This is a genomic window from Streptomyces sp. NPDC096132 (genome assembly GCF_044763345.1).
In the GTDB taxonomy this organism is placed as follows: domain Bacteria; phylum Actinomycetota; class Actinomycetes; order Streptomycetales; family Streptomycetaceae; genus Streptomyces.
The window spans coordinates 350440-406575 of record NZ_JBIWGA010000004.1 but is presented as its reverse complement, the minus strand read 5'-3'; the positions used below and the strand labels follow the sequence as shown (position 1 = coordinate 406575).

Annotated in this window: 54 protein-coding genes, 2 pseudogenes and 1 riboswitch (1 of these 57 only partly in view); of the genes and pseudogenes, 36 read left to right on the top strand and 20 right to left on the bottom strand. The window is 71.1% G+C overall.

What is annotated here, in order from left to right; translation table 11 throughout:
- Positions 1 to 53 carry the 3' end of a ferrochelatase gene (locus tag ACIRF9_RS12455; RefSeq protein ID WP_403819649.1) on the top strand. It extends 1075 nt beyond the left edge of the window, so 53 of the gene's 1128 nt are visible here — the last part of the coding sequence; the start codon falls outside the window, past its left edge; it ends in the stop codon at positions 51 to 53.
- Between the two features lie 8 nt (positions 54 to 61).
- Positions 62 to 877: an inositol monophosphatase family protein gene (locus ACIRF9_RS12450; protein WP_403819647.1), complete on the top strand. Its 816-nt coding sequence runs from the start codon at positions 62 to 64 to the stop codon at positions 875 to 877.
- Between the two features lie 85 nt (positions 878 to 962).
- On the opposite strand, the gene ACIRF9_RS12445 is transcribed toward ACIRF9_RS12450, so the two are convergent.
- Positions 963 to 1136 (bottom strand): hypothetical protein, encoded by a 174-nt coding sequence (locus ACIRF9_RS12445; protein WP_403819645.1) that lies wholly within the window; start codon positions 1134 to 1136, stop codon positions 963 to 965.
- A gap of 417 nt (positions 1137 to 1553) precedes the next feature.
- Here ACIRF9_RS12445 and ACIRF9_RS12440 point away from each other — a divergent pair, with 417 nt between their 5' ends.
- The 4 genes from ACIRF9_RS12440 (at position 1554) to ACIRF9_RS12425 (ending at position 5186) form a co-directional block, all read left to right on the top strand.
- Positions 1554 to 2207, top strand: a complete 654-nt coding sequence (locus ACIRF9_RS12440) for a response regulator transcription factor (protein WP_055494404.1) — start codon at positions 1554 to 1556, stop codon at positions 2205 to 2207.
- 5 nt (positions 2208 to 2212) lie between these two features.
- Positions 2213 to 3463 carry a sensor histidine kinase gene (locus tag ACIRF9_RS12435; RefSeq protein WP_403819643.1) on the top strand — a complete coding sequence of 417 codons (1251 nt, stop codon included), beginning with the start codon at positions 2213 to 2215 and terminating at the stop codon, positions 3461 to 3463.
- 396 nt (positions 3464 to 3859) lie between these two features.
- The gene (locus ACIRF9_RS12430) at positions 3860 to 4156 is read left to right on the top strand and encodes a DUF4193 domain-containing protein (RefSeq protein ID WP_003993510.1); all 297 of its coding nucleotides are present in this window, start codon (positions 3860 to 3862) and stop codon (positions 4154 to 4156) included.
- A gap of 13 nt (positions 4157 to 4169) precedes the next feature.
- Positions 4170 to 5186 carry a hypothetical protein gene (locus ACIRF9_RS12425; protein ID WP_403819641.1) on the top strand — a complete coding sequence of 339 codons (1017 nt, stop codon included), beginning with the start codon at positions 4170 to 4172 and terminating at the stop codon, positions 5184 to 5186.
- A 36-nt stretch (positions 5187 to 5222) separates the two neighbouring features.
- Here ACIRF9_RS12425 and ACIRF9_RS12420 read toward each other — a convergent pair whose 3' ends face one another.
- Entirely contained in the window at positions 5223 to 5687 is a 465-nt protein-coding gene (locus tag ACIRF9_RS12420; protein WP_403819639.1) for a DUF3093 domain-containing protein, read from the bottom strand.
- A gap of 58 nt (positions 5688 to 5745) precedes the next feature.
- On the opposite strand from ACIRF9_RS12420, the gene ACIRF9_RS12415 reads away from it, so the two are divergent.
- From ACIRF9_RS12415 to ACIRF9_RS12385, 7 genes are all read left to right on the top strand, one after another.
- Positions 5746 to 6330, top strand: coding sequence for a PaaI family thioesterase (locus tag ACIRF9_RS12415; RefSeq protein ID WP_403819637.1), 585 nt, complete (start codon positions 5746 to 5748; stop codon positions 6328 to 6330).
- Positions 6327 to 6878, top strand: coding sequence for a dUTP diphosphatase (gene dut / locus ACIRF9_RS12410; RefSeq protein WP_403819635.1), 552 nt, complete (start codon positions 6327 to 6329; stop codon positions 6876 to 6878). The genes ACIRF9_RS12415 and dut overlap by 4 nt, the downstream gene beginning before the upstream one ends.
- 1 nt (position 6879) lies before the next feature.
- Positions 6880 to 7644 (top strand): DUF3710 domain-containing protein, encoded by a 765-nt coding sequence (locus ACIRF9_RS12405; RefSeq protein ID WP_403819633.1) that lies wholly within the window; start codon positions 6880 to 6882, stop codon positions 7642 to 7644.
- A 248-nt stretch (positions 7645 to 7892) separates the two neighbouring features.
- Complete coding sequence (locus tag ACIRF9_RS12400; protein ID WP_403819631.1) at positions 7893 to 10481, top strand: ATP-binding protein; 2589 nt, start codon at positions 7893 to 7895, stop codon at positions 10479 to 10481.
- Positions 10475 to 11191 carry a response regulator gene (locus ACIRF9_RS12395; RefSeq protein ID WP_403819629.1) on the top strand — a complete coding sequence of 239 codons (717 nt, stop codon included), beginning with the start codon at positions 10475 to 10477 and terminating at the stop codon, positions 11189 to 11191. The genes ACIRF9_RS12400 and ACIRF9_RS12395 overlap by 7 nt, the downstream gene beginning before the upstream one ends.
- Positions 11192 to 11233: 42 nt before the next feature.
- Positions 11234 to 11632 carry an OB-fold nucleic acid binding domain-containing protein gene (locus ACIRF9_RS12390; RefSeq protein WP_390661844.1) on the top strand — a complete coding sequence of 133 codons (399 nt, stop codon included), beginning with the start codon at positions 11234 to 11236 and terminating at the stop codon, positions 11630 to 11632.
- Between the two features lie 3 nt (positions 11633 to 11635).
- Positions 11636 to 12394 carry a DUF3159 domain-containing protein gene (locus ACIRF9_RS12385; RefSeq protein WP_403819627.1) on the top strand — a complete coding sequence of 253 codons (759 nt, stop codon included), beginning with the start codon at positions 11636 to 11638 and terminating at the stop codon, positions 12392 to 12394.
- Between the two features lie 72 nt (positions 12395 to 12466).
- On the opposite strand, the gene ACIRF9_RS12380 is transcribed toward ACIRF9_RS12385, so the two are convergent.
- Together ACIRF9_RS12380 and ACIRF9_RS12375 are read right to left on the bottom strand one after the other, a co-directional pair.
- Positions 12467 to 13135 (bottom strand): potassium channel family protein, encoded by a 669-nt coding sequence (locus tag ACIRF9_RS12380; RefSeq protein WP_403819625.1) that lies wholly within the window; start codon positions 13133 to 13135, stop codon positions 12467 to 12469.
- Positions 13135 to 13803 carry a potassium channel family protein gene (locus tag ACIRF9_RS12375; protein WP_403819623.1) on the bottom strand — a complete coding sequence of 223 codons (669 nt, stop codon included), beginning with the start codon at positions 13801 to 13803 and terminating at the stop codon, positions 13135 to 13137. The genes ACIRF9_RS12380 and ACIRF9_RS12375 overlap by 1 nt, the downstream gene beginning before the upstream one ends.
- Positions 13804 to 14216: 413 nt before the next feature.
- On the opposite strand from ACIRF9_RS12375, the gene ACIRF9_RS12370 reads away from it, so the two are divergent.
- Together ACIRF9_RS12370 and ACIRF9_RS12365 are read left to right on the top strand one after the other, a co-directional pair.
- The gene (locus ACIRF9_RS12370) at positions 14217 to 16322 is read left to right on the top strand and encodes an APC family permease (protein ID WP_403819621.1); all 2106 of its coding nucleotides are present in this window, start codon (positions 14217 to 14219) and stop codon (positions 16320 to 16322) included.
- A 156-nt stretch (positions 16323 to 16478) separates the two neighbouring features.
- Complete coding sequence (locus tag ACIRF9_RS12365) at positions 16479 to 17810, top strand: class I SAM-dependent RNA methyltransferase (RefSeq protein WP_403819619.1); 1332 nt, start codon at positions 16479 to 16481, stop codon at positions 17808 to 17810.
- Positions 17811 to 18759: 949 nt separating this feature from the next.
- Here ACIRF9_RS12365 and ACIRF9_RS12360 read toward each other — a convergent pair.
- The 3 genes and pseudogenes from ACIRF9_RS12360 to ACIRF9_RS12350 all read right to left on the bottom strand — a co-directional run.
- Positions 18760 to 19344, bottom strand: a pseudogene (locus ACIRF9_RS12360) (IS21 family transposase); the annotation flags it as partial.
- Between the two features lie 161 nt (positions 19345 to 19505).
- Positions 19506 to 20276, bottom strand: a complete 771-nt coding sequence (locus ACIRF9_RS12355) for an IclR family transcriptional regulator (RefSeq protein ID WP_403819617.1) — start codon at positions 20274 to 20276, stop codon at positions 19506 to 19508.
- Between the two features lie 113 nt (positions 20277 to 20389).
- The gene (locus ACIRF9_RS12350; protein ID WP_403819615.1) at positions 20390 to 21301 is read right to left on the bottom strand and encodes a fumarylacetoacetate hydrolase family protein; all 912 of its coding nucleotides are present in this window, start codon (positions 21299 to 21301) and stop codon (positions 20390 to 20392) included.
- A 180-nt stretch (positions 21302 to 21481) separates the two neighbouring features.
- On the opposite strand from ACIRF9_RS12350, the gene ACIRF9_RS12345 reads away from it, so the two are divergent.
- Genes ACIRF9_RS12345 through ACIRF9_RS12330 form a run of 4 tightly spaced genes read left to right on the top strand, consistent with a single transcriptional unit; the run spans position 21482 to position 24473 of the window.
- Entirely contained in the window at positions 21482 to 21958 is a 477-nt protein-coding gene (locus tag ACIRF9_RS12345) for an SRPBCC family protein (RefSeq protein ID WP_403819613.1), read from the top strand.
- Positions 21955 to 22353, top strand: coding sequence for a nuclear transport factor 2 family protein (locus ACIRF9_RS12340; protein WP_403819611.1), 399 nt, complete (start codon positions 21955 to 21957; stop codon positions 22351 to 22353). The genes ACIRF9_RS12345 and ACIRF9_RS12340 overlap by 4 nt, the downstream gene beginning before the upstream one ends.
- On the top strand, positions 22350 to 23513 hold the full coding sequence (locus tag ACIRF9_RS12335; RefSeq protein WP_403819609.1) for an NADH:flavin oxidoreductase: 1164 nt from the start codon (positions 22350 to 22352) through the stop codon (positions 23511 to 23513). The genes ACIRF9_RS12340 and ACIRF9_RS12335 overlap by 4 nt, the downstream gene beginning before the upstream one ends.
- A 54-nt stretch (positions 23514 to 23567) precedes the next feature.
- Positions 23568 to 24473, top strand: a complete 906-nt coding sequence (locus ACIRF9_RS12330; RefSeq protein ID WP_403819607.1) for a VOC family protein — start codon at positions 23568 to 23570, stop codon at positions 24471 to 24473.
- Between the two features lie 4 nt (positions 24474 to 24477).
- On the opposite strand, the gene ACIRF9_RS12325 is transcribed toward ACIRF9_RS12330, so the two are convergent.
- Positions 24478 to 25665, bottom strand: a complete 1188-nt coding sequence (locus ACIRF9_RS12325) for a PucR family transcriptional regulator (protein WP_403819605.1) — start codon at positions 25663 to 25665, stop codon at positions 24478 to 24480.
- Positions 25666 to 25832: 167 nt separating this feature from the next.
- Between ACIRF9_RS12325 and ACIRF9_RS12320 the strand changes: the two genes are divergently transcribed.
- Positions 25833 to 28367: an alpha/beta hydrolase fold domain-containing protein gene (locus ACIRF9_RS12320; RefSeq protein WP_403819603.1), complete on the top strand. Its 2535-nt coding sequence runs from the start codon at positions 25833 to 25835 to the stop codon at positions 28365 to 28367.
- A 251-nt stretch (positions 28368 to 28618) separates the two neighbouring features.
- Here ACIRF9_RS12320 and ACIRF9_RS12315 read toward each other — a convergent pair whose 3' ends face one another.
- Positions 28619 to 29551 (bottom strand): NAD(P)-dependent oxidoreductase, encoded by a 933-nt coding sequence (locus ACIRF9_RS12315; RefSeq protein ID WP_403819601.1) that lies wholly within the window; start codon positions 29549 to 29551, stop codon positions 28619 to 28621.
- A gap of 89 nt (positions 29552 to 29640) precedes the next feature.
- Between ACIRF9_RS12315 and ACIRF9_RS12310 the strand changes: the two genes are divergently transcribed.
- Positions 29641 to 30231 (top strand): TetR/AcrR family transcriptional regulator, encoded by a 591-nt coding sequence (locus tag ACIRF9_RS12310; protein ID WP_403819599.1) that lies wholly within the window; start codon positions 29641 to 29643, stop codon positions 30229 to 30231.
- Between the two features lie 55 nt (positions 30232 to 30286).
- Here the strand turns inward: ACIRF9_RS12310 and ACIRF9_RS12305 are convergent, their stop codons facing one another.
- Positions 30287 to 30961: a response regulator gene (locus ACIRF9_RS12305; protein WP_403819597.1), complete on the bottom strand. Its 675-nt coding sequence runs from the start codon at positions 30959 to 30961 to the stop codon at positions 30287 to 30289.
- Positions 30958 to 32544: an ATP-binding protein gene (locus ACIRF9_RS12300; protein WP_403819595.1), complete on the bottom strand. Its 1587-nt coding sequence runs from the start codon at positions 32542 to 32544 to the stop codon at positions 30958 to 30960. The genes ACIRF9_RS12305 and ACIRF9_RS12300 overlap by 4 nt, the downstream gene beginning before the upstream one ends.
- A 257-nt stretch (positions 32545 to 32801) precedes the next feature.
- Between ACIRF9_RS12300 and ACIRF9_RS12295 the strand changes: the two genes are divergently transcribed.
- From ACIRF9_RS12295 to ACIRF9_RS12270, 6 genes are all read left to right on the top strand, one after another.
- Positions 32802 to 33833, top strand: coding sequence for a Bug family tripartite tricarboxylate transporter substrate binding protein (locus ACIRF9_RS12295; protein ID WP_403819593.1), 1032 nt, complete (start codon positions 32802 to 32804; stop codon positions 33831 to 33833).
- 151 nt (positions 33834 to 33984) lie between these two features.
- Positions 33985 to 35151, top strand: coding sequence for an ABC transporter substrate-binding protein (locus ACIRF9_RS12290; protein WP_403819591.1), 1167 nt, complete (start codon positions 33985 to 33987; stop codon positions 35149 to 35151).
- Positions 35152 to 35183: 32 nt separating this feature from the next.
- Positions 35184 to 36953 carry an ABC transporter permease gene (locus tag ACIRF9_RS12285; RefSeq protein ID WP_403819589.1) on the top strand — a complete coding sequence of 590 codons (1770 nt, stop codon included), beginning with the start codon at positions 35184 to 35186 and terminating at the stop codon, positions 36951 to 36953.
- Complete coding sequence (locus tag ACIRF9_RS12280) at positions 36946 to 38073, top strand: ABC transporter ATP-binding protein (RefSeq protein WP_403819587.1); 1128 nt, start codon at positions 36946 to 36948, stop codon at positions 38071 to 38073. Before ACIRF9_RS12285 ends, ACIRF9_RS12280 begins: the two co-directional genes overlap by 8 nt.
- Before the next feature lie 135 nt (positions 38074 to 38208).
- A riboswitch (cobalamin riboswitch) is annotated at positions 38209 to 38285 on the top strand.
- Between the two features lie 61 nt (positions 38286 to 38346).
- Positions 38347 to 38568 carry a CbtB-domain containing protein gene (locus ACIRF9_RS12275; RefSeq protein ID WP_403819585.1) on the top strand — a complete coding sequence of 74 codons (222 nt, stop codon included), beginning with the start codon at positions 38347 to 38349 and terminating at the stop codon, positions 38566 to 38568.
- A 19-nt stretch (positions 38569 to 38587) separates the two neighbouring features.
- Entirely contained in the window at positions 38588 to 39349 is a 762-nt protein-coding gene (locus ACIRF9_RS12270; RefSeq protein WP_403819583.1) for a CbtA family protein, read from the top strand.
- A 58-nt stretch (positions 39350 to 39407) separates the two neighbouring features.
- Here ACIRF9_RS12270 and ACIRF9_RS12265 read toward each other — a convergent pair whose 3' ends face one another.
- The 4 genes from ACIRF9_RS12265 to modA all read right to left on the bottom strand — a co-directional run bounded on the left by ACIRF9_RS12265 (position 39408) and on the right by modA (position 42865).
- A complete protein-coding gene (locus ACIRF9_RS12265; RefSeq protein ID WP_403819581.1) occupies positions 39408 to 39983 on the bottom strand; it encodes a histidine phosphatase family protein in 576 nt (191 codons plus the stop codon).
- 103 nt (positions 39984 to 40086) lie between these two features.
- Complete coding sequence (locus tag ACIRF9_RS12260; protein ID WP_403819579.1) at positions 40087 to 41145, bottom strand: ABC transporter ATP-binding protein; 1059 nt, start codon at positions 41143 to 41145, stop codon at positions 40087 to 40089.
- A gap of 23 nt (positions 41146 to 41168) precedes the next feature.
- Positions 41169 to 42032 carry a molybdate ABC transporter permease subunit gene (gene modB / locus ACIRF9_RS12255; protein ID WP_403819577.1) on the bottom strand — a complete coding sequence of 288 codons (864 nt, stop codon included), beginning with the start codon at positions 42030 to 42032 and terminating at the stop codon, positions 41169 to 41171.
- Positions 42029 to 42865 (bottom strand): molybdate ABC transporter substrate-binding protein, encoded by an 837-nt coding sequence (gene modA / locus ACIRF9_RS12250; protein ID WP_403819576.1) that lies wholly within the window; start codon positions 42863 to 42865, stop codon positions 42029 to 42031. The genes modB and modA overlap by 4 nt, the downstream gene beginning before the upstream one ends.
- A gap of 184 nt (positions 42866 to 43049) precedes the next feature.
- On the opposite strand from modA, the pseudogene ACIRF9_RS12245 reads away from it, so the two are divergent.
- Together ACIRF9_RS12245 and ACIRF9_RS12240 are read left to right on the top strand one after the other, a co-directional pair.
- A pseudogene (locus ACIRF9_RS12245) lies at positions 43050 to 43453 on the top strand (hypothetical protein).
- Between the two features lie 50 nt (positions 43454 to 43503).
- Positions 43504 to 44196 carry a M24 family metallopeptidase gene (locus tag ACIRF9_RS12240; protein ID WP_403819574.1) on the top strand — a complete coding sequence of 231 codons (693 nt, stop codon included), beginning with the start codon at positions 43504 to 43506 and terminating at the stop codon, positions 44194 to 44196.
- A 5-nt stretch (positions 44197 to 44201) separates the two neighbouring features.
- Here ACIRF9_RS12240 and ACIRF9_RS12235 read toward each other — a convergent pair whose 3' ends face one another.
- From ACIRF9_RS12235 to ACIRF9_RS12225, 3 genes are all read right to left on the bottom strand, one after another.
- A complete protein-coding gene (locus ACIRF9_RS12235; protein ID WP_403819572.1) occupies positions 44202 to 44597 on the bottom strand; it encodes a molybdopterin-binding protein in 396 nt (131 codons plus the stop codon).
- 94 nt (positions 44598 to 44691) lie between these two features.
- Complete coding sequence (gene katG / locus ACIRF9_RS12230; protein ID WP_403819571.1) at positions 44692 to 46878, bottom strand: catalase/peroxidase HPI; 2187 nt, start codon at positions 46876 to 46878, stop codon at positions 44692 to 44694.
- A 27-nt stretch (positions 46879 to 46905) separates the two neighbouring features.
- Positions 46906 to 47352 (bottom strand): Fur family transcriptional regulator, encoded by a 447-nt coding sequence (locus ACIRF9_RS12225; RefSeq protein WP_403819569.1) that lies wholly within the window; start codon positions 47350 to 47352, stop codon positions 46906 to 46908.
- Between the two features lie 180 nt (positions 47353 to 47532).
- On the opposite strand from ACIRF9_RS12225, the gene ACIRF9_RS12220 reads away from it, so the two are divergent.
- Both ACIRF9_RS12220 and ACIRF9_RS12215 read left to right on the top strand, forming a co-directional pair.
- Positions 47533 to 48183, top strand: coding sequence for a TetR/AcrR family transcriptional regulator (locus ACIRF9_RS12220; RefSeq protein WP_403819568.1), 651 nt, complete (start codon positions 47533 to 47535; stop codon positions 48181 to 48183).
- 163 nt (positions 48184 to 48346) lie between these two features.
- A complete protein-coding gene (locus tag ACIRF9_RS12215) occupies positions 48347 to 49966 on the top strand; it encodes an MFS transporter (RefSeq protein WP_403819566.1) in 1620 nt (539 codons plus the stop codon).
- 156 nt (positions 49967 to 50122) lie between these two features.
- On the opposite strand, the gene ACIRF9_RS12210 is transcribed toward ACIRF9_RS12215, so the two are convergent.
- Positions 50123 to 50731 (bottom strand): MarR family winged helix-turn-helix transcriptional regulator, encoded by a 609-nt coding sequence (locus ACIRF9_RS12210; RefSeq protein ID WP_403819564.1) that lies wholly within the window; start codon positions 50729 to 50731, stop codon positions 50123 to 50125.
- Between the two features lie 135 nt (positions 50732 to 50866).
- Here ACIRF9_RS12210 and ACIRF9_RS12205 point away from each other — a divergent pair, with 135 nt between their 5' ends.
- Positions 50867 to 51385: a YceI family protein gene (locus ACIRF9_RS12205; protein WP_403819562.1), complete on the top strand. Its 519-nt coding sequence runs from the start codon at positions 50867 to 50869 to the stop codon at positions 51383 to 51385.
- A 12-nt stretch (positions 51386 to 51397) separates the two neighbouring features.
- On the opposite strand, the gene ACIRF9_RS12200 is transcribed toward ACIRF9_RS12205, so the two are convergent.
- Positions 51398 to 53089 carry a hypothetical protein gene (locus ACIRF9_RS12200; RefSeq protein WP_403819561.1) on the bottom strand — a complete coding sequence of 564 codons (1692 nt, stop codon included), beginning with the start codon at positions 53087 to 53089 and terminating at the stop codon, positions 51398 to 51400.
- 246 nt (positions 53090 to 53335) lie between these two features.
- On the opposite strand from ACIRF9_RS12200, the gene ACIRF9_RS12195 reads away from it, so the two are divergent.
- The 4 genes from ACIRF9_RS12195 (at position 53336) to ACIRF9_RS12180 (ending at position 56008) form a co-directional block, all read left to right on the top strand.
- Entirely contained in the window at positions 53336 to 53725 is a 390-nt protein-coding gene (locus ACIRF9_RS12195; protein ID WP_399424623.1) for a cell division protein SepF, read from the top strand.
- A gap of 108 nt (positions 53726 to 53833) precedes the next feature.
- Positions 53834 to 54979 (top strand): ATP-binding protein, encoded by a 1146-nt coding sequence (locus ACIRF9_RS12190; RefSeq protein WP_403819558.1) that lies wholly within the window; start codon positions 53834 to 53836, stop codon positions 54977 to 54979.
- Entirely contained in the window at positions 54976 to 55320 is a 345-nt protein-coding gene (locus tag ACIRF9_RS12185; protein ID WP_403819556.1) for a nucleotide pyrophosphohydrolase, read from the top strand. The genes ACIRF9_RS12190 and ACIRF9_RS12185 overlap by 4 nt, the downstream gene beginning before the upstream one ends.
- 214 nt (positions 55321 to 55534) lie before the next feature.
- Positions 55535 to 56008: a DUF6099 family protein gene (locus ACIRF9_RS12180; protein ID WP_403819554.1), complete on the top strand. Its 474-nt coding sequence runs from the start codon at positions 55535 to 55537 to the stop codon at positions 56006 to 56008.
- Positions 56009 to 56136: the final 128 nt, after the last annotated feature.

Genomic DNA, 56136 nt, shown 5'->3' with positions numbered 1-56136 from the left:
CGGCCCGCGCCCCCCGGCCGGCCGCCGCGGGCGCCGACAGCCCCTACGCGTGAGGAGCCCCGTGACCGACCCCCTGCACACGGACCTGCTGAAGCTGGCCAAGGAGGCCGCCCGCCGGGCCGGTGAGCTGCTGCGCGACGGCCGCCCGGCCGACCTCGCGGTCGCCGCCACCAAGTCGAGCCCGATCGACGTGGTCACCGAGATGGACATCGCCGCCGAGAAGCTGATCACCGGCCTGATCTCCGAGCACCGCCCCGACGACGGCTTCCTCGGCGAGGAAGGCGCCGCCAGCACCGGCAGCACCGGCATCCGCTGGGTGATCGACCCGCTCGACGGCACGGTCAACTATCTGTACGGGCTGCCCACCTGGGCCGTCTCCATCGCCGCCGAGCAGGACGGCGAGACCGTCGTCGGGGTCGTCGAGATCCCGATGCGCGGGGAGTCGTACCACGCCGTGCGCGGCGGCGGGGCCCGGGCGACCGGCGCCTGGGAGGGCGAGCGCACCCTGGCCTGCCGTCCCGCGGCCCCCCTCGACCAGGCCCTGGTCTCCACCGGCTTCAACTACGTCACCGAGGTCCGCACCCACCAGGCCGACGTCGCGCAGCGGCTCATCCCGCTCCTGCGGGACATCCGGCGCAGCGGCTCGGCCGCCGTCGACCTCGCCGACGTGGCCGCCGGCCGCCTCGACGGCTACTACGAGCGCGGGCTGCACCCCTGGGACCTCGCGGCGGGCGACCTGATCGCCCGGGAGGCGGGCGCGCTGACCGGTGGACGCCCCGGAGAGCGCCCCGCACGCGATCTGGCGATCGCCGCCACCCCGGCGGTCTTCGAGCCCCTCCAGCGCCTGCTGGAGGACTTCGGCGCCTGGCACGACTGACCGCTCCCGGGCCGCCTCCGCGGCCGCGCACACGAAGGGGCCCCGGCGCTGGATTCGCCGGGGCCCCTCCGTCAACGCGAACCGCTCAGACGCTTGACGCGCCGACCTCCACACCGTGTTCGGCGGCGAGGCGGCGCAGGTCGTCGAGCTCTGCCTGCTCCACCTCGACGAGGAAGTCGTCGCCCTCGTTCCGGGCCCGCGTCAGATCGGACTCGGTCGCCCTTATGCGCTGCAGAAGTCCTGCGGTGAATGCGTCCATGCTGCGCCCCCTCGTCCTTGGGTCGTGGGTCGATGGCACGGGGGTGTGCCGTTTCGGGAAGGGGCGATCACGTCTCCAGTAGGTGCCCAGCGCTGCCCTGCTGGGCGGCGACGGTGCCGGACACCCACGCCCACTCTGCGGCAAGCGGATCGCGGAGTACCACATGGTGTTGTGGCACATGCAGAGCGTGATCGCGGGGTGTAAAGCCGTCCTCCCCCCGCTTCCTTCCACGGAAACCTCAACCGAACGAGAAAATTTCGCATTCCCGGGGTTCATACCTGTCCTTCATCGCCCGCTCACCGTCTTACCGCCGACTTATGGCCGAAAAGGGCAGGATGGAAGCACACACTCACCAAGCCCCCTGCCCACGCGCGCTCACCGAGCGCTACGCGGGTGGACACAGGAAGGACAAGCGACGTGCGCGTACTCGTCGTCGAGGACGAGCAGCTGCTCGCCGATGCGGTGGCCACCGGACTGCGCCGGGAGGCCATGGCCGTCGACGTCGTGTACGACGGTGCGGCCGCCCTTGAGCGCATCGGCGTCAACGACTACGACGTGGTCGTCCTCGACCGCGACCTCCCGCTCGTGCACGGCGACGACGTCTGCCGCAAGATCGTCGAGCTCGGCATGCCCACGCGCGTGCTGATGCTCACGGCCTCCGGAGACGTCAGCGACCGTGTCGAGGGCCTGGAGATCGGCGCCGACGACTACCTCCCCAAGCCCTTCGCCTTCAGCGAGCTGATCGCACGAGTGCGTGCCCTCGGCCGGCGCACCAGCGTGCCGCTGCCGCCCGTCCTGGAGCGCGCCGGCATCAAGCTCGACCCGAACCGCCGCGAGGTCTTCCGCGAGGGCAAGGAGGTCCAGCTCGCGCCCAAGGAGTTCGCCGTCCTGGAAGTGCTGATGCGCAGCGAGGGCGCCGTGGTCTCCGCGGAGCAGCTCCTGGAGAAGGCGTGGGACGAGAACACCGACCCGTTCACCAACGTCGTCCGCGTGACGGTCATGACGCTCCGCCGCAAGCTCGGTGAACCCCCGGTGATCGTCACCGTCCCCGGCTCCGGCTACCGGATCTGATCGCCGTGGCCGCCGCACCCGCGCCTCCCCAGGCGCCGCCGAAGCCCACCTGGGACCCCAGGAGGGCGCAGACCCCCTTCCCATGGCTGCGCCCCACCATCCGCATACGCCTGACCCTGCTGTACGGCGGCATGTTCCTGATCGCCGGCATCCTGCTGCTGTCGATCATCTACCTGCTGGCCGCGCAGGCCATCAGCACGGGCAACCTGCCGCCGTTCAAGATCGCGGGCGGCGAGGCGATCAAGGTCACCAGCGATGACTGCCCCGCCGTCAACAACGCGACGAACCTGACGCTGACCGAATTCAACTCCGCGATCAGCGCCTGTATCGACCACCAGCGCCAGGTCGCCCTGGACAACCTCCTCAGCCGCTCCCTGCTGGCCCTCCTCGGCCTCGCCGTGATCGCCTTCGCCTTCGGCTACGCCATGGCCGGACGGGTCCTGTCCCCGCTGGGACGGATCACCCGCACCGCGCGCGCCGTGGCGGGCTCGGACCTCTCCCGCCGTATCGAGCTGGACGGACCCGACGACGAGTTCAAGGAGCTGGCCGACACCTTCGACGACATGCTGGAGCGCCTCCAGCGGGCCTTCACCGCCCAGCAGCGCTTCGTCGGCAACGCCTCGCACGAGCTGAGAACCCCGCTGGCGATCAACCGCACGCTGCTCGAGGTGCACCTGTCCGATCCGAACGCGCCCGATGAGCTGCAGCAGCTCGGCAAGACCCTGCTGGCCACCAACGAGCGCAGCGAGCAGCTGGTGGAGGGCCTGCTGCTGCTCGCCCGCAGCGACAACCAGATCGTCGAGCGCAAGCCCGTCGACCTCGCCGAGGTCGCCGAGCAGGCCATCGACCAGGTGCACGCCGAGGCCGAGGCCAAGGGCGTCACGATCCGCGGCGAGCAGAAGCCCGCGGTCGTCCAGGGCAACGGCGTCCTGCTGGAGCGGATCGCGCTGAACCTGGTCCAGAACGCGGTGCGCTACAACGTCCCGGAGGACGGCTGGGTCGAGGTGACCACCGAGATCCAGCACGGCCAGGCGGTCCTGGTCGTGTCGAACACGGGGCCGGTCGTGCCGGCGTACGAGATCGACAACCTCTTCGAGCCGTTCCGGCGCCTGCGCACGGAGCGCACGGGCAGCGACAAGGGGGTCGGGCTCGGCCTGTCCATCGTGCGGTCCGTGGCCCGGGCGCACGGCGGGCACATCGTGGCCCAGCCGCGCGAGGGAGGAGGGCTCGTGATGCGAGTCACCCTTCCCGTCTGAGATCATGTCGCCGACACACGCGGGGATGTTCGCTTTGCGCGGAATTCTCAGGGCTCCGGCCCGGCACCTCCGTGTGTGATCGATCACAAGGGCGATTTTCCGGCCATCTACTCTCCGTGATCATGGCGGCCATCGGAAAGCCCGGAAAATCCGGGTTTTCGAGGGTCGTGATCACGGGAAGTACACGGTGAGACGCCTTTGAAGTGCGATATCAGGACCGTGTACGGTCCCGATCGCCATCCAAGCCGATCACTCATGAGGAGTCCGGTTGGGTGTCGATTGAGTAACAGACCTTGATGTGAGGCAAAATCTCCGCCTCGAGGCGGGCACAAGTCCGGCCTCTCACGCGTTACGTGCGCTGGAGACACCGCATTCACCCAGAGGGGGAGAGGCGAAATGGCAACCGATTACGACACCCCACGCAAGACCGACGACGACGTCGACTCAGACAGCCTGGAAGAGCTGAAGGCCCGGCGGAACGACAAGTCCGCCTCCGCCGTCGACGTCGACGAGTTCGAGGCCGCGGAGGGCCTGGAGCTCCCCGGAGCAGACCTCTCCAACGAGGAGCTGGCCGTCCGGGTGCTGCCCAAGCAGCAGGACGAGTTCACCTGCATGAGCTGCTTCCTGGTGCACCACCGGAGCCAGCTGGCGCGGGAGAAGAACGGTCAGCCGATCTGCCGCGACTGCGACTGAGGCGGGGTCGGCCGTGACTGGCTCGACCCCCTCTCGGAAGCGCCGCTTCCGCCTGTCGGGAGCGGACCAAGGGCCGTCCGGCGGCCCTCACGGCGTGCGTGACGACGAGCGAGGCTCATCCGGCAGGGGAGAGATCCCCGAGGGATCGGCCTCGCTCGCGACGACAGGCGACCGGAGTGACCTCCCGGCGCCTGGGCGAGTCCCCGAGCCCGTCGCGAAGATGGGGGTCCCCCCGCTCGAGCGAAGCCGAGAGTGGGGGAGGGCGGAGGCGATCCGGGACAAGGCCAGGGACCTGGCCCGCGACGGCGTCCGCAGGGGCGGTGACCTGGCTCGTGAAGGCGTCCGCAAGGGCGGGGACCGCGCCAGGGCCGGCCTGGCGTATCTCGCCGACCGGATCATCGAGATGGCCCCGAGGATCCCCGTACGGGACCTCAGGACGCTCCGTCGGCAGTTCCCGGGCCTCGGGCCGGAGGAGCTCGCCGACAAGCTCGTGGCGGGCGCCGCGAACGCCACGTCCACCGTGGGCGCGGGCGTCGGCGCGGCCGCGATGCTGCCCGTGCCGCCCGCGATGCCGACCGAACTGGCCGCGGAGATCACCGGGGTCGCGGCGATCGAGCTGAAGCTGATCGCCGAACTGTACGAGGTGTACGGCGTGCGGCCGCCCGGCAATCTCAAGGACCGCAGCACCGCGTATCTGCGCGCCTGGTCGGGCGAGCGCGGCGTGGACCCGCTCAAGCCGTCCTCGATCAACTCCGCGCTCGGCGGGCAGATGAAGCGCGAGCTGCGCCAGCAGATCATGAAGCGGATCGTCCGCGACCTGCCGATGCTGGTGCCGTTCCTGGTGGGCGCCGTGGTGGGCGCGGCCATGAACCGGCGCGACACCAAGAGGCTGGCCGCGAGGATCCGTGCCGATCTGCGCAAGGCCCAGGTGCCCTGGGGGGCGCTGGAGGACCTGCCGCCGCTGGAGAAGCCGGAACACCCGCTGGACATGCGAGAGCTCCCCGGGAATCCCAGGGAGCTCGGGTACTGACCGGCCTCGGCGCGGCCGCGGAGAACCTTCGCCTGCCTACGCCGAGGCCTCCCGCGCCGCCTTCAGCGCCTGTGCCAGCCGATCCGGCTCCCGCGTCGACAGATACAGATACGGCGTGGGGTCCTCCGGGTCGGTGACCGGCACCTTCAGCGCGGTGGGGATGTAGGCGCGCAGCAGCAGGAACGCCCGGGTGTCGGCCTTGTACGTGCGCCAGGCACGCGCCTCCTCCGGGTCCAGGACCTCCGCCTCGCCCAGGGCCGCGACCGGGACCTTCGCCTCGCCCGCGATCAGCGAGTCGCCCACGACACGGATGCGTACGGAGCCGTACGAACTGGCGACGACCGCTGCGAGCGCGGTGCCGCCGACCAGGCCGCCGAGCAGCGGCAACGTGCCGAAGGGCAGCAGGATCAGGGCGAAGGAGACGCCCACGAGGAACGAGACCAGCCGCCAGGTGCGGGGGGCGGTAAGGCGTTCTTCGTAAGGGGTGGCGGAGAGCTGCATACGGCCAAGCTTGGCATGGTGTCCGGTATTGGCCGACGCGCGGGTAAGGTCTGCGGCTGTGAGTGGTACTTCCGCAGCTCTTCAGCCTCCGGCCGACGCCGTGAAACCCGTTCGGCACCCCGATGCCCCCGTGCCCGGCGAGCTTCTCGGCGCCCACTACGAACACTGTTTCGGATGTGGTGGCGGACAGGCGCACGGGCTGCACTTGGAGGCGCGGGCCGGCGAGGGGGTGACCGTCACCGCCGAGTTCACCGTGCAGCCCGCCCACCAGGGCGCTCCGGGACTCGCGCACGGCGGCGTCCTGGCCACCGCCCTCGACGAGACGCTCGGCTCGCTGAACTGGCTGCTGCGGACCATCGCCGTGACCGGACGGCTGGAGACCGACTTCGTCCGGCCGGTGCCCGTCGGCACCACCCTGCACCTGGAGGCCGAGGTGACGGCGGTGGCCCGGCGGAAGATCTATTCGACCGCCACCGGACGCATCGGCGGCCCCGACGGGCCCGTCGCCGTCCGCGCCGACGCGCTCTTCATCGAGGTCGAGGTGGCGCACTTCGTCAACCACGGCCGCGAGGAGGAGATCCAGGCGGCCATGAGCGACCCGGACCAGATCCGGCGCGCCCGCGCCTTCGAGGTGAACCCGTGAGCCGCGCGCCCCGTCCAGAGCTCCCCGTCCTGATCCGGCGCGTCCACCCCGACGTACCGCTTCCGGCGTACGAGCATCCCGGGGACGCCGGGGCAGATCTGCGGACCACCGAGGGCTGTGAACTGGGGCCGGGGGAGCGGGCCGTACTGCCCACAGGGGTGTCCATCGCGCTTCCCGAGGGGTACGCGGCCTTCGTGCACCCCCGGTCGGGGCTGGCCGCCCGGTGCGGCGTGGCCCTCGTGAATGCCCCGGGGACGGTTGATGCCGGGTACCGTGGGGAGATCAAGGTGATCGTGGTGAATCTCGACCCGCGCGAGTCCGTGCGGTTCGAGCGCTTCGACCGGATTGCCCAACTGGTCGTCCAGCAGGTCGAGAGGGTCCGCTTCCAGGAGGTCGCGGAGCTTCCCGAATCGGCACGGGCCGCGGGGGGCTTCGGGTCCACCGGCGGGCATGCCGCGGTGGGCGATGCAAGCGGTCAGGCCGCCGTGGGCGGCAGTGTGGGTGGGTATCGATACGCTTCGGTCGTATCCGACCGGGAAGGACAGTGACGTGTTCGGACGTCGCAAGAAGAAGGGTGCCGCCGAGGACGCGGCCGGCGAGGCCGAGCAGGTCGTCGACAGTGTCGACACTGAGGCGGACGTAGAGGAAACGGGCGAGCGCGAGCGGGTGCGGCTTGAGCCGGAGCCGCGGCCCGACGGGCCCTGGGACAGTTCCGAGGTCCGTGACCCGGCCGAGGGCCGGGTGGACCTGGGCGGTCTGTTCGTGCCGGGCGTCGACGGCATGGAGCTGCGCGTCGAGGTCGCGGGTGACGCGATCGTCGCGGCGACCGTCGTCCTGCGTGACAGCGCCGTACAGCTGCAGGCCTTCGCCGCGCCCAAGCGTGAGGGCATCTGGGGCGAGGTGCGCGAGGAGATCGCCTCCGGCATCACCCAGCAGGGCGGCATCATCGACGAGGTCGAGGGTCCGCTCGGCTGGGAGCTGCGGGCCCAGGTGCCGGTGCAGCTGCCGGACGGCACGGGCGGCTTCCACGTCGTGCGGTTCGTCGGCGTGGACGGTCCCCGCTGGTTCCTGCGCGGAGTGATCTCCGGCCAGGGCGCGGTGCAGCCGCAGGCCGCGGGCCTGCTCGAGCAGATCTTCCGGGACACGGTCGTGGTCCGCGGCGAGGGCCCGATGGCGCCTCGCGACCCGATCGTCCTGAAGCTGCCGAACGACGCGCAGATGGTCCCCGAGGGCGTCCAGCAGGAGGAGGGCTCCCGCTTCTCCGGCGGCATGGGCCAGCTGCAGCGCGGACCGGAGATCACCGAGGTCCGCTAGACGCTCCGCTGGAGGAGCCGGAACACAAGCGGGCCGGAACACCGTCGCGCCGGACGACAGCCGGGCCCGTAGGACAGCCGGGAGAGAGCCGCGCCCCTCGGGGTGCGGCTCTTTCGTGTGCGTGATGCATCGGCGCGTCAGGGTTGCGTCAAAGGCGTCCCCTGCCCTCCCGCTCGTCCCCTTTGTCCGGTCCGGTGGTCGTAGGGTCGACGCTGCGTACGCAGGAGTCACGGGAAGACAATGAGGCCATGGCGCGCGGCAAGCTTCGGATCTACCTCGGTGCGGCACCGGGCGTGGGCAAGACGTACGCGATGCTGTCCGAGGCCCACCGCCGGGTGGAGCGCGGCACCGACTGCGTGGTGGCCTTCATCGAGCACCACGGACGGCGGCGCACCGAGGTGATGCTGCACGGCCTGGAGCAGGTCCCGCGTCGGGAGCTGGAGTACCGGGGCGGCGCCTTCACCGAGATGGACGTGGACGCCGTCCTCGCCCGCCGCCCGAAGGTCGCCCTGGTGGACGAACTGGCCCACACCAACGTCCCCGGCTCGCGCAACGCCAAGCGCTGGCAGGACGTGGAGGAACTCCTCGCGGCCGGGACCGACGTGGTCTCGACCGTCAACATCCAGCACCTGGAGTCCCTCGGGGACGTGGTGGAGTCCATCACGGGCGTACGGCAGCTGGAGACCGTGCCCGACGAGTTCGTCCGGCGGGCCGACCAGATCGAGCTGGTGGACATGTCACCGGAGGCGCTGCGGCGGCGGATGGCGCACGGCAACATCTACCAGCCGGACAAGGTCGACGCGGCCCTGTCGAACTACTTCCGGCCCGGCAACCTCACCGCGCTGCGGGAGCTCGCCCTGCTGTGGGTGGCCGACCGGGTCGACGAGTACCTGAAGCAGTACCGCAGCGAGCACCGGGTGTCGGCGATCTGGGGTTCGCGCGAGCGGATCGTCGTCGGGCTGACCGGCGGTCCGGAGGGGCGCACCCTCATCCGGCGGGCGGCGCGGCTGGCGGAGAAGGGCGCAGGCGGCGAGGTGCTCGCCGTGTACATAGCGCGCAGCGACGGGCTGACCTCGGCCTCGCCCAAGGAACTGGCCGTCCAGCGCACCCTCGTGGAGGACCTGGGCGGCACCTTCCACCATGTGGTCGGCGACGACATACCGGCCGCGCTGCTCGCCTTCGCCCGGGGGGTGAACGCCACGCAGATCGTCCTCGGCTCCTCACGCCGCAAGGCCTGGCAGTACGTCTTCGGGCCTGGCGTCGGCGCGACGGTCGCCCGGGAGTCGGGACCCGACCTCGACGTGCACATCGTCACCCACGAGGAGGCCGCCAGGGGGCGGGGCCTGCCGGTGGCCCGGGGCGCCCGGCTCGGGCGGGCCCGGATCATGTGGGGCTGGCTGGTCGGCGTGGCCGGGCCGGCGATCCTGGCGCTGCTGCTGAACACCGTCGACCTCGGGCTCGCCAACGACATGCTGCTGTTCCTGGCGGTGACCGTGGCGGCCGCGCTGGTCGGCGGACTGCTGCCGGCGCTGGCCTCGGCGGCCCTCGGCTCGCTGCTGCTGAACTACTACTACACCCCGCCCCTGCACCGGTGGACGATCGCGGACCCCAAGAACATCGTCGCCATCGTGATCTTCGTCGGGGTGGGGGTGTCGGTGGCGTCGGTCGTGGACCTGGCGGCCCGGCGCACCCACCAGGCGGCCCGGCTCAGAGCCGAGTCGGAGATCCTCTCGTACCTCGCGGGCAACGTGCTGCGCGGCGAGACCAGTCTGGAGGCGCTCCTGGAGCGGGTGCGGGAGACCTTCGGCATGGAGTCGGCGGCGCTGCTGGAGCGGGCGGACGACCGGGCCCCGTGGACCTGCGCGGGCCATGTGGGCCTCGGGCGGCCGGTGCAGCGGCCGGACGAGGCGGACGTGGACGTGCCGGTCGGCGACCGCATGGCGCTGGCGCTCACCGGGCGTGTGCTGCCCGCCGAGGACCGGCGGGTGCTGGCCGCGTTCGCCGCGCAGGCGGTCGTCGTGCTGGACCGGCGGCGGCTGCAGGAGGAGGCCGACCGGGCCCGTGCGCTGGCCGAGGGCAACCGGATCCGCACGGCGCTGCTGGCCGCCGTCAGCCACGACCTGCGCACGCCGCTGGCCGGGATCAAGGCGGCCGTCTCCAGCCTCCGCTCCGACGACGTGGCCTGGTCCGAGGAGGACCAGGCGGAGCTGCTCGAAGGCATCGAGGAGGGCGCCGACCGGCTCGACCACCTGGTGGGCAACCTGCTCGACATGTCCCGCCTCCAGACCGGCACGGTCACGCCGATCATCCGGGAGATCGATCTCGACGAGGTGGTGCCGATGGCGCTCGGCGGGGTCCCCGACCCGGAGGAGAGCGTCGAACTGGACATCCCGGAGACGCTGCCCATGGTCGCCGTCGACGCCGGGCTGCTGGAGCGGTCGGTGGCCAACCTGGTGGAGAACGCGGTCAAGTACAGCCCGGGCGGCGAGCCCGTGCTGGTCTCGGCGAGCGCGCTGTCCGACCGGGTCGAGGTGCGGGTCGTGGACCGCGGTCCCGGCGTCCCCGACGAGGCCAAGGAGCGGATCTTCGCGCCCTTCCAGCGGTACGGTGACGCACCGCGCGGTGCGGGGGTGGGGCTCGGCCTGGCGGTGGCGCGCGGCTTCGCCGAGGCCATGGGCGGCACCCTCAACGCCGAGGACACGCCCGGCGGCGGCCTCACCATGGTCCTCACGCTCCGCGCGGCAGGATCGCGGCCGGAGCCGCCCCGCGAGGACGCCGCGGCACCGGCGGCAGCAGAAGGACGTTCGGCAGAACCGGAAAGGCAGGCTTCATGGTGAGCCCTGCTGGGGGGATCCCCCAGACCGCCACGAGGGTGCTCGTGATCGACGACGAGCCGCAGATCGTGCGTGCCCTCGTGATCAACCTCAAGGCGCGCAAGTACGAGGTCGACGCCGCCCACGACGGTGCCACCGCCCTCGAGCTCGCCGCCGCCCGCCACCCGGACGTGGTGGTCCTCGACCTGGGGCTGCCCGACATGGACGGCGTCGAGGTGATCAGGGGGCTGCGGGGCTGGACCCGGGTGCCGATCCTGGTGCTGTCCGCCCGGCACTCCTCGGACGAGAAGGTCGAGGCGCTCGACGCGGGCGCCGACGACTACGTCACCAAGCCCTTCGGCATGGACGAGCTGCTGGCCCGGCTGCGGGCCGCCGTACGCCGGGCCGAGCCCGCCGGGGGAGGCGAGGACGACGTCCTGGTGGAGACCGACGAGTTCACCGTCGACCTCGCCGCCAAGAAGGTCCACCGGGCCGGGAAGGACGTCCGGCTGACGCCCACGGAGTGGCATCTGCTGGAGGTGCTGGTGCGCAACACGGGGCGCCTGGTCGGCCAGAAGCAGCTGCTGCAGGAGGTGTGGGGGCCGTCGTACGGGACGGAGACGAACTACCTGCGGGTGTACATGGCCCAGCTGCGGCGGAAGCTGGAGGCGGACCCGTCGCACCCGAAGCACTTCATCACGGAACCGGGGATGGGCTACCGGTTCGAGAAGTGAGCGGGGTACGGCAGTGTCGGTGCGCCCCGGTACGCTTCAGATATGAGTGGTGTTCCTCGTTCCGAAAAGCCGGTGGGCCGGTTCCGGCGCATGCTCGACCGGCTCTCCTCGTCCCAGGAGGACCTGGAGTCCGAGGAGCTGCGGGAGGACGCCGAGACGGCCGGCTGTGTCCGGATCGGGGACTGCCAGGACCGGCAGATCGTCACGGTTACTGGTACCTTGCGCACGGTCACCCTGCGTCCGCGCGCCGGAGTCCCCGCCCTGGAGGCCGAGCTGTTCGACGGCAGCGCCGCGCTGGACGTGGTGTGGCTGGGCAGGCGTTCCATAGTGGGGATAGAGCCGGGGCGCCGGCTCATCGCATCGGGCCGGGTCTCCATGAGCCGGGGCCGCCGGGTGCTGTTCAACCCGAAGTACGAACTGAGACCCCTCGGTAGGGAGTAGCCGGTGACGTCGCTCGACAAGCCGACCGAAGACACGACCGCGGAGGACACCGCCGCGGCCGACGCCCGGGCGGTGACCGAGGCCGCGCTCTTCGAGGCGTTCGGCGGGGTGCGGGGCATGGTCGAGACGGTGGTGCCCGGCCTGCTCTTCGTCACCATCTTCACGATCAACAAGGACCTGCACATGTCCGCGATCGCCGCGCTCGCGGTGTCGCTGGTCCTGGTCGTGGTCCGGCTGGCGATGAAGGACACCGTCAAGCACGCGTTCAGCGGGGTCTTCGGCGTCGCCTTCGGCGTCGTCTTCGCGATGATGACCGGCAACGCCAAGGACTTCTACCTCCCCGGCATGCTCTACACGCTGGGCCTGGCGCTGGCGTACATCATCACGACCCTGTGCGGGGTCCCGCTGATCGGTCTGATCCTCGGCCCGGTCTTCAAGGAGAACCTCTCCTGGCGCACCCGCAACCCCGGCCGCAAGAAGGCGTACGCCAAGGCCAGCTGGGCGTGGGGCCTGATCCTGCTCGCCAAGTGCGCGATCCTCTTCCCGCTGTACTGGTGGGCCGACACCACCCAGCTGGGCTGGGTCCTGGTCGCCCTGAAGATCCCGCCCTTCCTCCTGGCCGTCTGGCTGACCTGGGTCTTCCTCGCGAAGGCGCCCGCGCCGATCGACGTGTTCGCGGAGATGGAGGCGGAGGAGAAGGCCGAGGAGGAGCGCAAGGCTGCCGCGGAGGCCGCCGGAGGGCGACACCGTCGGGACGGCTGAGGGTCTGGGGGCTGCCGCCCCCAGACCCCCGCTTCGGCCCTGAACGGGCCCCGTCCTCACACGCCGTACGGGCTAGTTCTCGCGCCGCACCGACAACAGGTCCTCCAGCTGTTCCTCCCGCGCCTGAGCCGCCACGAACAGCAGCTCGTCGCCCGGTTCCAGGGAGTCCTCGCGGGTCGGGGTCAGGACCCTGGTGCCGCGGATGATGGTGACCAGGGAGGTGTCCTCCGGCCACTCCACGTCGCCGACCTGGGTGCCGGCCAGGGCCGACTCCTCGGGGAGGGTCAGTTCGACGAGGTTGGCGTCGCCGTGGCTGAAGCGGAGGAGGCGGACCAGGTCGCCGACCGAGACCGCTTCCTCGACCAGGGCGGACATCAGGCGCGGGGTGGAGACGGCCACGTCGACGCCCCAGGACTCGTTGAAGAGCCACTCGTTCTTGGGGTTGTTGACGCGGGCGACGACGCGCGGGACGCCGTACTCCGTCTTGGCCAGGAGGGAGACGACCAGGTTGACCTTGTCGTCGCCGGTGGCGGCGATGACGACGTTGCAGCGTTGGAGGGCCGCCTCGTCGAGGGAGGTGATCTCGCAGGCGTCGGCGAGCAGCCACTCCGCCTGGGGGACGCGCTCGACCGAGATGGCGGTCGGCGCCTTGTCGACGAGCAGGACCTCGTGGCCGTTCTCCAGCAGCTCGCCCGCGATCGAGCGGCCGACGGCGCCGGCTCCGGCAATGGCGACTCGCATCAGTGACCGTCCTCCTTCGGGCCTTCGGAGAACGACGCCTCGACCTTCTCCACCTCGTCGGTGCGCATCATCACGTGCACCAGATCGCCCTCCTGCAGCACCGTCTGCGAAGTGGGCAGGATCGCCTCGCCGAGGCGGGTCAGGAATGCCACCCGGACGCCCGTCTCCTCCTGCAGCTTGCTGATCTTGTGGCCGACCCAGGACGGGGCGGCGTGCACCTCGGCGAGCTGGACGCCGCCGCTGGGGTCGCGCCACAGCGGTTCGGCGCCCGAGGGCAGCAGCCGGCGCAGCATCTGGTCGGCCGTCCAGCGGACGGTGGCGACGGTGGGGATGCCCAGGCGCTGGTAGACCTCGGCGCGCCGGGGGTCGTAGATCCGGGCGGCGACGTTCTCGATGCCGAACATCTCGCGGGCCACCCGGGCGGCGATGATGTTGGAGTTGTCGCCGCTGGAGACGGCGGCGAAGGCGCCGGCCTCCTCGATGCCCGCCTCGCGCAGGGTGTCCTGGTCGTATCCGACCCCGGTGACACGACGGCCGCCGAAACCGGAGCCCAGTCGTCGGAAGGCGGTGGGGTCCTGGTCGATCACGGCGACCGTGTGCCCCTGTTGCTCCAGGGTCTGGGCGAGAGCGGAACCCACTCTGCCGCAGCCCATGATGACGATGTGCACGACCGTCCTTCCGAGGTAAAGAAGTAAAGAAGTCAAATAGTTTTCTGGCCTGGCTTCGACCAGGGTCTCAGACCGTCGCCCAAGCTACACATGCGCGGTCCTCGCAGGGCACCCCTCGTGCACGGTTTGCGCGATCAGCGGCGGCTGATGCTCCAGAGACTGAGGAAAGTAAGGATTCCGAGGCCGACGAGGGTGCCGGCGGCGCCGATCAGTTCCGCGGTCGTGTGCATGGGACCTCCGAGGGGCGGCGGCGTACGGGGGTTGTCATATAGGCATGACGGTCGGCGGGGCTGCGGAATCCGCAGCCGACGCGTGGCCGATTTCACCCATGAGGCAGACGCGCCACTCCCGCACCAGGCTCACCCCGGGGGAGGGTGGGCGTCCCCCAGTTCGAAGGCATACGATCCTCTGTTGTGTCCAAACTGACCGACGTGCCCAAACGGATCCTGATCGGGCGCGCCTTGCGCAGTGATCGGCTCGGAGAAACGCTCCTGCCGAAGCGCATCGCCCTCCCCGTCTTCGCTTCCGACCCGCTGTCCTCCGTGGCCTACGCGCCCGGGGAGGTGCTGCTGGTCCTCTCCATCGCGGGCGTGTCGGCCTACCACTTCAGCCCGTGGATCGCGCTCGCGGTCGTCGTGCTGATGTTCACGGTGGTCGCCTCCTATCGTCAGAACGTCCACGCCTACCCCAGCGGCGGCGGCGACTACGAGGTCGCCACCACCAACCTCGGCGCCAAGGCCGGCCTGACCGTCGCGAGCGCCCTGCTCGTCGACTACGTCCTCACCGTCGCCGTCTCCATCGCCTCCGGCATCGAGAACCTCGGCTCCGCGATCCCCTTCGTCGTCGAGCACAAGGTGGCCTGTGCGGTCGCCGTCGTCGTCCTGCTGACGCTGATGAACCTGCGCGGCGTCAAGGAGTCCGGCAAGCTCTTCGCGATCCCGACGTACGTGTTCGTCGCGGGCGTCTTCATCATGATCGCGTGGGGCGCGTTCCGCGGGCTCGTCCTCGACGACACCATGCGGGCGCCGACCGCCGAATACACGATCAAGGCCGAGCACCAGGGCCTGGCCGGTTTCGCCCTGGTCTTCCTGATGCTGCGCGCCTTCTCCTCCGGCTGTGCCGCGCTCACCGGTGTCGAGGCCATCTCCAACGGCGTCCCGGCCTTCCGCAAGCCCAAGTCGAAGAACGCGGCGACCACGCTCGCGGCGATGGGCCTGCTGGCCGTCACCATGTTCTGCGGGATCATCGTCCTGGCCCTGGTCACCGACGTCCGCATGGCGGAGAACCCGGCCGTCGACCTGCTGAAGAACGGCGTCGCCGTCGGCGCCGACTACGTCCAGAACCCGGTGATCACCCAGGTCGCCGAGGCCGTCTTCGGCAAGGGCAGCTTCTTCTTCGTCGTCCTCGCCGCGGCCACCGCCCTGGTGCTGTTCCTCGCCGCCAACACCGCCTACAACGGCTTCCCGGTGCTCGGCTCGATCCTCGCCCAGGACCGCTACCTGCCCCGCCAGCTGCACACCCGAGGCGACCGGCTGGCGTTCTCGAACGGCATCGTGCTCCTCGCCGGCGCGGCCACCTTCCTGATCGTGATCTACGGCGCCGACTCCACCCGCCTGATCCAGCTGTACATCGTCGGCGTGTTCGTGTCCTTCACGCTCAGCCAGACCGGCATGGTCCGCCACTGGAACCGCCACCTGGCCACCGAGACCGACCCGGCCAAGCGCCGCCACATGGTCCGCTCCCGGGCGATCAACGCCTTCGGCGCCTTCTTCACCGGCCTGGTCCTGGTCGTCGTCCTCGTCACCAAGTTCACGCACGGCGCCTGGGTCGCCCTGCTCGGCATGGTGATCTTCTACGCGACGATGACGGCGATCCGTAAGCACTACGACCGGGTCGCGGACGAGATCGCGGCGCCCGAGGGCCCGAGCGACGACAGCGTACGGCCGTCCCGGGTGCACTCGGTCGTGCTGATCTCGAAGATCCACCGCCCGACCCTGCGGGCCCTCGCCTACGCCAAGCTGATGCGCTCGGACACCCTGGAGGCGCTCACCGTCAACGTCGACCCGACGGAGACGAAGGCGTTGCGCGAGGAGTGGGAGCGGCGCGGGATCGACGTGCCGCTGAAGGTCCTCGACTCGCCGTACCGCGAGATCACGCGGCCGATCATCGAGTACGTCAAGGGGCTCAGGAAGGAGTCGCCGCGCGACGCGGTGTCGGTGATCATCCCGGAGTACGTGGTCGGTCACTGGTACGAGCACCTGCTGCACAACCAGAGCGCGCTGCGGCTGAAGGGCCGGCTGCTGTTCACCCCGGGCGTCATGGTGACCTCCGTGCCCTACCAGCTGGAGTCCTCCGAGGTGGCCCGGATGCGGGCCCGTAAGCGGCAGGAGTGGAACGCGCCGGGCTCGGTGCGGCGCGGTCCGGCGGAGCAGGGGCGGCCGAAGGAGTCCTCGGGCTCGGCATCGGGATCGGGATCGGGCTCCGGCTCCTCCTCGGGCACTGGATCGTCGGGCTCGTAGCCCTCGCCGGGGGTTCTTCGGGCTCGCGGCCCCCGCCGGGGGTCTTCGGGCCCGTCGGCCCCACCGGTCCGTGGTGAACGGCCGGACGACAGCCACGTAGACTGGTGGGCTGTTGTCCGGCCGTTCCTCGTTCCGACGTTGTGGAGTCACCCCGCCATGCAGGCAGAACCGAAGAAGACCCTGGTGGGGAACGAGTACGAGGTCGAGATCGGCCCCGTCGCCCACGGCGGGCACTGCATCGCCCGCACCGACGAGGGCCAGGTGCTGTTCGTACGGCACGCGCTGCCCGGCGAGCGGGTCGTGGCGCGGGTGACCGAGGGCGAGGAGGGCGCGCGTTTCCTGCGCGCGGACGCGGTGGAGATCCTGTCCGCCTCCAAGGACCGGGTCGAGGCCCCCTGTCCCTTCGCCGGCCCCGGCCGCTGCGGCGGCTGCGACTGGCAGCACGCCAAGCCGGGCGCCCAGCGCCGGCTCAAGGGCGAGGTGATCGCCGAGCAGCTCCAGCGGCTCGCGGGCCTCACGCCCGAGGAGGCCGGCTGGGACGGCACCGTGATGCCGGCCGAGGGCGACAAGCTGCCTGCCGGGCAGGTGCCGCAGTGGCGTACGCGCGTGCAGTACGCGGTGGACGCGGAGACCGGGCGGGCGGGTCTGCGCCGGCACCGCTCGCACGAGGTCGAGCCGGTGGACCACTGCATGATCGCGGCTCCCGGCGTCAGCGAACTGGGCGTCGAGAAGCGCGACTGGAGCGGCATGGCGTCGGTCGAGGCGATCGCGGCGACCGGGTCGCAGGACCGGCAGGTGATTCTGACGCCGCGTCCGGGCGAACGGCTGCCGATCGTCGAGCTGGACCGGCCGGTGTCGGTCATGCGGGTCGGCGAGAAGGACGGGGGAGTGCACCGCGTCCACGGGCGCCCCTTCGTGCGCGAGCGCGCGGACGGCCGTACGTACCGGGTCGGCAGCGGAGGCTTCTGGCAGGTCCACCCCAAGGCCGCGGACACCCTGGTGACCGCCGTCATGCAGGGCCTGCTGCCGCGCAAGGGGGAGACGGCGCTCGACCTGTACTGCGGCGTGGGCCTGTTCGCGGGCGCCCTCGCCGACCGCCTCGGCGACAAGGGCGCGGTCCTCGGCATCGAGTCCGGCAAGCGCGCGGTCGAGGACGCCCGGCACAACCTCGCGGGCTTCGACCGCGTACGGATCGAACAGGGCAAGGTCGAGTCCGTCCTCCCGCGCACCGGGATCACCGAGGTCGACCTGATCGTCCTGGACCCGCCGCGGGCCGGGGCCGGACGCGGGACGGTGGAGCACCTGGTCTCGCTGGGCGCGCGCCGCATCGCCTACGTGGCCTGCGATCCGGCCGCGCTGGCCCGGGACCTGGGGTACTTCCGGGACGGGGGGTACCGGGTGCGGACGTTGCGGGCGTTCGATCTGTTTCCGATGACGCATCACGTGGAGTGCGTGGCGATCCTTGAGCCTGCCGCAAAGGGCTCCTGACCTGCCGTTTTGGGTGGTGTGCGTCGTGGGCGCTACGGGCGATATCTCGACGCATGTTTGACGCACGTGACGCATGTCTGACGCACATTCTGACGAGTGATCAAGTGCGGGGCGAGGACTGTTGAAGCGTCGACCTGGCCGGCGACGGCGGCCACCCCCCCGACCGGACTGCCCTCCTGGCTCACCAACGAACTCCAGAACCTCCTGGACGGCAGGTCCGGCACACCGCCGACCGGCGGGCGGAAGGCGCAGGCAGCCCCTCGGCGCACCGACTCGCGTCCTGCCCGCCAGCGCCCGGCGTCCACCCGCCGGGGCCGGACCACATCCCCCGAAGTCGCCCGCCCGGCTCGGCCGGCGCGGTCGGCCCCGCCCGCGACCCGGACAGCGTCCGTCGCCCGAGCCGGTCCGGCCCTACTCCCGCGCCGAACGGCTACTCGATGTCCACGACGTCACGTACCCAGCGCTTTGCGAGCCACCCGTGTCGCTGGTGGGCACGTACGGGCAAGAGGTCCGCGAGGTCGTGGGGAACCGTGCGCGGATGGGACGCCGGCCCCGAGGTCACCGCCTGGCTCGGCTTGGCCGCCGAACACCGCAGTCACCTCTACGAGAGCCACCACGCCGCCCAGGTCACACCGCACGTGCTCGGACTGCTCGACCGGCTCGGCGCCACCGCGCTCGACGTGATTCTGCTCGACGCCTACGCGCGATGGGCGACCCCTCGGAAGGTGGGCGAACAGTCGAGTGAACACGCCCGGCGTCGTGCCGCCGCCGACCTTGCGCTCGGCGCGTGGGCTGCCAAGCAGGGGCTGGTGCGCATGGGCGCGGGGGTGGCGCAGCAGCCCGCCAGGTCCGTCTTCGAGGGAGTGGCCCGGCAGATCCTCGGCGTGCTCAGTCTCTGTGGCGAGCACGAGGTCGCCCGGCGGCTGGTCGCCTCCGTGTGGCCCGACCGCCGGCACGGGATCACCTTGCAGGCCAGCAGCCCGGCCAGGGCGGCGAACTCGTGCCCGAGCACGGACCGCCGCCCCTCCCGGCGGCGTCCGATGGCCGCCTCGTTGTCCCGGACGAGTGCCCTCGGCACCGCTTTCCAGCCGGACAGCAGGTCCCGGTGCCCGCTGACGAGGTCGGCGGCCTGCCGCGACGGCAGCATCCGCCCGGTGATCACCCGGGAATAGCCGGCCACCATCACCAGCACCGGCGGGTGCCCGGTCTGCCCGAAGCCCAGCGGGATGTCCGCCGGCGGGGGGAACCACAGATCGCACTGCGCCAGCTCGCCGGGCTGATACGCCGTCCGCGAGATGGGGTCCGCCGGCAGATACACCGGCCGCAGTTCCCGCACCCGCCGCTTCAGCACCGACAACGACCGTTCCCACCCGATCCGCTCGGCGATCACCGTCGCGGGCATCCGCGGATACTCCGCCAGCGACTCGCGGATCGCCGGCTCCACCGCGTCCAGGATCGAGCCCCTCGGCGCCCGCCGGTACTTCGGCGGACCGTCGCCGGCCACGGCCCGCCGCACGGTGTTCCGGGCGATCCCCGGATGCCGCCCCTCATGGGCAGACCTCGGCTGACGCGGCACTGGCTCGGCCAGCGCCCGGGGAACCAGCCGAAGCGGGCCGGGGGCTGGTGGCGCGGGCGGCGAAGAGGTCGTTGAGCCGCAAGCCTGACCGAACAGGTCATCGCGGGAGAGCACGCCCATCAGAGCTGGTTCGAGACACCGGTGGAGGTTTCCAGGAGCAGAGGCAGGAACTGGCGGACTTCGTCCGACGTCGCCTGCTGGGCGGATGCGACCAGGGCGAGAGTCCCCGCTGCTCGTCCCTGCCCGGGGTCCCGGACAGGGACCGCCAGAGCGATGATTCCCCGCTCCGAGACCTCATCGTTGAGGGCCCAGCCCCGCCGTCGCACGAGCGCGATGCGGCGCCGGAGTTCTCGCAGGTCGAACCCCGGATCACGAGGATTGCCGGGAACCCCGAGCGGATACAGCTCCAGCAGCTCCTGCTCGGGCAGATCGGCGAGAAGCACATGCCCTGACGACGTGCTGTGCGCCGGCAGCAACCAGCCGTCGCGCGACGGCAGGCGGCATCTGCGCGAGGACATCCCCACGAGAGACCGGACGCCGTTGCCCTCAAGAATGCAGAAGTTGACGGAGTGACCCGTCACTTCGCTGATCTCCGCCAGGAAGGGAAGCACAGCGGCCTCGACGCTGGGCGGCCGCGGAGGGGCGGACGGCGGACCGAAGCCCGCACTCCAGTGGTAGACGTGACTGTGGTCCTGGGTCACCCAGCCGCGCGCGTGGAGGGCGGAGAGCAGGCGATAGGCCGTCGGCTCGGAGAGCCCCAGCAATCCCGCTGCCTCACGCACCCTGATCGACTTGCGCTCGGCCAGGATCTCCACGAGCCGCAACGCGTTCCGCACACTGTTCGCCCCGGCGCCGGGCGGCACCGGCCGGGGCTCGCCGGCACCTGCCATGCGTACTTCTCCTCAGCCAGGCTGGACCTCCATTATCAGCCTGCTCAGCGTCGCCCCTGTCGCCGCACCAGGTGGAGAACCGGAAGTCGACACCCACCCCCCGGAGAGGGCTCCTACTCCGTCTCGACGATCTGGTTCGTGATCTCCCCGATGCCGTCGATCCACGCGCGGGTTACGTCGCCGACCCGCAGGAAGTGGTCCCTGCCGGCCCCTACGCCCGCCGGCGTCCCGGTCAGCAGCACGTCCCCCGGTTCCAAGGTCAGCCACTGGCTCGCGCCGGCGATCAGGTCCTCGATCCGGATGACCATGTTGGATGTCGAGGAGTTCTGCAGGGGCTCGCCGTTCACGTCGAGCCCGAGCGACAGGTCGTGCGGTTCAGGCACCAACCAGGCCGGGACGATGCCGGGGCCGAGCGGACAGAAGCCGTCCTGGCCCTTGTGCGCGAGCCAGTCGAACTGGAACACCGGCGCGACGCCGTCCGGATTCGCGAAGTCGCCACGTGCGGAGATGTCGTTCGCCACCGTGTATCCGGCGACATGCTCCATGGCCAGGTGACTCGGGATGTGCCGTCCGCCCCGACCGATGACGACCGCGAGTTCCACCTCCCAGTCGAGGCGGGGGTCACTCGTCCGCGGCATGACGACCGGTGTGTCCGGTCCGATGACGGTCGTGGTCGGCGGCTTGAGGAAGAGGAACGCCCGGCCGTCCGCTTTGGGCGCCTGCGCGCCCATCTCGGCCGAGTGATCGAGGTAGTTGGCCCCGGCGCCCAGCACCTTCGAGGGATAGGTCAAGGGCGCGGAGAGCCTGGCCCCGGGAATCTCGGGCAACTCGTCGACGCGCAGCTCGTTTCCGAGCTGAGAGAGGACCTCACTCGCGGCCGACCAGTCCCGCAGGAGCTGAAGCGCATCCTGGCCGTGGAGTCCCCCTGGCAACGCCCGTATCACGGTGCTGCTCAGCACACATGCCCGGGGCTGGGGGTCGTCCTCGGTGACGTACTGGGCCAGTGACCATGCAGGAGATTTCATACGGCTCACTGTCCTGGCCCGGGGGTCAGGCGCAGAGGCCACACCCGCGACTTTTCGCACCGTGAAATCTCTGCCGCCGACTGACTTCCGCGCACCGTGAACGGTCGATGCTCATTCCGCCGGAGCGACAACGACTCGGGCAGCAGAACGCCGCGCCCGGTGCCGAAGAGAGGTGGATCCGTGATCGAGATCGAGCGCACCCTTACGGTGAACGACGGAACAGGCCCCGACCTGACCGTCGACCAGATGTGGGACGGGCTGATCGACAAGGCCCGCAACCCGATGCGATACGTCCCCGAGATCACCGCGTGCACGGTCACCGAGGAGTTCGACGGGGGAATCGTCCGCGACATCATCAACTTCGGAAAACCCGTCACCGAGGTCGTCACCTGGTACCCCCAGCGTCTGGTGCACTTCGTTCGCACCCGCGGCGAGGTCATGGGCACGATCGACAACGACCTCCAGGCCGACGAGCAGGGCGGGATGCAGCTCACCTTCCGCTTCCGGCTCGCCGTCAGGGGCATGGAGCCCGGTGGGGCGGAGGAGCACGCCTTCGCCCAGGAGATGGCCACCGGCTACCTCAACGCCGTGAAGACGACGATTCGGATGGCCCGCGAGAAGGCTCACGGTGCTGCCTCGTCCGGAGCCGGGCAATGAGCGGGGCATCGGTTGACAGGCGCGCCGAGGTCGACGCGATCTTCGCAGTCATCGACGCCGTGGACATCGACGCACTGGTCGCGCACTTCGCGCCTGACGGCACCCAGCGTTTCGGAAATCAGGAGCCCGCGCGGGGGCGTGCGGCGATCGCCGAGGCGAACCGCTCGTTCCTCGGATCGCTCGACGGCATCAGCCATCGGGTGATGAGCGTGATCGGGCACGACCGTACGACGGCGATCGAGCTGGAGGTCACCTACCGGGTCGGCGGACGGACGGTGACCATTCCCGTGGCCACCGCCTACGACACGAACGCCGACGGCTTGATCTCCGACTACCGGGTGTATTTCGACCCCGCACCCGTCTTCGGTACGACCATGGAGAACGATCGGCCATGACTTCTGAACACTTTCCGGCCGTCGAGCAGGATCGCCTCGCCGAACCGCTCGACCTGGGCAAACGCATCCTGCGCCACAGAATCGTGCAGGCACCGCTGTCCGTCTCCTACGGGAGCCCCACCGGCGAGGTCACGGCCGCGACGGTCGGGCACTACGCGCGCCGCGCGGCCGGCGGTGCCGCCATGGTGATGACGGAGAACTTCGCCGTCAGCCAGGCGGGACGCCAGCTTCCCCGGCAGGGCCTGATCTCCGGCCCCGAGTACCTCGACGGGCTCAGCGAACTCGCGAGCGCCATCAAGTCGCACGGCGCCCTCGCGGTGATCCAGATCGTGCACGCGGGTCGCTACGCGGGTCCGTGGGAGCAGTACGAGGCGGCCCGACGACTCGCCCCGAGCGCGGTTCCGTTCGGCCTCACGGCCACACGCACCGTGACTCCCGCCGAGGCCACACTCGAAGAGCTGGAGCAGGCCCGCCGCGAATTCGTCGCGGCCGCCCGACTCGCGCGCGACGCCGGCTTCGACGGAGTCCATGTGCACGGTGCCCAGGGCTTCCTCCTGTCCTCCTTCCAGTCGCCCCGCATGAACAAGCGGTCCGACGAATACGGCGGGGACTTCGACGGACGCACCCGTCTCGCGCGGGAAGTCGTCTCGGACATCCTCGACGCGGTCGGCGACGACATGCTGGTCGGCTACCACCTGATGAGCGACGAGATGATGCCGGGCGGCTGGGGGCCGTCGGAAGCGGCCCGACTGGCACACGGCCTCGGGGAGATCGGTGTCGACTTCATCGCACCGATCCCGACGACGTTCGAGTCGATCCGCGAGCAGGTCCGCCTCACGGGCAACGACCCGACCGTCTTCAACGCCGACGTCTTCCGGGAGATCTCCGCAGCCACCGACACTCCGCTGTTCGCGAACGGTGGGCTGGGCAGTCCCGGGGACGCCCGAGCGGTGCTCGACAAGGAACTCGCCGACGTGATCATGCAGGGCCGTCCCCTTCTCGTGGATCCGGACTGGAGCCACAAGGCGCTGAACGGCAAGGAGGACTCGATCGTCGTGTGCTCCTGCGACCCGGCCACCTGCAAGACGACTCAGCTCACCGGGGTCGTCTGTCACTCCTGGTCCGAGGCCGACCAGTCCCGGGGATTCGTCGGCGTCTGAGGAATCGACATCTGAGGAATCGGAATCGGGGGAAAGAAGAAGAAGGAGCGAAAAATGCGAGTGCGAGGAATCCTGCACTACGGCCTGCAGGTCCCGTCGCTGGGCGTCGGGCACGACTTCTACAGCAACTTCGGTCTGCAGGTGCAAGAACGCGATCAGGCCCTCACGGTCCGGTGCGAGGGCCGCGAAATGGATCAGGCCGTCCTCCATGAGGGCCCCCGCAAGAAGCTGCGGTACGTCGCCTTCGCGGTCGACGAGGGGTCTCTCGCCGACTGGAAGAAGCACCTCGAGTCCACCGGGACCGCTCTGGCCGACGCCCCGAAGGGTGCGGACCAGTCAGGACTGTGGTTCACGGACCTCAACGGCGTCATGGTGAACCTTCGAGAGGATCCGCTCGCTCCTTGGCGCAAGGCGCTCCCGGAGGAGCAGGAGTTCAACTTCGGGGACAACATCCAAAGGGTCGACCGGCCGCGCTGGCAGGCCGCCGGCACGCCGGCCTCCCCGCGCCGCCTGAGCCACATGCTGATGTGGGTCCCGGACATGGCGAAGGCGGAACAGTTCTACAAGTCCCGCCTCGGCCTGAAACTGTCGGACCGGATCCCCAACAAGGTGACGTTCATGAATTCCGGACCCGGTGACCACCACGTGTTCGGATTCGTCCAGTCGACGCACGTCGGCCTTCACCACTCCAGCTGGGAAGTCACCAACTTCGACCAGATCGTGAACGGAGCGCAGACCATGGCCGACAAGGGTCACGTGGGCTGGGGCCTGGGCCGTCACACGATCGGCTCGAACATGTTCCACTACATCCAGGATCCCTGGGGGAGCTGGATCGAATACAGCGCCGACATGGACCGGATCACCGAGGCATGGGAACCCCACGACTACGCCGTGCCCCCGGCGGTCTGGTGCCCGATCGAACCGGCAGCCTTCAACACGAACTTCGAGCAGCCCAGCTGACCCCTCACGGACCGGAATCCGGCGCGATCACGCCCAGGATGCCGGCGAGGTGAAGGGCGGTCTCCAGTGCCAGCCGGCGTTCGCCGACGGGGTGTCCGAGAAGGCGTTCGGCCTGCTCCAGGCGGTAGCGCACGGTGTTGTGGTGGATACCGAGCCGGGCGGCGGCCGCGCGGAAGTTGCTGTTGGCCTCGTAGAACGCCATCAGCGTTGCCCGCACCCGGCCCGTGGGCTCGTCGTCGGCGATGAGTTCGCCCAGCGTGGCCTCGATGTAGTCCCGTGTCCGGTCGATCCCCGAGCCGGTACAGAGCACGGCGAGTTCGACATCGGCGTAGTCCGTGACCGTCCCGGCCTGCCGACCGGCGAGCACGGCGATCTCCACCGCCTCGACCGCCTCTCGATGACTGCGGCGGAACCCATCCAGTCCGCGCCCCGGTCGTCCCGCGGCGAGCAGCACCGGCCCGGAGGGGGCGGGAAGCCGCGGGCTCGCCGAGGCGGGCCAGGGCAGCCAGCACCACAACGTCCGTCCGTCCGGCCGTACCGCCAGGTAGTCGGAGACGCCCAGCCCACTGCCCAGCGCGCGCAGCGCGGCGTTGAGGGCCGCGCCGGACGGTCGTTCCGAGCAGTCCCGGAGGACGAGTGCCCGATGTGTACCTCGCATGCGGTATCCCAGTCTGCGGCCGGCAGCGTCGGCGCTGACGTCCGGATCGGTCAGGACCGCGTGGAGCTCGTCGAGCCGTGCCTGCGACCGCTGCTGCGCGAGCCGGTCGGCCTCGGCACGGTATTCGCGCGCCACCTGCTCGCACATCACGTCCAGCCACGCGAGTTGGTAGGCCGTCCCGTATCTGATCACCACGATTCCCGCCGGGCCGGGAACCCCGTGATCGACGACCGCGTCGGCCCATCGGTCGATGACGTGGGAGGCCACCAGTCGGTAGCCGCGCAGCAGCGAGTCGAGGGAGAGACCTGTTCTCACCAAGTCGCGTGTGTAGGCGCTCACTTCGGGGGTGGAGATCACCTGGTCGGTGGGGACGCCCCGGCCGAGATTGTCCAGGAAGGCGGTGGTGTTCGCGTCACAGCTGGCGTGAATCAGCTCGGCGATCTGCGGCGGCCGCAACTCGGGCATCAGCCCGATGACGTGCTCGGCCATGTCGTGGGCGAGCGACGCCTTCGCCGCCAGCAGTGCGTCGGCCACGGCCCGAACGTGCTCCCAGGGCACCTCGCGCGAGAGTCGGCCTTCCACGGGGCCTCCGTTCTCTGCGCCAAATGGTCAATGACTGAACCTTGATCTGACCACTTGACCGTAGTTCTGAACACTTCCCGAGCCTAGTCTCGATCAAAATACTCCAGGTAGGAGCCGCAATGGACCACGACGTTGTCGTCCTCGGAGCCGGATTCGCCGGCTTGTACGCAGTTCACAAGTTCCGTGACGAGCTCGGATTGAGTGTCCAGGCCTTCGACGCCGCCGAAGGGGTGGGCGGCACGTGGTACTGGAACCGGTATCCCGGGGCACGCTGTGACATCGAGTCGATCTACTACAGCTACTCCTTCTCCGACGAGATCCAGCGTGAGTGGCAGTGGAGCGAGAAGTACGCGGGCCAGCCGGAGATCCTGGCCTACCTGGAGTGGGCCACGGACCGGCTCGACCTGCGACGCTCCATCCAGTTCGGCACCCGGATCACTTCCCTGACGTGGGACGAGTCCGCCGCGCGCTGGATCGTGTCCGCCGACGACGGCACGACGCACAGCGCACGCTTCGTGATCTCGGGCGTGGGACCGCTGTCCCACGCGAAGGACCCGGAGTTCAAGGGCCTCGACACGTTCCAGGGCGAGCTCTACCGCACCAGCGACTGGCCGCACGAGCCGGTGGACCTCGCCGGCAAGCGGGTCGCGGTGATCGGCACAGGGTCCTCCGGCATCCAGGTCGTCCAGACGATCGCCGACCAGGTCGGCCGGCTGACGGTCTTCCAGCGCACGCCGAACTACGCGACACCGCTGCGGAACAAGCCCTACGACGAGAACCAGCGCGCCTGGAACTGCGAGAACTGGGAGCAGCTGCGCAGCGGGTCGCGGGAGAGCCCGGCCGGACTGCCCTACGAGGGCAGCGGGAAGCCGGCGCTGGTCGTCGACCCCGACGAGCGGCGCCGGGTGTTCGACCAGGCCTACTACGAGGACGGCGGCTTCCACATGCTGGCGACCTTCGTCGACCTCATGTACGACGAGCGCGCCAACGACACGGTGAGCGACTACATCCGCGAGCAGATCAAGGCCCGGGTCAAGGACCCGGTGAAGGCGGAGCTGCTCTCCCCGAAGGACCACCCCTACGCCACCAAGCGGCCGCCGATGGAGACCGAGTACTACGAGGCATTCAACCTCCCGCACGTGGACCTCGTCGACGTGCGCACGGCACCGATCGTCGAACTCACCGAGACCGGCCTCCGTACGACGCAGGCGTCCTACGAGTTCGACGTGATCATCCTGGCGATCGGCTTCGACGCGTACACGGGTGCCGTCACCGCCATACCCACCACCGGCCGCGACGGTCTGACCATCCAGGACGCGTGGGCGAACGGCCCGCGGAACTACCTGGGCGTCTCGACCGCCGGCTTCCCCAACTTCTTCAACATCGCCGGCCCGCTGAACGTGACCGGCCAGTTCCCCACCCCGCTGGTCATCGAGGAGCAGGTCGACTACGCCGCGGGGGCGGTGCGGACGGTTCTCGCCGCCGGGGCGAACAGCGTCGAGGCGACCCCCGAGGCCGAGCAGACCTGGATCGACACGGTCAACGGCGTCTTCGACCTGAGCCTGTGGGCCAAGACCGAGAAGTCCTGGTACCGGGGCGGCAACATCGAAGGCAAGGCCAACACGGCCTACTTCTTCACCGCGGGCGGACCGTTCTACCTGGCCCTGCTCGCCCAGAGCGCGCACTCGGGCTTCGGCGGCCTGGCGTTCGACGACAAGCCCGTGGACCTCCCGCCCCTGGCGCGGCTGGACCCCGCCGCCGCGCTGACCGTCGCGATGATGATGAACTCCGGCGCCAAGCCGGTCGAGCAGATCTCGATCGAGGAGTTCCGGGCCGTCTACGAGCAGACGGCCTTCCTGCAGCCGCCCGGCCCGGACCTGCGCGTGGAGGACCTCGCCGACCCGCGCGTGCGGGTGTACGTGCCGTCGGAGGAACAGTCGCTGCCGGTCGTGCTGTACTTCCACGGCGGAGGCTGGGCCGCCGGGTCGGCCGACGCGGGCGACCCGCTGTGCCGGTCCACCGCCGCCCGGCTGGGCGCCGTCGTCGTCTCCGTCGACTACCGGCTGGCCCCCGAGCACCCCTTCCCGGCCGCCCCCGAGGACGCCCTCTCCGCCCTGCACTGGACCAGGGAGCACATCGCCGAGTACGGCGGCGACCCCGAGCGGATCGCGCTGCTCGGCGACAGCGCCGGCGGGAACCTCGCGGCCGTCACCGCCCTGCAGGCCCGCGACGAGGGCATCCCGCTGGTCGCCCAGGCCCTCGTCTACCCCGCTGTCGACCCCGAGTCGGACACGCCCTCGCAGAAGGAGTTCGCCGAGGGGCCGTTCCTGTCCACGGCGGCGGGCAAGAAGTTCTGGCAGATCTACCTGGCCGGCGCCCCGGTCACTCCGCTCGCCGCCCCCGCGCGGGCATCCCTGGCCGGTGTGACTCCGGCGCTGGTGGTCACCGCCGAACTCGACCCCCTCCGCGACGAGGGCGAGCAGTACGCGGGCACCCTCGCCGCAGCGGGCGTGGCCGTGGAACAGCACCGCGTCCCCGGCCTGTTCCACGGCAGCTTCACCATGGGCGCGGGCATCCCCCGGGCACAGGAGATGCACGACCTGGTCGCGCAGTTCCTCACCGCGCGGTTCGACCGCACCACGGCACGCGCCTGACCTGTCCGACGGGCTGATCGCCGAGCCGTGCAGCCACCCCCGGCTGCACGGCTCTCCCCGCGCCGCAGACCGTCGCGCTCCACCACGACTTCCTCCCGGGGCCGTCGTGATCCTGTCCTCGAGCGCGGTCTTCAGTAGCTCGAGCGGGAGATCCTGCGGAGGGCCGCGAAATCCTCGAACCGGCGGCCAAGGGCTCCTGATCCGCCGCACCGGCGCGAGGGCGACGCGGCCCCGCCGGTCGGTCGTTCAGTTCATGCTCGCTCCTCCAGCCGGGCGGGCGCGCTTCCGCCGTCGGTCCGGGTCTCCAGGGCGCGCAGTACCGCCACCATGTCCTCGTCGCCGTGCCCCTGGTCCACGGTCTCGCCGTAGAGGGCGTGGCACACGTCGAGGAGCGGGGAGGCGAGGCCGGCCTTGCGGGCGGCCTCGGCGATCAGCCGGTTGTTCTCCAGCACGTTGGTGGCGGCCGCCTGGACCGAGAAGTCGCGGGACAGCAGCTTGGGTCCCTTCACGCGGGAGACCCCGCTGGCCATCGGGCCCGCGTCCAGGACGTCCCGGAGCAGGCGCTGGTCGAGTCCCTGCCGGTCGGCGAAGTGATACGCCTCGGTCAGTCCCGTGACCATGGTGATCAGGAACAGGTTCACGGAGAACTTCATCAGCAGCGCGCCCGGCACCGCACCGCAGGCGAACGTCTCCCGGCACAGGGGTGCGAGCAAGGGGCGTACGGCCGCCACGGCGTCGTCGTCGCCCGCCAGCATCCCCACCAGTTCGCCCCGCTCCGCGGGGACCCGGGATCCGGAGACCGGGGCCTCCACATAGCGGCCGCCCGCGGCCCGGATGTCGTCCTGCAGACCGCCCGAGTACTCGGCGGAGGTCGTGCCCATGTGGACGACGGTGTGTCCGGCGACGCACGCGGCGAAGTCCGGTGTGCCGCGTCCCAGGACCGTGTCCACGGCGGCCTCGTCGGCCAGCATCAGGATCACGGTCCCGGCCCGCTCGAAGATCTCGGCGGGGCTCGCCGCGACCTCGGCCCCGGCGGCGCGCAGCGGTCCGCACCGGCCGGGGGTGCGGTTCCACACGACCAGGGGGGTTCCGGCGCGGGCGAGGTTGAGGGCCATGGGCTGCCCCATGACCCCGAGGCCGACGAAACCGACGTACACGACGCACCACCACTCCCGGCCGGCCATGGACTATGACAGCGGTCATAGTAGTCGAACTCTATGACGGCGGTCATAGGATGCTCGCGGGAGCTCGACGCAAGGGGAGATGACCGAGGATGTCCGAACGAGGGCCGCGTGAGCGGATGGTCTTCAGCGCGGCCCAGCTCATCCGGCGCGACGGGGTCGCCTCCACCGGCATGCGCGAGATCGCCGCCCACGCCGGGGCGCCGCGTGGGTCGCTCCAGCACTACTTCCCCGGCGGCAAGGAGCAGCTCGTCAACGAGGCGGTCGGCTGGGCGGGACGGTACGCCGGCAACCGCGTCGCCCGCTTCCTGGCCGCGCTGCCCGAGCCGACGCCCGGCGGGCTGTTCGCCGAGATGGTCCGTCAGTGGACCGACGAGTACGAGACCGCGGGCTTCTCGGGCGGCTGTCCCGTCGCCGCGGCCACCGTCGACTGCGCCGAGTCGACCGCGTCCACGCGCGAGGCCGCGTCCGCCGCGTTCGGCACCTGGACGGGACCGGTGGCCCGGGCCCTGGCGGACATGGGCGTCCCCGAGGAACGGTCCACGGCGCTCGCCACGCTCATGATCAGCACCCTGGAGGGGGCGATCCTCATCGCCCGGGCCGAGCGGGACGTCCGCGCCCTGACGACCGCGGCCCGGGAACTCGGCCCGTTCCTCGACGCGGCGGTGCGCCGGGACGGCTGACCGAGCGCCCGGCCATTCCGCCGTGTGGGACGCCTCCGCCGTCGGCCCGGCACCGTCACTCGTTGATCCACCGGTACCGCCGCTCCGGCCGCCCCGTCCCGCCGTAGCGCAGGCGGACCTCCGCGCGGCCGGTGTCGGTGAAGTGTTCCAGGTAGCGGCGGGCGCTGACCCGGGACAGCGCGGCGGCGGTGGCGCAGTCGGCCGCGGACATGTCCGTCTCGGCCGAGCGCAGTACGCGGGCCACGAGTTCGGCGGTCTGCGCGGTCAGGCCCTTGGGCAGCGGGGCGGCTCCCCGGGGGCGGCTGCCGAAGACCTGGTCGACGTCCCCCTGCCCGGCCTGGGTGAGGGCGCGGAGTTTGGAGTGGAGGGTGGCGAAGTGCTGGAGCTGGTCGTACAGGGCCCCGTAGGTGAAGGGTTTGATCAGGTAGTGCAGGACGCCGCCGTGCATGGTGCCCCGGATGGTGTCCACGTCGTTGGCGGCGCTGATCACGATCACATCGGTCTGTACGGCCCCCGAGGTGCGGATGCGCCGCAGCACGGTCAGCCCGTCGATGTCGGGCAGATAGATGTCCAGCAGGACCAGGTCGGGCCGCAGCTCGGTGACCATGCGCAGCGCGTCGCTCCCGGTGTGGGCCACCCCCACCACCGTGAACCCCGCGGTCCTCGACACGAAGCCGCTGTGCACCTTGGCGACCATGAAGTCGTCGTCGACGACGAGCACCCTGATCATGCCCGCACCTCCGGTCCGATCGGCAGCGTCGCGGTGAAGACGGCGCCGTCGGCGTTGTGCAGACCGACCGTGCCGCCGCGGCGCACACACGTCTGGCGGGTGATGGCCAGGCCCAGACCGCGCTGCCCGCCCTGCTCCGCCGCCTTGGTGGTGAAGCCGTGCCGGAACACCTCCTCGGCGATACCGGGCGCGATCCCGGGCCCCGAGTCCCGCACCACGACACGCACCACGCCGTCCTCCTCGCCCAGCTCCACCTCTATCCAGCCCGCCCCGTCCGCGGTGTGCCCGCGCAGCGCGTCGAGCGCGTTGTCCACCAGGTTCCCGAGCACGGTCACCAGGTCCGTGGCCAGCGCCTCGCCGACGGGACCGAGGTCGCAGGACTCGGACAGCCGCAGCCCGACGCCCTGCTCCGCCGCGAGGCTGGACTTGGCGATGAGCAGCGCGGACACCGAGGCGTCGGCGATCTTCGCGGTCACCTCGGTCTGCCACTGGTCGCGGCTGGCGGAGACCCTGCGGACATAGCGGTGCACCTCGTCGTACTCGCCGAGCTCGATCAACCCGGCGATGGTGTGCAGCCGGTTGCTGAACTCGTGGGCCTGCGCGCGCAGGGTGTCGGTGGTGTTCCGGGTGGCGTCGAGCTGGTCCTGCAGCCGGATCAACTCCGTACGGTCACGCAGGGTGACCACCGCGCCCAGGGTCCGGTCGCCCCGGGTGATCGCCATCCGGTTCAGCACCAGCACCTTGCCCCGGCGCAGGCCGATCTGGTCGCTTCCGGCGGCCGCACCGGTGAGCACGTCGACCAGGCGCTCGTTGAGCCCGAGGTCGTGCACCGAGCGGCCGATCACGCCCTCCGGCAACGCCAGCAGCGCCGTGGCCTGGTCGTTGACCAGGGTGATCCGGTGCTGCTGGTCGAGGCCGACGACGCCCTCGCGGATGCCGTGCAGCATGGCCTCCCGGTGCTCGACGAGCCCGGTGATCTCGGCGGGCTCCAGCCCCAGGGTCTGCCGCTTCACCCACCATGCCAGCGTCAGCGAGCCCGCGACACCGAGCCCGCTGGCGATGCCGAGCAGGACCAGCAGCTCGGGGAAGGCGCTGGTGAGGATCTGCCAGATGCTCGGCAGCACCTGCTCCGCGGCGACGTACCCGCTGATGCGCTGGGTCCGGTCCGAGATCACGGGGACATGGGCGACGACCGAGCCGTCGATGACACCGACCCAGGCGCGGCCCTCGGTCACCGTGGACGCGCCGAGCGGCATCGGCCTGCCGATCCGTTCCGGGTCCTGCGAGGTGAGCACCGTCCTGTCGGGCCGGGCCACGGCGACCGTGCTCGCCCCGGACAGCATCTGCGCCCTGGTCGCGAACGGGGCCAGGTTCGGGTGCTGCCGCGGGTCGTCGAGCAGCTCGCGCAGACTCGGGTCGGCCGCCAGGTCCTCCGCGACGCCCAGCATCCGCCGGGACTCCGTGGCGCGCATGGTCCGGTCGGCCTGCTCCATGGCGATCGCGGCGACGGCGGCCAGCAGCACCAGCACGATCAGCAGCTGGAGTACCAGGAGCCGTCGCGCCAGCGAGCCCTTTCTGCCCACGTCACACACCTCCTGGCCGCGTTGCCTGCCGGACAGTGTGACTCGCCCGATCCGGCCAGTACACAGATCGGCGTGAACACAATGACCACAACCCCCGGCCCGCCCGACGCGCGCAGGCCGGCCACGTCCGGGACGGCCGGCCCGCACGACCGCCGCTGGTCACGAAGTGGTTTCCTGCCGGCCGAGGGCAGACAGCGCGCGCGGACGTGCCGCAGGATGCCCTACGAATCCAGCGTGGAGACGGCCGGGAGGCGGGAGTGGCGGTGACGACGTCGGCGACGAGGCGGACGAGGCTCGCGGCCCGGCCGCGGCTGCTCGCCGTGGTGGTCGCGGTGGTGGTTGCGGTGGCCGCGGTGGGGCTGGGTACCTGGGCCGCGGTCGGCCGGCCAGATCCGGACGGCGCACTGACCGGGCTGCGGATCATGGCGCCGAACAACCCCGGCGGAGGGCACGACATCACCGCCCGTACCTCGGCGAAGATCATGGAGGACGCGGGCATCGCGCGCACGGTCGAGGTGTTCAACCTTCCGGGCGCCAGCGGCACGGTCGGTCTCGGCCGGCTGGTCGCCGAGGACGGCAACGGCAGGCTGGCCATGGTGATGTCCCTGGGCGTGATCGGCGGCAGCTACGCCCACTCGTCGCGGGTCACGCTGGCCGACACGACACCGATCGCCCGGCTGCTGGAGGAACCCGAGATCGTCGTGGTCTCCGCGAACTCCCCGTACACCGACATCGGGCAGCTGATCGACGACTGGAGATCCGACCCCGGCAAGGTCGCGGTCGGGGGCGGGTCCGCGCCCGGCGGCCCGGACTACCTGGCGCCGATGCTCATGGCCAAGGCCATCGGCCTGGATCCGAAGAAGGTCGACTACGTGCCGTTCGACGGCGGTGGCGAACTGGCCGCGTCGGTGATCGGCGACAAGGTCGCGTTCGGGGTGTCCGGCATCGGTGAGCACATCGACCAGGTCGAGGCGGGCACGCTGCGGGTGCTGGCGGTGACCGGCCCGGAGCGCATCGAGGGGGTGGACGCGCCGACCCTGCGGGAGGCGGGCGTCGACGTCGAGTTCACCAACTGGCGCGGGGTGGTGGCCCCGCCGGGGATCAGCGACGCCGACCGCCGGGCGCTAGTCGAGGCCTACACCGAGATGCACGGGACGCGGCAGTGGAAAGCCGCGCTGGAGCGCAACGGCTGGCGCGACGCGTTCCAGACCGGTGACGACTTCGGCGCCTTCATCGGGCAGCAGACCGACGAGGTCGAGTCGGTGCTGGAGGAACTCGGGCTGACGTGAGCACGAGCAGGCGCCGTAGGTGACACGCGGCACGACCACAACGACCAAAAGGACCACTACGACCGCAGGCGCCCGATCGATTTACCGCGGTGAATCCGCTCCCTAACCTCCCGGCAACAGGTGCCACAGGGCACGCTCGAGGAGGACACCCATGCCCAGAACCACCCAGCCCGGCCCCCGACGTTCCACCGTCACGGGTATGGCGACCGCGCTCGTCCTGACTCTCGCGCTCGGGACGCTGACCGCCTGCGGGGGCGGCGACGACTCTCCCACGGTGGCGGAGAACAAGATCTCCGCCGGCCAGGTGCCCGACTACTACCCCGAGGACTACGCGGACCTGATCGAGGCGGCCAAGAAGGAGGGCGGCAAGGTCACCCTCTACTCCAACCTCGGCGACGACAACATGGCGCCCATCGTCCGGGACTTCAAGAAGAAGTACGACTTCATCAAGACCGTCGACGTCAACGAACTCGACAGCGACGAGCTGTTCCAGAAGGTCCTCTCGGAGAACGCGGCCGGCAAGTCCCCCGCGGACGTGCTGATCTCCAGCGCGGCGAGCGCGTGGGCGGACTTCTCCGGACGCGAGGGCACGGTGCTGGAGTACGCGTCGCCGGAGGCCGCCAAGCTCGGCGACGAGGCGGAACTGCTGCCCAGCGTCTACTCGATGTCCAAGGACCCGATGACGATCGCCTACAACACCTCGCTGGTGGAGAAGGCGCCGACCGGCATCGCCGACCTGGCCGCGATCATGAAGGCCGACAAGGGCAAGTTCAAGAACAAGGTGACGGTCCGTGACCCGGAGGGCTCCTTCGGCTTCACGGTGACCCGTGCCCTCACCGAGGGCAACTCCGGGGCGTGGGACGCGCTGGAGACGATCCTCCCGCTCACCCGCCCGGAGACCTCCTCCGGCACCCAGCTGGAGAAGATCGTCGCCGGCGAGTACTCGGCGGGCTTCCTGATCAGCGCGTCCCCCGCGTACCCGGTCGTCGAGGACAGCGCCGGCCTCGTGAAGATCGTCTTCCCGAAGGACGGCACCGTCGTCCTGCCGCGCGGCATCGGCATCGCCGCCAAGGCGCCGCACCCGGCCACCTCGAAGCTGTTCCTGGACTTCGCGCTGTCGGAGGAGGGCCAGCGCGCCGTCGCCGAGGGCGGCCTGTCCTCCTACCGGGAGGGTGTCGAGGGCGAGGGCCTGCACACCTACCAGGAGGTCGTCGACGCGGTCGGCGAGGACAACATCATCCCCGTCGAGTACACCCCCGTCGCCAAGGACGACGCCGACGCCTGGCTCGACCGCTTCAACGGACTCGCCAAGAAGTAGGCACGCTGACGCGACGATCGGAGCCAGAGCACATGTCAACCCTGACCCCACCGCCCCGCACAGCGGCCGACGACCACGCGGAAGCGTTCAGGCCGCCGCGCTACCGCCGTCCCTTCGGCATCGGACGGGACCAGGCCGTCCAGTACGCCGTCCTCGCGTTCCTCGCCGTCCTGGTACTGGCTCCGATCGTCCCGACCCTCTACCAGAGCGTGCGCAACCGCCCGCTCTACGAGGCCGGTGGAGCCTTCACTCTCCACGGTTACGTCGACCTCTTCACCGAGGCCGGCTTCGGCGAGGTGGCGCTCAACACGCTGCTGTTCGCCACGCTGACCACCCTGCTGAGCCTGGCCATCGCCATCCCGATGGCGGTCGTGGTGGTCCGTACGAAGCTGCCGGGCGGCCGGCTGATCGCGCTGACGATGCAGTGGCCGTTCTTCATCTCCTCGCTGATCCTGGGCTTCGGCTGGATCATCATGTACGGCCCGGCCGGGTTCGTCAGCATCAAGGTCCAGCAGGTCTTCGGCAGTGTGCCGTGGAACCTCTACTCGATTCCCGGGATGGCCCTCACGGAGGCCGTGGCGCTCGCCCCGATCGCCTACGTGTTCTGCGCCAACGCGCTGCGGCAGTCGGACGCGTCCCTGGAGTCGGCGGCCCAGATCTGCGGCGCCGGACCGCTGCGGATCCTGGCGCAGGTGGTCGTGCCGCTGCTGCGACCGCCCATCGTCTACAGCGCCATCCTGGTGTTCTCCATCTCGCTCGAGACGCTGAGCGTGCCGCTGCTGTACGGCCAGCCGGTGAACATCGACGTGTTCTCGACGTTCCTCTACCACAACGGCCTGACGTCGGTGGACCCCGACTACACGGTCCTGGGCGCCGCCTCCACGCTCATCCTGCTGGTCGCGCTCAGTCTGGTGGCGGTGCAGGCCAAACTGCTCAAGAACGCCGCCCGGTTCGTGTCCGTGCGCGGCAAGGCGACCCGCCCCCGCAAGCTCGACCTGGGCTGGCTGAAGTGGGTGAGCATCGTGTTCATCTGGTGCTACGTCATCGCCGGCGCCCTGATCCCGATCGTCGGCCTGGTCTTCCGGTCCTTCACGCTGATCTTCACCCCGCTCCAGTCGCCGCTGAAGACGGTCACCACCCAGAACTACGAGATCGTGTTCGAGTCGGACAACTACGTCCGGTCCCTCTGGAACAGCCTCATCGTCGCCGGGGTCGGCGCGGTGACGATCAGTGCCCTCGCGGTGATCGCGGTCATGGTCGCCCGACGCTCCACCTTCCGCTTCGGCCGTGCCGTGGAGTACCTCGCGCTGATCCCGCAGTCGATGCCGGGCATCATCGTCGGTATCGGCTTCTTCTGGGCCCTCGCCCTCGCCCCGTTCGGCATCGGCACCGTGCTCCAGGGCACGATCTACGCCGTCATCATCGCCTTCGGCATCCGCGCCCTGCCCAGCGCGTTCGGCTCGGTCGCCCCGGCGATCATGCAGATCGGCGGCGAACTCGACAACGCGGCCCGGGTCTCCGGCGCCGACTGGGTGATGACGTTCTTCCGCGTGCTGCGGGCCCTGCTCACCCCGGCCTTCGCCGGTGCGCTGGTGCTCACCTTCGTGATCATGCTCAAGGAGTACTCACCCGCGGTGTTCATCAGCTCCGCGGACAACAACATCCTGGGAACCACCATGCTGAGGCTCTGGACCCAGGGCCGGGCCGGATCCGTCGCCGCTCTGGCAACCCTCCAGATCGCCATCACCGCGGTCTTCGTCGCACTCGCAGGTCTGCTCATGAAGGGAAAGCACGATGCCTGAGGTGACCGTCAAGAACCTGGCCAAGACGTTCGGCGACAACTCCGTCCTGCGCGACGTCACCTTCACCATCAAGGACGGTGAGTTCTTCACCCTCCTGGGAGCCAGCGGCTGCGGCAAGTCCACCACGCTGAACTGCATCGCCGGGCTCGAGCAGCCCACCGAGGGCTCCATCACCGTCGGCGGGAGGCCCTTCGTCGACACCTCCGCCGGGGTCTTCCTGCCCCCCGAGGAGCGCAACCTCGGCATGGTGTTCCAGTCCTACGCCCTGTGGCCGCACATGACCATCGCGAAGAACCTGGCGCTGCCCCTGAGCATCCGCAAGGTCCCGAAGGAGAAGCAGAAGACCCTCATCCACGAGGCGCTCGACAAGGTCGGCCTCGCCGAGCTGAGCAACCGCTACCCCCATCAGCTCTCCGGCGGCCAGCAGCAGCGCGTCGCGCTCGCCCGCGCACTGGTCTACTCCCCGACGGTCCTGCTGCTGGACGAGCCGCTGTCCAACCTGGACGCCAAGCTCCGCGAGCAGGCCCGCGCCTGGCTCAAGCGCCTCCAGGCCGACCTGGGCATCACCACCGTCTACGTCACGCACGACCAGGACGAGGCGCTCGCGCTCAGCGACCGGATCGCGGTGATGGAGGGCGGCAACATGATCCAGATCGGTACGCCGCACGAGATCTACGAGCGGCCCGCCGCCCCCGCGGTGGCGGCCTTCGTGGGCCGCTGCAACTTCCTCACCGGCCGGGTGCTCGGGCAGGAGGGCAGGCGGTACCGGATCCTCCTCGACTGCAGCGACGACGTGGTGGAGGTCGACAGCGACGAGCGCGTCGAGGGCGGCCGTACCGTCACGGTGGCGATCCGTCCCGAACGGCTCGAGGTCGTCCCGCCGGCCGGGGCGTCGTCCGCCACCAACCGGCTGAACACCCAGGTCGTCACCGGCTCCTACGTCGGCTCCCGCTACGAGTACGACGTCCGTCTGGGCAACCAGGTGGTCCAGGTCCTGAGCAACCACGGCGGACTGGCCGACGAGGTGGCGCTCGTCTTCGAGCCCTCCCACGCACTGCTCTACGCGGACACCGTCGACCTCCCCGAGGAGCAGCGCGACCTGATCACCGTCGCCTCCTGACGTCAACCCCGGCCCGGTGCGGGGCCGGTGACGCGCACCACCTGGCGGGAGCGAGCAGGATCACGCCAGGTGGGGCGGTATTGGCCAGATGCGCGGCACAGGGTACCGTCGCTCTGATATCGACGACGGCATCGCGGAAGCCGGTGGGAACCCGGCACGGTCGCGCCACTGTGGACGGTGCGCCCCTCGACGGGGCGGACCGCGAGTCAGACCCGCGCCCGTCGTCCTGTGCACCACCGAGATGGGACGCGAACTCCCAGAGGAGGCCCTGCCATGGCGCAGCACGTCGCCCAGCCGACCCCCACCGCACCCGCCGTACCCACCAAGCTCCCGCTGAAGGACATCGCGCCCTGGGCGGTCTTCTTCGGCATCCTGATGCTGGTCCTGCTGTACTTCGTCGGCGCCGAGCAGGGCGCCACCTCCGTCGTCTCCGGCGAGGGAGTCCACGAGTGGGTGCACGACGCCCGCCACCTGCTCGGCTTCCCCTGCCACTGACGAGGGACGCCGCACACCCATGAACTCCGCAACGGTAAGAAACCTGCTCGTGCGGGGCATGCTCGCCGGTCTCGGGGCCGGCGTGCTCGCCCTGGTCGTCGCCTACTTCCTCGGTGAGCCGAACGTCGACGGCGCCATCGGCTTCGAGGAGTCCCACTCTCCCGCGCACGAGCACGAGGTCGAACTCGTCTCCCGCAGCCTGCAGTCCACCCTCGGCCTCGCCACCGGCGTCCTGGTCTACGGGGTGGCCTTCGGCGGGATCGCCGCGCTCGCGTACTGCTTCGCCCTCGGCCGGGTCGGCCGCTTCGGCCCGCGGGCCACGGCGCTGCTCCTCTCGGGTGCCGCGCTGATCGCCGTGTACGTCGTCCCGTTCCTGAAGTATCCGGCGAACCCGCCCGCGGTCGGTGACCACGACACCATCGCCAAGCGGACCACCCTGTTCTTCCTGATGATGCTGCTCGGCGTCCTCCTCGCGGTCGCCGCGGTGATCGCCGGCAAGCGGCTCGCGCCCAGGCTGGGCAACTGGTACGCCTCCGTCGTCGCCGTGCTCGGCTTCGTCGCCGTGATCGGTCTGGCGTACGCGTTCCTGCCCGCCGTCAACGAGGTCCCGGCGGACTTCCCGGCCACCCTGCTGTGGCGGTTCCGCCTCTCCACCCTTGCCCTGCAGGTCACGCTGTGGGCGGGCTTCGGCCTCGTCTTCGGCGAACTGGCCGAACGGCTGCTGAACCCGAAGCCCGCCGCGACGGTGTCCGCGGGCACGGCGGTGGCCGCCCCGCGGTAAGCCGGACAGGACGTCGAGAGGGCCCGCGGACCTGTCCGCGGGTTCTTTCGCGTTCCCGTCACATCCCCGAGTCCAGTGGGTGCCCGAGCCGCAGGTTCCACCGGCCGTCGCGCCCGCTGACCGAGGTGAGCGTCAGGGGCGGTACGTCGAGCCGCCAGAAGGCCGCCGGCGGAGCCCCCAACACCCGCACCACCACCGCCCGCACGATCTCCGGCTCGACCACCGCGAGGGTGTGGCCGTCCGTTTCCTGCGCCGCGCGCAGCCAGTGCGCCACCCGTGCGCACAGGTCCGTCACGGACTCCCCGCCGTGGGGCGCCGAGTCCGGGTCGGTGAGCCACCGGGCCACCGCCTCCGGCTCGGCGGCGCCGACCTCGGCGAGGGTCAGGCCCCGCCAGCGCCCGACGTCCAGCCCCGCCAACTCCCGTGCGTCCTCCGCGTCCAGACCGAGGGCGGCGGCGGTCTCCCGGCAGCGCACACCGGGCGAGACCACGATCCGCGCGGCCGCGGGCAGTGACCCGGCCGCGGCACGGGCCCGTGCCTCCCCGCCCGCGTCGATCGAGCCGCCGTCGTCGAAGCGGGCCTGACGCAACGACGAACTCATCGCGGGCGAGACGAAACTGACGCGCGTGGTCACCTGAGGGCTCCTCCTGATGCGGTCGGGACGGTGCCCGGGAAGCGTATGCGCGGGCGGTGCCGGCGGCCGTCGCGGGTGACGCCGGCGCGCGGCCCGCCGGGCGTCACGCCGGGTAGGCGTGGGTCTGGGCGGCCTTGACCGTCGCCCAGACCGGTACGCCCGGATGGAGGCCGAGTTCGGCGGCGGCGACGGTGGTGAGGTCGGCGGCGAGGGGGAGTTCGCCGGTGAGGGCCGCGCGGATCTGGTCGCCGTGGGTCTCCAGACCGGCGACCTCGCAGTGCCAGAGGTTGCGGGCGCTGGCGCCGGCGGGGCGGTCGCGGTACAGGGTCACCGCGCTCGGGGGGAAGGTGACGAAGACCGGCCCGGTGAGGTCCTCGGTCGTGGTGATCGCGGGCCCGCCGTCCAGTCGTACGGTGTGCCCGTCGGCGCGGCCCTTGTAGAGGTTGAGGCCGACGAGGTGGGCGATGTAGTCGGTGCGGGGCCGGCGGGCGATGTCACCGGGGGTGCCTTCCTGCACCACGTGGCCGTCCTCGACGACGACGAGGCGGTCGGCCAGGACCATGGCGTCCAGCGGGTCGTGGGTGACGAGTACGGCGACGGCTTCGAAGTCGGCCAGGTGGCGCCGGAGTTGGGCGCGGACGTCGAGGCGGGTGCGGGCGTCGAGCGCGGCGAGGGGCTCGTCGAGGAGCAGCAGCCGGGGGTTGGTGGCCAGCGCGCGCGCGAGGGCGACGCGCTGGGCCTGGCCGCCGGAGAGACGGCGGGGTTTGGCGCCGGCGTGCTCGGCGAGGCCCATCCGCTCCAGCCACCGGGCGGCCAGGGAGCGCGCCTCCGCCTTGCTCGCGCCGTGGCAGCGGGGGCCGAAGGCCACGTTGTCCAGGGCGGTGAGGTGCGGGAAGAGGAGGTAGTCCTGGAAGACGACGCCGACCGGGCGGGACTCGGGCGGGGTGCGTTCCAGGGCCGTACCGTCCAGGCGGAGGTGCCCGCCGGTGAGCGGGACCAGGCCGGCCAGGGCGCGCAGGGCGGTGGTCTTGCCGGCGCCGTTGGGGCCGAGCAGGGCCACGACGTCGCCGGGGGCGGCGCTCAGGGCCACGTCGAGGCGGAAGCCACCCCGGTCGACGACGATCCGGGCGTCCAGGCCCTGGGCGGGCGCGGTCTCGCTCACGTGGGCATCCTCGCGCAGGGCGCTCATGACGCCGTCATCCAGCGGTCCCGCAGTCCCGCGAGGACCGCGATCGACACGGCCAGCAGGACGAGACTGAGGGCGATGGCCGCCTCCGGATCGCTCTGCAGCGCGAGGTAGACGGCGAGCGGCATGGTCTGGGTACGGCCGGGGAAGTTGCCGGCGAAGGTGATCGTCGCGCCGAACTCGCCCAACGCCCGCGCCCAGGCGAGCACCGCGCCCGCCGCGATGCCCGGCGCGATGAGCGGCAGGGTGACCCGGCGGAACGCGGTGAAGCGGGAGGCGCCCAGGGTGGTGGCCGCCTCCTCGTAGCGCGGGTCGGCGGCGCGCAGGGTGCCCTCGACGCTGATCACGAGGAACGGCATCGCCACGAACGCCTCGGCGACCACGACCCCGGCGGTGGTGAAGGGCAGGGTGATCCCGAACCAGGAGTCCAGCCACTTCCCGACGACCCCGTTGCGGCCGAGCGCCATCAGCAGCGCCACACCGCCGACCACCGGGGGCAGCACCAGCGGCAGGGTGACCAGGGCCCGTACGAGCCCGCGTCCGGGGAACTCGACTCGGGCCAGCAGCCAGGCCAGCGGCACCCCGAGCACCAGGCTCACCGCGGTGGCCGCCGTGGCGCACAGCAGGGACAGCTGCAGCGCCTGCCACACCTCCGGGCTGGTCAGCTGCTCCGGCAGGCTGTGCCACGGGGTCCGCACCAGCAGGGCGATCAGCGGGACGATCAGGAACGCCAGACCGACGAGCGCGGGTACCAGCAGGGGCAGCGGCACGCCCCGTCCGGCGCCCGCCCGGACGCGCCGGCCCCGTGGCCCACCCGTGAGGGTGTCGGCCACGGCACCGGGCTTGTCCTGGGGGGAGGTCACGGCTGGAGGAACCCGGCCTCGGTCAGGACCTTCTGGCCGTCGGCGGACCGCACCAGCGCGATGAAGGCCTTGGCGGCCTCGGCGTTCTGCGCGTCCTTGAGCAGGGCGATCGGGTACTCGTTGACGGCGTCGGCGGACTCGGGGAACTCCACGCCCTCCACCTTGTCACCGGCCGCGTGCACATCCGTCTTGTACACGACGGCCGCGTCGGCCTCCTTCAGCTCGACCTTCGTCAGGGCCGCCTTGACGTCCTGCTCGTAGGAGACCGGGGTCAGCTTGAGGCTGCCGGCCTCCAGTGCCTTCTGCGCGGCGGCGCCGCACGGCACCTCCTTGTCGCACAGCACGACCTTCAGGCCCGACTTCGTCAGGTCCTTCAGGGAGGAGATCTTGTCCGGGTTGCCGGGCAGGGTGGCGATCTCCAGCTGGTTGCGCACGAAGGTCACCGGCTCGGTGGCGTTGTCCTTCGCGTCCGTCACGATCTTCATCGTCTTGGGGCTGGCCGAGGCGAACACGTCCGCCGGGGCCCCGCCGGTGATGCTCGCCGCGAGCGAGTCGCTGCCGCCGAAGCTGAAGGTCACCTTCGTGCCCGGGTGGGCCTTCTCGAACGCAGCGCCCAGCGTCGTGAAGCTCTCCTTCAGCGAGGCGGCGGCGAACACGGTGACCGTGCCGGACAGCTTGTCCGAGGAGGACGCCGACGCGGACGAGTCGGACGTGGCGGACGAGGAGTCGTCGGAGGACGAGCAGGCGCTCAGGGCCAGCAGTGCGGCGGCACTCGCACCGGTCACCTGCAGCATCCGGCGGGTGCGGCGGGTGCGGCACACGGAACGGGTCATCACGGGTCTGCTCCTTCTCGGGGACTCGGCGAAGACCGCCAGGCGTACGCTGATCATACTGCCGCATATGCAAGGTGTAAGTACCTTGTCTCATCGCATGAGCTGCGCCATCGACTGAGGTGGGTGGTATATGCGTTTGTACACATGGCCTGCGAGGGTACGGTCGTGCGGGAGGTGGTAGCCCGTGAGTCAGTCCCTCGCAGCCGCCGGTACGGCCGCCGTTCCCCGCGCGGAAGTCGTGCTCGCCGGTGACCTGGCCCGACCGTCCCGCCTGACCGTGTCCGATCTGCTGGCCTGGCCCCAGCACACGGCCTCGGCGGCCGGGCCCGGCTTCGACCCCGCCGCATGGACGGCCTGCGCTTCCTCATCGCCGTACGCGGCGTGGACGGCCATCACGCCATGCTGTCGTGGGCGGAGATCGACCCCGACTTCGCACGGGCGCCCGTGCTGCTCGCGGCCACCCTCGACGACACCCCGCTGGACCGGGCGGGCCCGCAGCTCGTCCTGCCGCAGGACCGGTGCGGGGCCCGGTACATCAGCGGGATCCGCGCGATACACGTGGACGGCGGCTACACCGCGTGGACGTGACCGCGGAACCCGGTTGCCGGGAAATGATCAGGCGACCTACCGTCGGGCCCATGGCGGACGACGAACCCACACGCGCGGCACGGCTGTTGGATGCCCAGGCGAAGGCCGAACGGCTCTTCGCGGAGATCGAGGCGCGCGGACTCGTCGCGCCCGGCCAGGGCGAACGGGCGGTCAGCGACCGCGTCCGGGACCTGGCGAACGAACTGTTCGGCGCCACCCGGCACTGGCACAAGCGGATCGTGCGCTCCGGGCCGAACACCCTCCTGCCGTACAAGGAGAATCCCCCGGACCGGGTGATCGGCGCGGACGACATCGTCTTCGCCGACTTCGGGCCGATCTTCGAGGAGTACGAGGCCGACTTCGGCCGGACCTTCGTCCTCGGCGACGACCCGGTCAAGCGGCGCCTGCGGGACGACCTGCCGCAGATCTTCGCCGCCGGCAAGCAGTTCTTCGCCGACGACGCCGACATCACCGGCAAGCAGCTGCACGCCGAGGTGGAGCGGCTGGCCGCCGACGCCGGCTGGGAGCTGGGCGGCTGGCACGCCGGCCACCTGGTCGGCGAGTTCCCGCACGAGTGGATCGACGGCGCGGACGTGGAGTCGTACATCACCCCCGCCAACGACACCCCGCTGCGCCGCACCGACAAGGCAGGCCGTGTCTGCCACTGGATCCTGGAGATCCATCTCGTCGACCAGGGGCGGGGCTTCGGCGGCTTCCACGAGGAACTGCTCACCCTCGGCTGATCCGCTCAGACGCGGTCGATGTGCACGTTCGTCGACTTCACCCGGGCGGTGGCCTCCATGCCGACCTCCAGGCCCAGTTCCTCCACGGCCTCCCGAGTCAGCAGCGACACCAGCCGGTGCGGGCCCGCCTGGATCTCCACCTGGGCCGCCACGTCACCGAGTTTGATCGCGGTGACGATCCCCGGGAAGGCGTTGCGGACCGAGGTGTAGGTGGTCTCCTCCTCGTCGGCCCCGCTCCGGGCGAGCTCCACCGAGAAGGCGGCCAGGTCCTTCCCCTCGACGAGCCGCCGCCCGCCCTCGTCGCGACGGGTCGCCACCCGGCCCGCGTCCGCCCACCGCCGCACGGTGTCGGGACTCACTCCGAGCAGCCGGGCCGCCTGCCCGATCGTGTAGGACTGCATGCGCGCCAAGATATGCCCCCGGCGGGGGCGGACGCGCCGAAGGGCGCCCGGGTCACCCCGGACGCCCTCCGTCACCTCACGCGCACTGCCGTGCTCAGACCAGGTCGAACCGGTCCAGGTTCGAGACCTTGACCCAGGCCGCGACGAAGTCGTTCACGAACTTCTCCTTCGCGTCGTCGCTCGCGTAGACCTCGGCGAGGGCGCGCAGCTCGGAGTTGGAGCCGAAGACCAGGTCGGCACGGGTGCCGGTCCACTTCAGGTTGCCCGCGTCGTCGCGGCCCTCGAAGGTGTGCTGGTCCTCCGAGGTGGACTTCCAGGTCGTGCCCAGCTCGAGCAGGTTGACGAAGAAGTCGTTGGTCAGGACGCCCGGGGTGTCGGTGAGGACACCGTGCTTGGAGTCGCCGCTGTTGGCGCCGAGGACGCGCAGACCGCCGACGAGGACCGTCGTCTCGGGGGCGCTCAGGGTGAGCAGGTTCGCCTTGTCGAGCAGCAGGTACTCGGCCGGGAGGCGGGTGCCCTTGCCGACGTAGTTGCGGAAGCCGTCCCAGGCCGGCTCCAGCGCGGCGAACGACTCGGCGTCCGTGTGCTCCTCGGTCGCGTCCACCCGGCCCGGGGTGAAGGGGACCTCCACCTCGAAGCCCGCGTCCTTGGCGGCCTTCTCGACCGCGGCGGCACCGCCGAGGACGATCAGGTCGGCCAGGGAGACCGTCTTGGCGCCGGAGTTGAACTCCGACTGGACGCCCTCCAGGACGCTCAGGACGTGACGCAGCTGGTCGGGGTCGTTGGCCTCCCAGCCGCGCTGCGGCTCCAGGCGGATCCGGGCACCGTTGGCGCCACCGCGCTTGTCGCTGCCGCGGAAGGTGGACGCGGACGCCCACGCGGTGGAGACCAGCTGCGAGACCGTCAGGCCGGACTCGAGCAGCTTGGCCTTGAGGGCCGCGATGTCGGCCGCGTCGATGACCTCGCCCTCGGCCGCCGGCAGCGGGTCCTGCCACAGCAGGGTCTCCTCCGGGACCTCCGGGCCGAGGTACAGGGACTTCGGGCCCATGTCACGGTGGGTCAGCTTGAACCAGGCGCGGGCGAAGGCGTCCGCGAACTCGGCCGGGTTCTCGTAGAAGCGGCGCGAGATCTGCTCGTAGACCGGGTCGAAGCGCAGCGACAGGTCGGTGGTGAGCATGGTCGGCAGCTGCTTCTTCGACGCGTCGTGCGCGTCGGGGATGATCGCCTCGGCGTTCTTGGCGACCCACTGCTTGGCGCCGGCCGGGGACTCCGACAGCTCCCACTCGTACTCGAAGAGGTTCTTGAAGAAGCCGTTGCTCCACTGGGTGGGCGTGGCGGTCCAGGTGACCTCGAGACCGGACGTGATGGCGTCGCCGCCCTTGCCGGTGCCGTAGGTGCTGGCCCAGCCGAGGCCCTGCGCCTCGATCGGGGCGGCCTCGGGCTCGGCGCCGACGTTGTCCGCCGGGCCCGCGCCGTGGGTCTTGCCGAAGGTGTGGCCACCGGCGATGAGGGCGACGGTCTCCTCGTCGTTCATCGCCATGCGGCGGAAGGTCTCACGGATGTCGCGGGCCGCGGCGATCGGGTCCGGGTTGCCGTTCGGGCCCTCGGGGTTGACGTAGATGAGGCCCATCTGAACGGCGCCGAGCGGGCTCTCCAGGTTGCGGTCGCCGGTGTAGCGCTGGTCGTCCAGCCAGACCTTCTCGGGACCCCAGTAGACGTCCTCCTCGGCCTCCCAGACGTCGGCGCGGCCGCCGCCGAAGCCGAAGGTCTCGAAGCCCATCTGCTCCAGGGCGACGTTGCCGGTGAGGATCATGAGGTCGGCCCAGGAGAGGCTCTGGCCGTACTTCTTCTTGACCGGCCACAGCAGACGGCGGGCCTTGTCCAGGTTGCCGTTGTCCGGCCAGCTGTTCAGCGGCGCGAAGCGCTGCTGGCCGGCGCCGGCGCCGCCACGGCCGTCGGAGATGCGGTAGGTGCCCGCGCTGTGCCAGGCCATACGGATCATCAGCGGGCCGTAGTTGCCGAAGTCGGCCGGCCACCAGTCCTGCGAGTCGGTCAGCACCGCGGCGATGTCCTGTTTGACGGCCGCCAGGTCGAGGTTGTTGAACGCCTCCGCGTAGTCGAAGTCCTCACCGAGCGGGTTCGCCACCGCCGGGTTCTTGGCGAGGATCTTCAGGTTGAGGCCCTCCGGCCACCACTGGCGGTTGCCACCGCCCTGGGTCGGGTGTGCCGCACGGTCGTGGGCGACCGGGCACTTCGCCTCGGACGAGGAGTTTTCAGACATAGGGGGTTCCTTCCGAACGGGGGGAAATCACGGTGCTGCCGCGGTACCGGCGGTGGAGCAGGCGGGGCACAGGCCCCAGTAGATGACCTCGGCCTCGTCGATCGCGAAGCCGCGGTCGTCGGACGCGGTGAGGCAGGGGGCGTGGCCGACCGCGCAGTCGACGTCGGCGACGACGCCGCACGACCGGCACACCAGATGGTGGTGGTTGTCCCCGACGCGCCCCTCGAACCGGGCCGGGCTGCCCGGCGGTTCGATCCGGCGCACCAGGCCGGCCGCGGTGAGCGCGTGCAGCGCCTCGTACACGGCCTGTACGGAGATGTGGCCGACGCGGTCGCGCACTCCGGACGCGATCGCCTCGACGTCGAGGTGGTCACCGCCGCGGACGGTTTCGAGCAGCGCGACGCGGGCGGCCGTCACCCGCAGGCCGGCACCGCGCAGCTCATCGGCGACGGTTCGGGGCTGGGGTGCAGTCATGGGGAACAACCTACTTCGCTAAACACGAATAGTTCAAGAAAGCGAGCAAACCAAGTTTGATGTGTCGCATCGTACCGTGTTCGCCCCTTTATGTTCCGTATTGGCCCGTCGGGGGCCCGGCGGGCGTGCCGTGCCAGAATGGGCGGGCCGTCGTTCCTACCGATCCACCGAGGTTCCGCCGTGACCAAGCCCGTGGCCCGCGAGCCGCAGCGCAGAAATTCGCGGTCCAACCGGGCGCGCATCCTCGCCACGGCCCGCCAGGAGCTCGGCCGGAACCCGGACATCACCCTGGAGGAACTGGCGCGGGCCTCCGGTGTCGTACGACGCACCCTCTTCGGGCACTTCCCCGGGCGCGCCGCGCTGCTGGAGGCGCTCGCCGAGGAGGCGTCCGAGACGCTGCGCGGGGTGCTGGAGACCGCCAGGAGGCCCGAGGAGCCGGCCGAGCGGGCGCTCGCGCACTTCGTGTACTGCATCTGGCCCGTCGGCGACCGCTACCGGCTGCTGCTGGCGCTGGCCCGGCGCGACCTGGGCATGGAGCGCGTCGCCGAGATCCTGGCGCCGGCCCGCGACGAGGTCACGTCCATCCTGGAGCGGGGGCAGCGTGACGGCGTCTTCCATGCCCAGCTGCCGCCGGCCGTGCTGAGCGCGGGCCTGGAGGCCATGCACTTCGCCCTGCTGGAGCAGGTCAACACCGGCGCGCTGGAGGACGACGGCACCCGGACGGCCGTCATCACGCTCATCGCGGCCGGGGTGCCGGCGGACCGGGCGGGCGCCGTGGTCGCGGAGGCCGCGCCGCAGGTGCGGGCCGGGGAGTCCGACGGCGAGGAGTGAGGAGCGCGCGACCGGTCGGTCGCGCAAGGGACTTGACGAAGGGGGCCCTCCCTGAGGGCCCCCTTCGGCGTTTCTCCGCGCGGCCCGCTATTTGCACACCACTGGGCAATCAACTAGTCTGCACATCAGTGGGCAATTATCTCGTCGCCGCTAGGAGTCCCCGATGCCCTTCCTTGCCAACACACCCGTGGAGAAGATGACCGGGCCGTACAAGCGGCGCTGGTGGGCCCTTCTCGTCCTGTGCCTGAGTCTGCTGATCGTCGTCATGGCGAACACCTCGCTGATCGTGGCCGCGCCCGACATGACCTCCGACCTGGGTCTGTCCAGCAGCGACCTTCAGTGGGTCATCGACGGCTACACCGTCCCCTACGCCGCGCTGATGCTGGTGCTGGGCTCGATCGGCGACAAGTACAGCCGCCGGGGCGCGCTGATCACCGGTCTGCTGGTCTTCGCGGGCGGCTCGGTGATGGGCAGCCTCGTGGACGAGACGGCCCTGGTCATCACGGCCCGCGCGATCATGGGAGTCGGCGCCGCGGTGGTCATGCCAGCCACGCTGTCGCTGCTGGTCGCGATGTTCCCCAAGCGGGAGCGCGCCCGGGCCATCACGGCCTGGACCGCCACCTCCGGCCTCGCCATCGCCGTCGGCCCGCTGGTGGCCGGCTGGCTGCTCGAGGACCACGCCTGGGGCTCGACCTTCCTGATCAACGTCCCCATCGCGGTCGCCGCCGTCCTCGGCGCGCTCACCCTGGTCCCGCCGTCGAAGGCGCGGGGCATGGGCCGGATCGACTACGTCGGCGGTCTGCTGTCGATCGTCTCCGTCGGCTCCCTGGTCTACGCCACGATCGAGGGCCCGCACTTCGGCTGGGGCGCCGGCCCGATCACCGCGGCCGTGGTGGCCGGCGTGGGCCTGTCGGCCTTCGTGGCCTGGGAGCTGCGCCACCCGCACCCCATGCTGGACGTGCGCAGGTTCGCCCAGCGGCCGTTCTCCGGGTCGATGCTCGCGGTGCTGTTCTTCTTCTTCGGCACCTTCGGTTCCATCTACTACGCGACCCAGTACCTGCAGTTCGTCCTCGGCTACGACGCCCTGGAGACCGGCGTACGGCTGCTGCCGCTGGCCGGAGCCGTGTTCGTCGGCGCCGCTGTCACGGGCCGGCTGACCCCGAAGCTGGGCATGAAGCCGATGGTGGTGGCCGGTATGGCCATCGGCAGCGCGGGCGTGTTCCTGCTCACCCGGATCGAGACGGGCTCGACGTACACCGACTTCCTGCCGTCGCTGCTGATGCTGGGCTTCGCGATCGGCCTGAGCGTGTCCCCGGCCACCGACACGATCATGGACTCCTTCCCCGAGTCGGAGCTGGGCGTCGGCGGCGGCGCCAACGACACCGCGCTGGAGCTGGGCGGCTCCCTCGGTATCGCCGTGCTCGGCTCGCTGCTGGGCACCGCCTACCGCGACAAGCTGGCCGACCTGGTCGGCGGGCACCTTCCGGCCGCCGCGCTGGAGACGGCGAAGGACTCGGTGGGCGGCGGTATCGCGGTCGCCGAGCAGACAGCGAAGAACCCGGCCGGCGGGCCCCAGCAGGCCCAGGCCCTCATCGATGCCGTGCACGAGGCCTTCGCCCACAGCGTCGCCCAGACCAGCCTGATCGGCGGCGTCATCATGGCCGCCGGCACGCTGATCGTCCTCGCCGTACTGCCGGGCCGCGGGGCCTCCGGCGGGGACCGGCCGCAGGAGCGGACGCAGGAGCGGCCGGAGCAGGCGAAGGAGCCGGCGGAAGCCCGGTAGGGGACGGCGCCGGGAAGCCGTCAGGGACGGCATCGGGGAGACATTGGCGGAGGCCGGGCAGCACACGCCCGGCCTCCGCCGCGTGCACTACTTCCGCACCACCCTCTTTGGAACGGCTGGAGCCGTCGGCTGCCGTCTGCCCACGATGTGTGGCGTTCAGGCCGGTGTCGTTGCGTCCGTCGCCGTCTGTGGCTCTGGTGGGGCGTCGGCCTGTGCGGTCACGGGGCCGGTCCCCTCGGTGTCCTGGGCCGCAGGACCGTCCGCCTCCGCCTCCGCCTTCCCGTCCGCCCCCGGCAGTAGTCCGCTCATCGCGACGCACTGCTCGGGGCCCATGAACCGGGCCAGTGCCGTGCTGACGGTCTCGGCGAGTGCGGTGGACGCTTCCCGCAGCAGGCCGCGGGCCTTGTCGGTGAGGGCGATCTCGATGCCCCGCTTGTCGCCGCACACCGACCTGCGGGTGACCAGCCCGGCCCGCTGGAGGCAGGCGACCTGGTAGGTGAGGCGGGTCTTGGGGCGTCCCAGCAGCTCCGCGACGCGCGTCATGCGCAGGCCCTGCCGGGGCTGCTCCGCCAGCAGGCACAGGATCAGGAACTCGTCGTGCGAGACGTCGAGCCGCTCCTTCACCACCGAGCGCAGCCGCTGCTCCACGGCCCCGGTCGCGGCGAGCAGGAGCATCCAGGCCCGCAGCTCGGGCGGCAGCAGACCACCGCCCCCTGCGGCGGGACATTCGGGCAGGTCGGGGGAGTGCTCCTCGGGGTCGGCCATGCACCGAGTGTACCTGTCGTCCAATTTTGGACCACAAGGGTTGTCCAGTTTTGGATGACCGGCTAGCGTGAGCGTCCTCCAAAGCTCATCCAAATTTGGACGACCGAGTTTGGGCTACCGATGTGAGGAACGATCATGACCGTCGCCGTGGAAACCGGACTGTGGCAGCTCGACACCAGCGCCTCCGCCGTCGCGCTGAAGCACAAGACGATGTGGGGCCTGGTGACCGTCAAGGGCACCTTCGCCACCGTGAGCGGCGGCGGTGAGGTGGGCGCCGACGGCTCCGCCACCGGCACGCTGACCCTGGACGCGGGCTCCGTCGACACCAAGAACGCCAAGCGGGACGAGCACCTGCGCGGCGCCGACTTCTTCGACATCGCGAACCACCCCGAGATCACCTACGCCGTGCGGTCCGCCGAACTCCGCTCCGGCGACACGGTCCAGGTGTCCGGCCAGCTCACCGTGCGCGGCATCAGCAGGCCGCACTCCCTCACCGCGAAGCTGACCGACGCCGGCGCCGACGCGCTCACGCTGGACGCCGAATTCACCGTCGACCGCGGCGAGTTCGGCCTGGGCTGGAACCAGCTCGGCATGATCCGGGGCCTGACCTCGATCACCGCCACGCTCCGCTTCACGCGCGCCCGGTCCGCCTGACCGGCCGTCACTTCACCTTCGTACGACCGGAGTACGCAGCGCCGGCCCCACGTCCGCGCTCGACAGCGTCTGCGGATCCGCCGTGAAGGCCCGCAGCCGGATCCGTACGCTCGGCCGGGGGAGGTGGAACCGCCCCGAGGGCGGCCGGAGTTCGTAGCGGGCCGTGGAGTGGGCGGGCAGCGTCCGCGGACCCCGCACGACGATCCAGTACGGATCCATGCCCTGGCCGGTGGTGAGGGTGAAGTGCGGACTGAGGGCGCGGTCACCGGTGTTGGTGACCCGAAGCGTCATCAGGGACACGGCGGTCGGCGAACCGTGCCGGACCGCCGCCACCCTCATCCGCAGCGGGGGCGTCCCGGTGACCGCCACCGTCGCGCTCGCCAGGGCGGGCAGCAGGACGAGGACGGCCGCCGCCAGCCGGGCCGTACGCCCTCGCGGACCCGCGAGCGGCCGGGGCCGCGGCTGCCACGCGCCGGCGAACTCCGAGGCCGGCGCGGTGACCGCGGCCGCCAGCCACAGCGGCGTCATCATCAGGTAGTAGCCGTCCTGGGAGCGCGTCGCCAGGAAGAACGCGCACCAGGGCAGCACGGTCGCCGCCGGCCCCAGCCGCCGCACGAACAGCACGAACAGCACCAGCAGCGCCGCCGCCAGCAGCAGGCTCGCGTGCCCGTACCAGTCGATCCGGTCGCTGCCGTCCGTGAGGTACAGCGAGACGCCGATCAGCCCCTGGCCGTGCAGCACCGCGCCCTGCGTCAGCGGCAGGGCGATGCCCTCCAGCCAGGCCCGCGGCTGCTGCACCAGGAAGTACGTGTTGATCAGCAGCCATACGGTGGCGGCGATCCCGGTGATCCGCAGCAGCACCCCCGCAGCGGCCCGCGGGCCCAGCTCACCGCGGCGCACCGCGTAGATCCCGGACAGCAGGAAGGGGACCACGAACCAGGAGAGCTGCTGCGCGGCACAGGCCGCGCCCAGGCACACGGCCCGGGCGACACCCGCCCGGCCGAGCAGCCCGCCCCGCCCGATCCGGGGCCAGCGCACCACCGCCGGCATCAGCAGCGCCAGCGCGAGGATCGCCGGGTAGCCCTGCCGCCCGTACATCGGCAGGAACGAGAACCCGAGACACACCAGCGTCGCGACCGGCCGCCACGGCGTGGGCAGCATCCGCCACAGCACCACCGCACCCACGAGCAGCGCGCCGGTCGCCGTGGCCGTCGCCGGGGCACCGCCGTGCCCGAGCCACAGCAGCGGCGTGGTGAGCAGCGGGGCGAGCGGGGGATAGCCGTACGTGTAGTCGTAGCCGCCGTGGACCGTGGGGGTGAGGGCGACGTCGCCGTGGCCGAAGAGCCAGGGCCACGGCTGCCCGTAGACCGGGGCACCGGCGGCGATCTGCCGGGCGGCCTGGGTGGTGAGCACCGCCTCGTCGCCGCCCTGGTGGTACATCACCCACGCGCACAGCACGAGCACCACGGCGGTCACCAGCACGCACAAGTCCAGCCGTGCCAGCGACCGGGCCCGGCGGACCACGAGTGCGAGCACCCCGCACACCAGGATCGACGCGTAGCAGACCGAGATGAGGGCGGCCACCCCGATCCGGTGGCTCGCCGCCGAGGACCAGACCGCGCGCGTGCCGATGAACAGGCCGGCATCGGCCAGCAGGGTCAGCACCCGATGCCACTGCGCGGGGGGTTCCTCAGGGGCGGACACCGCCGACTGTGTCCGCCGACCGGGTGCCACCAGCGAGGTATCTGCCAAGTGCACGGCACGTGAACGTAGTCGCAGCCGGTGAACGCGCCGTTCCTGGACGTGAAGATTCCGGTGTGCGCGGGGTAAGAAGCTCCCGTGGGACGCCTGTGACAGTCGCGGTCCGTGTCGCTGTTGGGCCGAACGGGTGACTTGGCGTAAGAATTGGCTGGTGCAGGCATTGAGTGCGAGTCAGTTCGGGGGGAGCCGGTGAACCGGTACGACGTCACCGATGAGCAGTGGGAAGGGCTCGCCCAGGTCGTTCCGCTGAGAGGCCGGGACGCCTGGCCGTCGGCGGTGGGCCACCGCGCGCTCCCCGACGCCGAGACGGAGACCCGTCGCCGGTTCGTCGTGCTGCGGGTCAATGTCTTCGCGGACGCCCGCGAGGTCGCCGAGACCCTCATGGCGGGCATCCCGGTCCTCCTCGACCTCACCGGCGCGGAGACCGAGGTCGCCAAGCGGGTCCTCGACTTCTCCACCGGTGTCGTCTTCGGTCTCGCCAGCGGGATGCACCGCGTCGACCGCAACGTCTTCCTCCTCACCCCGCCGGGCACCGAGGTGAGCGGAATCATGGAGGGTGCCGGGGTACCCGGCGTCTGAGCGGGAGCGTGCCCGGGCCGACCGCGTCAGCGCCGGGCATCGCCCGATCGTAGGAAGCTCCCGAGGGCGGAACGGTTCGGCGGAAACCCGGAGCCCTACCGTCCGGACATGACCGCCCCGCCGGCCCCTGTACGCAGCCACCCCGTCCGTCCTTGTCTCACCGAGCTGCGGCTGTCCGCGTTCGCCGGGCACCGACGGGCCCGGTTCCCGCTGGGGGCGGTCACCGTGCTGGCGGGGCCCAGCGGGAGCGGGAAGACCACGGCGGTACGGGCGTACGAGGCGCTGGCGCGGCTCGGCGGCGGGGCCCGTCTCGCCGACGTCTTCCCCGACCCCCTCGCCTGTGTGCCCGACCGGGCACGGCCCGACGCCCAGCGGCGCCGCGGATTCCGGATCGGCTGCACCGCCGACGGGCCCGAGGGGCCGGTCCGGCTCGACGTCGCCGTCCAGGCCGAACCCGAGCTGCGCGTCGTGGGGGAGCGGCTGAGCGCTGACGGGCTGGTGCTCCTGGAGACCGCCCTGCGCGATCCGGCCCGGCCCACCGTGCAGGCCGCCTGGCACACCGGCGGATCCGCGCCCGTCACCCGTGCCCCGCTGCCCGACGACCGGCTCGGGACCGCCCTGCTGCCCCTGCGGGTGGCCGGCAGGACCGACGGGCAGCGGCAGGTGCTTGCCGCCGCCGAACAGATGGTCGTCGCCCTGCGGTCCGTCTTCCCCTGCGACCCGCAGCCGGAGTGGATGGGCGCCCCGGTGCCCACCGGCTCCGGGCGGCTGCTCGGTGGCTGCGACAACCTCGCCGACGTGCTCTGGCGCACCCGCGAGGAGTGCGCGCGCCGGCACGCGCACCTGGTCGCGGCCCTCGACGCCGGCTGCGCGGGCCGGGTCGTCGACCTGCGCGCCGAACCGCTGTCCGACGGCACGGTCCGCGCGGTGCTCGACCGCGGCGACGGCGGCGGCACGGAACTCGCCCGCCTCGGATACGGCGAACTGCGCTACGTCGCCCTCGCGCTGGTCCTGCTCACCGGGCCCGGCGTCCTCGACCTGGACACGGCCGGCGAGGTGCCCTCCGCGATGCAGGCACTCACCCTGCTCACCGACAACTTCGACCGGGGCCTGGACCCGCGGCAGCGCACCGGACTGCTGCGGCTGGCGGTGCGCATGGCCGAACGCGGCCACATCCGCTGCGTCGGCGCGGTGAGCGACGCCTCCTGGGCCGCGCGGACGACAGGGGTGACGGTGGTACACCTGGGGCCGTGACAGAACATCCCCGAGATCCCGGACAGCTCGACGTGGCGAAGCTCCAGCGCCGGCTGGCCGAGTTCGCCGCCGCGCGGAACTGGCAGCCCTTCCACACCCCGAAGAACCTCGTCGCCGCGCTCAGCGTGGAGGCCTCCGAACTGGTCGAGATCTTCCAGTGGCTCACCCCGGAGGAGTCGGCCCGTGTCATGGACGACCCGGAGACCGCCCACCGGGTGACGGACGAGGTCGCCGACGTCCTCGCCTATCTGCTGCAGTTGTGCGAGGTCCTCGGCATCGACCCGCTCACCGCCCTGGACGCGAAGATCGACCGCAACGAGCGGAGATTCCCGGCCCCCTGAGCCGCCGACTGTGGACAACTCTGGATTTTCACGGTCCGCTTTCACTCTCCGGAGTCAACGGGCGGTCCGAAACCGATTTGTTGTCCACAGATTTCCGTCTTCCTCTGGCTTTTCGCACCACCTGACCTCACTCTGGGTAGTGGAACGCTCCCTGTGCGCGAGGGGAGTTCGGGCGGACGTGCGAGGAGCACGTCGGGACAGACGGGGGCGGCGCATGGACGCGGTGCGGCTCATCCTGACGAGCAGGCGTGCGCTCGCGGGCAGCAGCGGCAGGACCGAGATCTTCACGGAGGTGTGGCAGTCCCAGGCCCTCGCGCAGGCGATAGGCAGTCGCCTCGCCGTCTCGGGCCCGCCCGAACTGCGCGGCGAGGCCCTGGGGCTGACGGAGCTCGCGGGCCGGGGCTGCGGCGTGCTGGACGCCCCCGACCTCGACCCCGGTGATCTGCGCGCCGCCCAGCTCACCGCACTGGACGACGCCCGCGTGGCCCTGCTCGACCTGGGCAGTCTGCTCGGCGAGGTCGGCATCGCCCTGGTCGCCCTCGCCAGCGCGGCGGACGACCAGGGCACGTACTGGCAGTGCATGGAGGCCATCGACGCGGCCGACGAGGCCCGGGACCGCGTCCTGGAGATGCTGCGCAAGCTGGCCGCGAGAGAGGAGAGAGAGGGGGCCGCCTTACCGGAGAGATGACCTTGCTGTGCGGCGAGATGCCTTCGCTGTGCAGCGAGCTGGACCCGCCGTGCGGAGAGGTGCCCCCCTGTGCCGAGACGTCCCCCAGTGCGGAGGGGTGTCCCGCTGTGTAGCGAGCTGGCCCTGCC

Coding starts and splice junctions, on each gene's coding strand:
- ACIRF9_RS12445 (WP_403819645.1), bottom strand. CDS start 1,136: ATGGACGCATTCACCGCAGGACTTCTGCAGCGCATAAGGGCGACCGAG.
- ACIRF9_RS12430 (WP_003993510.1), top strand. CDS start 3,860: ATGGCAACCGATTACGACACCCCACGCAAGACCGACGACGACGTCGAC.
- ACIRF9_RS12420 (WP_403819639.1), bottom strand. CDS start 5,687: ATGCAGCTCTCCGCCACCCCTTACGAAGAACGCCTTACCGCCCCCCGC.
- ACIRF9_RS12400 (WP_403819631.1), top strand. CDS start 7,893: ATGGCGCGCGGCAAGCTTCGGATCTACCTCGGTGCGGCACCGGGCGTG.
- ACIRF9_RS12395 (WP_403819629.1), top strand. CDS start 10,475: ATGGTGAGCCCTGCTGGGGGGATCCCCCAGACCGCCACGAGGGTGCTC.
- ACIRF9_RS12390 (WP_390661844.1), top strand. CDS start 11,234: ATGAGTGGTGTTCCTCGTTCCGAAAAGCCGGTGGGCCGGTTCCGGCGC.
- ACIRF9_RS12380 (WP_403819625.1), bottom strand. CDS start 13,135: ATGCGAGTCGCCATTGCCGGAGCCGGCGCCGTCGGCCGCTCGATCGCG.
- ACIRF9_RS12365 (WP_403819619.1), top strand. CDS start 16,479: ATGCAGGCAGAACCGAAGAAGACCCTGGTGGGGAACGAGTACGAGGTC.
- ACIRF9_RS12355 (WP_403819617.1), bottom strand. CDS start 20,276: ATGGCAGGTGCCGGCGAGCCCCGGCCGGTGCCGCCCGGCGCCGGGGCG.
- ACIRF9_RS12350 (WP_403819615.1), bottom strand. CDS start 21,301: ATGAAATCTCCTGCATGGTCACTGGCCCAGTACGTCACCGAGGACGAC.
- ACIRF9_RS12340 (WP_403819611.1), top strand. CDS start 21,955: ATGAGCGGGGCATCGGTTGACAGGCGCGCCGAGGTCGACGCGATCTTC.
- ACIRF9_RS12335 (WP_403819609.1), top strand. CDS start 22,350: ATGACTTCTGAACACTTTCCGGCCGTCGAGCAGGATCGCCTCGCCGAA.
- ACIRF9_RS12330 (WP_403819607.1), top strand. CDS start 23,568: ATGCGAGTGCGAGGAATCCTGCACTACGGCCTGCAGGTCCCGTCGCTG.
- ACIRF9_RS12320 (WP_403819603.1), top strand. CDS start 25,833: ATGGACCACGACGTTGTCGTCCTCGGAGCCGGATTCGCCGGCTTGTAC.
- ACIRF9_RS12315 (WP_403819601.1), bottom strand. CDS start 29,551: ATGGCCGGCCGGGAGTGGTGGTGCGTCGTGTACGTCGGTTTCGTCGGC.
- ACIRF9_RS12310 (WP_403819599.1), top strand. CDS start 29,641: ATGTCCGAACGAGGGCCGCGTGAGCGGATGGTCTTCAGCGCGGCCCAG.
- ACIRF9_RS12305 (WP_403819597.1), bottom strand. CDS start 30,961: ATGATCAGGGTGCTCGTCGTCGACGACGACTTCATGGTCGCCAAGGTG.
- ACIRF9_RS12290 (WP_403819591.1), top strand. CDS start 33,985: ATGCCCAGAACCACCCAGCCCGGCCCCCGACGTTCCACCGTCACGGGT.
- ACIRF9_RS12285 (WP_403819589.1), top strand. CDS start 35,184: ATGTCAACCCTGACCCCACCGCCCCGCACAGCGGCCGACGACCACGCG.
- ACIRF9_RS12280 (WP_403819587.1), top strand. CDS start 36,946: ATGCCTGAGGTGACCGTCAAGAACCTGGCCAAGACGTTCGGCGACAAC.
- ACIRF9_RS12275 (WP_403819585.1), top strand. CDS start 38,347: ATGGCGCAGCACGTCGCCCAGCCGACCCCCACCGCACCCGCCGTACCC.
- ACIRF9_RS12270 (WP_403819583.1), top strand. CDS start 38,588: ATGAACTCCGCAACGGTAAGAAACCTGCTCGTGCGGGGCATGCTCGCC.
- modA (WP_403819576.1), bottom strand. CDS start 42,865: ATGACCCGTTCCGTGTGCCGCACCCGCCGCACCCGCCGGATGCTGCAG.
- ACIRF9_RS12240 (WP_403819574.1), top strand. CDS start 43,504: ATGGCGGACGACGAACCCACACGCGCGGCACGGCTGTTGGATGCCCAG.
- ACIRF9_RS12235 (WP_403819572.1), bottom strand. CDS start 44,597: ATGCAGTCCTACACGATCGGGCAGGCGGCCCGGCTGCTCGGAGTGAGT.
- katG (WP_403819571.1), bottom strand. CDS start 46,878: ATGTCTGAAAACTCCTCGTCCGAGGCGAAGTGCCCGGTCGCCCACGAC.
- ACIRF9_RS12225 (WP_403819569.1), bottom strand. CDS start 47,352: ATGACTGCACCCCAGCCCCGAACCGTCGCCGATGAGCTGCGCGGTGCC.
- ACIRF9_RS12215 (WP_403819566.1), top strand. CDS start 48,347: ATGCCCTTCCTTGCCAACACACCCGTGGAGAAGATGACCGGGCCGTAC.
- ACIRF9_RS12210 (WP_403819564.1), bottom strand. CDS start 50,731: ATGGCCGACCCCGAGGAGCACTCCCCCGACCTGCCCGAATGTCCCGCC.
- ACIRF9_RS12205 (WP_403819562.1), top strand. CDS start 50,867: ATGACCGTCGCCGTGGAAACCGGACTGTGGCAGCTCGACACCAGCGCC.
- ACIRF9_RS12190 (WP_403819558.1), top strand. CDS start 53,834: ATGACCGCCCCGCCGGCCCCTGTACGCAGCCACCCCGTCCGTCCTTGT.
- ACIRF9_RS12180 (WP_403819554.1), top strand. CDS start 55,535: ATGGACGCGGTGCGGCTCATCCTGACGAGCAGGCGTGCGCTCGCGGGC.